The organism is Neobacillus sp. YIM B06451 (genome assembly GCF_032667185.1).
In the GTDB taxonomy this organism is placed as follows: domain Bacteria; phylum Bacillota; class Bacilli; order Bacillales; family Cytobacillaceae; genus Bacillus_D.
The window spans coordinates 1-57,671 of record NZ_JAVFKJ010000018.1 but is presented as its reverse complement, the minus strand read 5'-3'; the positions used below and the strand labels follow the sequence as shown (position 1 = coordinate 57,671).

Here is a 57,671-nt window from a genome sequence, read left to right as displayed (position 1 = left end):
TAATCGCCAGGGCTGGCCGCCTGTTAAAGAGGAAGGAACTGTTTGACCAAACCGCCCTTCTGGATGAATTGACAGGACTTTATAATCGAAGATTCCTTCATGATATTTTTAAAAGGAATATCGCGGCCCTTTCAAGGACAAAAAAAGAATTTTGCTTTGCCGTGCTGGATATCGACCACTTCAAGGAAATTAATGATGAATTTGGGCATCTAACAGGAGACCGTGTGTTGGCCTCGATTGCCTCCCACATCAAGGAAAGAACAAGGGGAACCGACAGTTCATTCCGCCTGGGTGGGGAGGAATTCGCCATTATCCTGCCTGGAACGGGGATTAAGGAAGCGGAGGCCATCCTGAACAGGCTGCTTGATGAAATCCGGAACCTTGTGTTTATGGAAAACGGCAAATCTTTTTCGGTTTCCTTTTCAGCGGGGGTTTTTCCGATAAGTAATGAGTCGACAACGTTGGAGGAAGCAATTGGCAGCGCGGACCGTTCGCTTTATATCGCAAAAGGAAATGGCAGGTCACAGGTGGTCGCTGCCGAGGGAAGCAGCGGAGAGCCTTATAAAAAGCCTCTCCATATCTCTGTAATAGATGATGATGCGATTATAAGGACTATGCTTTCAAAAATTATTAAGAGAATGGAAGTTCCCGGTTTTCAAACTGATATTGAAGCCTTTGGCAACGGCAAGGCGTTTTTCGATTCAAACCGCCTTCAGGTTGATGGAGATCACTTCCTGATTCTTGATGGAGTCATGCCGGTAATGGATGGGCTAGAAGTCCTTCAGAAGGTAAGGAAGGAAGTGTTGGGAACGCCCGTGAAAGTGCTTATGCTGACCGGGCGTAAGAACGAATACGATATTGCCAGGGCGCTGAAGCTTGGCGCCGATGATTATGTGACGAAGCCCTTCAGCTTAACAGAGCTTGAAGCGCGGATTAAAGTTTTGATCCAGAGGCCGAATTGATGGCAACTGAACTGTATGCACTTTCAATTTTGACGTCACTGTTAATTGGCACCCTTTTCCTGCTTCTTCTCTATCTCGCCATCAGGAAGATAGTGGCGAAAAAGAAACGGGAACAGGTAAATGAATATAAGGAAAAATACAATCCTTATCTTTTTGAATATATAACCGAAGGAACCATCTCGAGAAAGCTTGTTCCAAGGAGCGGCGTCGAGAAGAAAGCCGTGGAGGAGCTTCTCGCGAAATACGCGGAAATCCTTGAAGCTGGTGAAGAGCGGAAGAACCTGTCGGATTTGGCTGTACTCCACCTTACCGATTATTATCGCGGCAGGCTGAAAAGCCGTAAATGGAGTTCAAGGATGAATGCCCTCTATTATATAGAGAACTTCAAGATGGGCACGCTCCTGAAGGACCTGTTTTCGATGCTCGTGCAGAAAAGGACATCACGGGATGAACTAATCCACATTTTGCGTATTCTTGCCAACTTCCAGTTCATTAACCTTTATGAATACTTGAACAGGAAATTTTCTTTCCTATCGGAATTTGAATGCCGCAATATCTTAATCAGGCTCGAGGATGGACATTTCGACCAATTCACGCTTGGCTTCCACCAGGCAAGGGTGGAGCTGCAGCATGCAGTCCTGGATGTAATAGGCGTTAAAAAAGACATCCGATACTTGCCTTTCCTCGAATCTATTTTCCAATCGTACAGCGGGGAATCAAGATTGCGGGCGCTGAAGGCAATCGCCTCGATTGGATACGTGAACAATCTTGACGATTACCTTCCTCTCGCATACTCTACACGCTGGGAAGAAAGGATGCTTACCGCGAGAATCATAGGGTCGATGAGAGATGAAAAAGGAATTGCCAGCCTCATAGAGCTTATGCATGACCGTACGTGGTGGGTCCGTTCCCAGGCAGGGCAGGCGCTTGCTAAATTTCCAGGCGGAAGTGCAATCCTGAAGGGAATTGTTGATACAACAACGGATCAGTTTGCCAGGGATATGGCAATCGAATGGATCCATAAAGGAGTTTAACGATGCCGAATCTTGAGTGGCTCGATATAGTTGCTTTTTTTGGTTGGTTTATTGCTATTTATATGTGCGGGTCCATAATTTTTTATTGGATAATCCTAATTATCTCAATTGTGCAGCTCCGAAAAGAATCGCAGCTTGACAGGGATCAGGCATACATGGAGTATACAAATGAAATTTATACAAAGCCGGTATCAATCATTGTCCCGGCATATAACGAGGAGGCGGGGGTCGTCCAAAGCGTCCGGTCACTCCTGACCTTGAATTACCCTCTTTTTGAAGTCATTGTTGTAAACGATGGTTCAAAGGACCAGACACTAAAAAAAATGATTGATCATTATGAAATGAAGGAAATCAGCAAAGTCATCCGTAAACAGCTCGATTCAAAACCGATCAGGAAAACCTATCAATCTTCGCTTCTCCCAAACCTTTATATGATCGACAAGGAAAATGGGGGGAAAGCGGATGCCCTGAATGCCGGACTTAATTTTTCCAACTACCCTTATGTTTGCTCCCTGGATGGTGATTCGGTCCTTGAACACGATGCTTTCCTAAAGGTTATGAAGCCTATCATTGATTCAGATGAAGAAGTCATTGCTTCAGGGGGAAGCGTCCGAATTGCGAACGGCTGTGAAATTAGGGATGGGCATATCTTAAAAATCGGAATATCAAGCCATCCACTTGTTATTATGCAAATTATTGAATATTTACGCGCGTTTTTAATGGGAAGGATTGGGCTAAGCCGACACAATCTTCTGCTGATCATTTCCGGAGCGTTTGGAGTTTTCTCCAAACGCTGGGTCATGGAAGCAGGAGGATACAAGACAGATACGGTCGGGGAAGATATGGAACTGGTGGTCAGGATGCACCGGCTCATTAAAGAAAAGGGATTAAAGAAAAAGGTTGTTTATGTCCCAGATCCCGTTTGCTGGACGGAAGTGCCGGAAGACATGACCACTCTCCGCCGGCAGCGCAGCAGGTGGCACCGCGGGTTGTTTGAAAGTCTTTGGACCCACCGGGGACTAACCTTCAACCCGAAATACGGCTCGATTGGTTTCATAGCCTTCCCTTATTTCTGGTTTGTCGAGTTCCTTGGGCCAATCATTGAACTTGCTGGATATATCTTTTTACTCCTGTGTCTGTTTTTAGGTGGAACCTATCTTGAATTTGGGATTCTTTTGTCCCTGCTACTACTACTTTATGGCTCGGTCATTTCCATGGCGGCTGTCCTGCTGGAAGAATGGACTTTAACAAAATATCCTCAGGTAAGACATATTGTGAAACTCTTTTTGTACTCTTTGACCGAGACGATTTGGTACAGGCCTCTTACCGTTCTATGGCGGTGCGAAGGGATATGGAAATTAATCAAAAGGGATAAGAGCTGGGGAGAAATGAAAAGAAAAGGTGTTTCCCAATGATGCGATTGAAAAATACCCCCCGCCTTTATGTCATTCTCATCACATCCGTGTTTCTGGCTGTACTGACTGCCCCTTTTTGGCTCTGGCAGTTGAAAGCGGCGAAGGAACTGAATGTGTTAATTATCGATAAAACTGTTCCTGACAAATCTTATAGGGAACATAACGGACTCGTCTGGGTATTGAATAATGAAAAATACAGGACGGACGAAGGAAAACCATACTCAGCCAAAACCAACTACATCGGTTTTAAACCAGGCGATAATGGAAAGTTCAGCACCATAGGCTTGCCCGAAAATTTAAAGAGATACAATGTAATCTATCTTGCAGATCAATATGGCGTATATGAGGAAGAGTTTCTTGGGAAAAAACAGCATGGCAAACGTTCCAGGTTGTTATATGGTGGACTCCAGCCTGAAGAAATCGATAAAATTGAGAAAGCGCTTCGTACAAGCGAAGGAATAACATTTATTGCTGAATTTAATACATTTGGCAGCCCTGCAACTGACGAAGTTCGTTCAAGGATGTCTAACCTCCTCAACGCCGACTGGACTGGCTGGATTGGACGTTATTTCCCTGACCTTGCAAGCGAGGAGGTGCCAGCTTGGGCAAAAGAACAGTATAGAGGGAAGCCAGGGGGCTGGACCGGTCCTGGATTCGTGTTTGTGAACAAGGAAGGCCAAGTAGTGGTTGCTTCTGAAAAGGAGTTGACTGGAAATGGCGTGGATTTCACTTTTACAACAGCAGGCGAAAAAAGGTTTGGGCGTAAGCTCGAGGCAACGTATCAATACTGGTTCGATATTGTTGAAGCAAGGGACAGTTCGGAAGTTCTCGCGTCTTTCAGTCTTCCCTTAAAGGCAGAGGCAAGGGAGCGGTTGGAAGGGTTCGGTATTCCTTCCGTGTTCCCGGCAGTCGTTTCCCATGTAAATATCCAATTTACCTCTTATTATTTCGCAGGTGATTTTGCAGATGAGGGTGAAGTTCCATCCATTTATCAAACCAAAGGATTAACGGAATGGAAGGAGCATTTTGGAACACAGGATTCATTTTATTGGGAGGGATATGTTCCAATGATGAAAAAACTTTTTAAACATGGGCTTCATGCAGATATAAAGCTGGATGAGGTTGAAATTGGCGGTTGAAATTGGCGAAAGTTCAGATTTAACTACGACAAAGATTCCTGATTCATCATGAAAAATATTTACAAACAGGCACGGAAGGGGACTCGCGATGAAAAGGATTTTGTTGGCGGAAGATGAAGAGATTTTACGGATGCTGGTAATGGATACGCTCGAGGATAGCGGTTTTGAAATCGATGAAGCCGCTGATGGCAAGGAAGCGCTCGACCTTATAAAACAAAACACCTATGATTTGATCATGCTTGATTATATGATGCCAGTGTATACTGGTTTTGAAATTATCGAAATGATCCGGGAAAAGGCAAGGAGCGAAGGGACAAAAATTGTAATGCTTTCCGCGAAAAGCCAGCAGTATGAGCAGGATAAGGTACTTGCTGCAGGGGCAGATTACTTTATTTCGAAGCCCTTCAGCCCTGCGCAGCTTTTGGGAAAGGTCGAGGAGATACTGAATGGGGAAAATTAGGGATTATGTGAACAAAAGCCTTTCGAGAAGATTTGGCGTTATGATGGGCGCGTTCCTTGTCTTTTTCCTCGTTGGCACTGGCATTCTGCTTTCCATCCTTAATGTACTGAGCAGTTCCTACACAGAGGAAAGAACCGCCCTCAAGAAAAAGACAATGGCAGCCCAGAACATCACTGAAGCTTACAACCAGGGATTCTTTGATGCAAGGGGCTATCTGGCTTTCGGCAATAAAAATATGAGAGATAGTACAATTACAATGGAAGAAGAAATTAGAAGGCTTTCAGATGATTTTGGCCTGAAGGCTTCATCAGAAAGTGATTTAGTATTCCTTCAAAAAGTGAAGGATTTTTCTGACTATTATTTTGGCGTAGTCCTTCCGCCTGTATTTACGGCATATGAAAACGGGGCGCAGGGGCATGAGCTTGCAGAGGCAAATCCTGAAGTTACCAAGAGGGTAAGGGACTTTAAAATCTACCTAAGCGATTATCTGACCGGGCTCGAGGATGAGTTGGACGACCGGTACAGCAAGCTGATACGAACGCAAACTTATGTGATGTTTACATTTATATTATTTATTGTTGGAATCCTCCTTACAGTTCTAGCCATAACAAGGTTGATGCTAAACCAGGTTGGCAAGCCCCTTTCCGAGCTTTCCGCCGCCGCAAATGACATTGCCGATGGTAAACCGGCCCTCTTGCCAAAGGCGGAAAACAGGGAGGATGAGATCGGGGTTCTTACACTCGCCTTCCGGGTCATGACCGAAAAAGTAATGGAAAAGGAAAAGGATCTGCTTGAGCAGAACAATACGCTAATTGACCAAAAGGAAGAGCTCCATGCCCAGCAGGAGGAGCTTGAAAAGACGCTTCTCGTATTAAGAAAAAATGAGGCAAAGCTTAGCAGCAGAAATGAATTGATAAACAGGATGTCCAGGTCGATGAACAAAAAAGAAGTGCTTGGCAGCGTTATTTCAAATATGTGCAAAATCCTGAATGCAGATAAGGGGATTATTGTGCTGGTATCCGATTATTCCTATGCAGCCGAGGGAGTTTCCCCTGAGGGAAGCAAAAAATTTATTAGGCATTTAAAGGAAGGGATGCTTGACAGACTTGCCGCTGAAAAAGGAGCTGTTTTACTCAGCAGGCGGACGCGGCCAGAGGAGGAAGGCCTGCACGAGGAAAGCTTTTATTGCCAGGACCTTTATTTGCCAATCTTTTCTGCTGAAAAGGAAATAGACGCGGTCATGTGTTACACCCGAATGGGCCGGCCATTCAGCGAAGAGCATTATGAGGATTGGCGTGTATTATCTAAAAATATAGGAATAGCGATTGATAAAATAGCACTTTTTGAACTATCCGAAAGGGAAAGAAGGCTCAATCAAAGTATTCTTGATTCAATAAAGGAAGGAGTCCAGCTCGTTGATAAAGCCGGTATAATCCTCCAGGTAAATGGCCAATTTTGTGAAATGTTTGGTAAGGAGGACAGACAGCTGCAAGGAATGGACCGAGAGCAATGGACAACCATGCTGGATTTCTTTATTGAAGAAAGCGATGATTTTCTTATCTACTTAAATGAAGCCTTGTCCGGCGAAGAAAATGGGGAGTCAAAAACCTTTACGTATACAAAAAAGGATACAGGCCAGGTTATCAAGGTATACAGCGAGGCAGTTTGCCACGGTGGCGAAAGGCTTGGAACTGTTTTTGTCCATAGGGATATTACAAAGGAATTCGAAGTTGACCAAATGAAATCAGAATTTGTCAGTACTGTAAGCCATGAATTAAGAACGCCGCTCGCCAGTATTCTTGGCTTTAGTGAGCTCATGCTGAATCGGGAACTGAAGCCCGATCGGCAAAAAAAGTACACAGCTACAATTTTGAGCGAGGCTAAGCGGCTGACGAGCCTGATTAATGATTTCCTTGACGTGCAAAAAATGGAATCCGGGAAAATGGATTATGACAAAAAGCCGGCCGATATAGTTGAGGTACTTAATCATGTTGTTGAAATTTACAAGGATACGACTGCAAAGCATGAAATCGACTTAGATGCTCCAGAAGAGGCACTCGTTCTCGGTGACAAGGATAAGCTTGGGCAAGTTTTTAGGAACCTGCTTAGCAATGCCATTAAGTATTCACCCGACGGCGGTGTCATCAACGTCTCGGTTTATCGGGACAAAAGCAATATCCATATTGATTTTACAGACCCTGGAATCGGGATATCTGAAGAAGCGATTGGCAAACTATTCACGAAGTTTTATCGGGTTGACAATTCGGACCTTCGAAAAATAGGAGGAACAGGCCTTGGCCTTGCCATTGTCCAGGAAATTGTTAAAGCGCATCGTGGTGATATTAAAGTCAGCTCCGTTCCGAATATGGGTTCTACCTTTACGGTAACATTCCCTGCCTATATGGCAAAAATAGGGGAGAAGTCTGACACAGAGGAAGACAATAGTTCTGGTTACCGGGTAATGGTGATTGAAGATGACTCCAGCCTTGGTGAGCTTATTGTCCAGGAACTAAAAGAAAATGGCTTTCGAGTCACCTATTTTGCCAATGGAGCAACCGCTCTTGAAGTAATGGGGAAACAGCCGCCAGACGCTCTTGTCCTCGACATTGTCTTAGAGGGAGGGGGGCTAGACGGATGGGAAATAATGAACAGGATGAAGCAGAGCGCCAACCTCAAAAACATTCCAATAATTATTTCCAGTGCCCTGGATGAAAAAATACGAGGGCTGAACCTTGGTGCCCACGAATATCTTGTGAAACCTTACAAACCGAGCCAACTGTCAAAAACCATAATGCAAACCCTTTTAAATTTGGGAAAATCCGGCCAAATTTTCATACCGGGCAAAGGCAATCATGAATAAAAAATGAAACACAAGCAGCCCCTGTAAAAAGGGGCTAATTGTCATGGAATCTTCCTGATTTTATCCCCTTATATAAGGTATAATAGATGTGTTTAGAGATTTACGATGGGAAGGGACTTAAGAAGGGGCGGAAAAAATGGACATGAAGAAAGAATACCGTATCGAAAAAGACTTCCTTGGGGAAAAGGAAGTTCCAATTGAAGCCTATTATGGGGTTCAAACGATGCGTGCGGTTGAAAATTTCCCGATTACTGGTTATACCATTGACTCAAGCCTTATTAAATCGATGGCAGTTGTCAAAAAGTCGGCGGCCATGGCCAACAGGGACACAGGCCAGCTTGACCGCGAAATTGCCAACGCAATCATAGCTGCCGCGGATGAAGTAATAGAAGGAAAATGGCATGAACAATTTATCGTCGACCCAATCCAGGGTGGCGCGGGTACATCAGTTAACATGAATGCGAACGAGGTTATTGCCAACAGGGCCCTTGAACTGCTTGGAAAGCCAAAGGGCAGCTATCAATCCATTAGCCCAAATACGCATGTCAATATGGCGCAGTCGACAAATGACGCGTTTCCGACTGCAATCCATATCGCAGTGCTCTCTTCGCTTGAAGGGCTCTTGAAAAATATGGAGTCGCTTAACGGGGCGTTTGTTGAAAAAGCGAAGGAATTTGACGATGTTATTAAAATGGGCAGGACGCACTTGCAGGACGCCGTCCCAATCAGGCTTGGCCAGGAATTCCAGGCGTATGCGAGAGTACTTTGGCGCGACATTGAAAGAGTCAGGAATTCAAGGATGCATCTGTACGAGGTAAATATGGGTGCGACGGCTGTCGGAACCGGTTTGAATGCTGATCCGGCCTATATCGAAAAAGTTGTCGGCTACCTTGCCCATAACAGCGGTTTTCCGCTTGTAAAGGCAGAACATCTCGTCGATGCAACCCAAAATACAGATTGCTATCTCGAAGTTTCGGCCGCGCTTAAAGTGTGCATGATGAATATGTCGAAGGTTGCGAATGACCTGAGATTGATGGCCTCCGGACCAAGAGCGGGGCTTGCTGAAATCACGCTCCCGCCGCGCCAGCCGGGATCGTCCATCATGCCGGGCAAAGTTAATCCGGTCATGGCGGAAGTACTGAACCAGGTAGCATTCCAGGTTATCGGCAATGACCATACCATTTGCCTTGCTTCGGAAGCTGGCCAATTCGAGTTGAATGTCATGGAACCAGTTCTTGTATTTAATCTCTTGCAGTCGATCAAGATTATGACAAATGTCTTTGATGTATTCCGTAAGTATTGCCTTGAGGGAATTGAGGCCAATCGTGAAAGGCTTGAGAACTACGTCAATAACAGTGTCGGCATCATTACCGCAATTAACCCGCATGTGGGCTACGAAGTGGCTGCCGCAATTGCAAAAGAGGCCATTGAGACAGGAAAGTCGGTCCGTGATCTTTGTCTTGAAAAACAAGTTTTGACTGAGGCTGAGCTTGACGCCATCCTCCATCCATTTGAAATGACTGACCCTGGTATTGCGGGGAAAGAGCTTTTGAAAAAGAAAATATTGGTTGAAGCTTAATCAAAAAACAAGAGGCATCTTCGATAACTGAAGATGCCTCTTGTTTTTTTAAATAAGCTCTGCTGCGAGACTGTATATGACGCTTCGTGACAAAATTACCGGTTTAGAGGTATGGGCCTGGGCGATTGTTCTCATTTCTTGAGTATAGCCCATGCAATCAAGGACAATTGCCATGGTAGGAAGCTGGTCCAGTTGTTTTACTGCGTCTATCAGAATTTGTTCACTAAATGTATAGGGAGAGCAGGCTGCCGGGAGGGCCTGAAAGCCTGCTCCTCGCCATTTATCGGTAATTTCTCCGCCCTGTTCACTTAGAGGAACGATTACCCCAAGTGGGCCTTCCCTTAACAATCCTTTAACAGCATAATTGAGTAGAAAGTCTGGATAAATAATAGGGATGTTACTTTTAAATAAAGGGAATCTTCCGGTACATGCAAGAATGATAAGGGAAACTCCTTCGCCATGAAGTTCATCTATCAATTCTTGGATGATTGGAAGGACCTTTTCCTTTGCCATTATGGCACTATTTCCGCTCCGCAGGCGAGAAATGAGGACTGTGTGTCCTTTTTCCGGCTGAAGTTCCCGAATAACTTCAACTGTTTTTCCATCAAGGACACCCTTCTCCACAATTCTCGTTCCAGCAGGAAGATGCCTCCTGATATCCCCAATCATATCATCCCTTGGTGTTTGGCCAATTGTAATGACGCCGACCGATTTTTGCATGCCAATCACCTCTGCATACCATCATAGGCTTTAGTTCCGTTGATATAGGTGGCCACAACCGTTGAGCGGCTGTCAAATGGGTGGTGCGACCAGAGGACAAAGTCGGCATCTTTGCCGGCTTCGATGGAACCAACACGGTCCTGTATCCCCACTAGCCGTGCTGCCTCACTGGTTATGCTTTGCAACGCCGCCATTTCATCAAGTCCGTATTTTACCGCTTCCGCCGCGCAAAGAATTAAATAGTGAATGGGAATAAACGGATGGTCAGTCATGATGGCAAAGGGAATTCCCGCATCGTGAAACATTTTTGGAGCGGCTGGCGTTGAATTTCTCGTTTCATACTTTGTAGAAGGAAGCATGAATGGCCCGAGGGTGACGCTTGCGCCGCAATCCTTTATCGCATCCAGCATCAGATGGCCTTCTGTACAATGCTCCAGGGATAAAGAGATTTGAAACTCCTTTGCAATCCGGATGGCAGTTGCAATATCATCCGCACGATGGCAATGAAGGTGGAGCGGCATTTTTCCCTCCAAGACTTCAATAAATGGACTGAGGTCAGTCCTTCTTTCCATGTGTGAGTCCCGTTCCCCGGAAGAAAGCTCCATCGCTTTTTGAAAACCATTTCGGATGATTTTCGCCACGCCCATTCTCGTATATGGGGTTTTATTATAGGATTGCCCAAATACATTTTTTGGATTTTCCCCGAGCGCGCCTTTTAATCCGCTTCTTTCAACAATTAGCATTTCTTCAAGTGAGGAACCGCCTGTTTTAAGAATGCTCCAAACACCGCCTATCGGATTGGCGCTCCCAGTACCGGTTTGAACGGTCGTTACGCCGCCTTTCCTTGCGAGTTGAAATGAAAAATGGTTTATATTGATGCCATCGATGGCGTCCATTAGCGGAGTAAATGGCTCGGAGTATTCACATGCGTCGTTGACATGCTCATCAATTTCACCCCAGATGCCCACATGGGTATGGATGTCGATCAAGCCTGGGGTGATAACCAACCGGGATGCATCTTCAATCGTCGCATCGACAGGTATGTCAGTGTTTGTTCCAGCCTTGATAATTTTCCCATCCTTTACCCATAAATCGGCGTTTGAGAAGACTGTATTTTCCTTATCCATTGTATAAATTTTAGCACCGCGAAATATAGTAAGCATCGAATCACTCCCACCTGTAAACTTCTTTGCCTTTAATAAACGTACGTACAGTCCGAGCTGTTAAATCTAGAGGATGCTTATTCCAAAGGACGATATCAGCTAACAACCCTTCCATGAGGCTTCCTGTCAGATGGTCAATTTTAAAAAGCCTGGCAGCATCAAGCGTCAGCCCATTTAAGATGATTTTCTCAGGAACTCCTGCCTTTAATGCTAAGGCTCCTTCTAGCTGCAGGTGTGTAACCGAACTTACTGGATGGTCGGTAGAAAAAGTAAACGGCACATTCCTATCATAAAGTGAACGGAACAGTGTCCAATCCAAATTCTTTAGTTCGCCTCTTTCCATCGGCTGAAAGCAAGGGCCGGCAATAACCGAAGATATGCTATTGGATGGCTGGCTCGAGACAAGCGGTAATTCCGTTCCATGAACCAAGTTGAATTGGAAGCCAAATTCTCCGGCAATCCGAAAGGCAGTTGCGATATCGTCAGCGCGATGGGCGCGAATATAAATAGGAGTTTCCTGTAAGTTATACTTAATTTGAAGGGCCCTTAACGATTCCCTTATCTTTTTTGCAATCCCCATACGTGTGAGCGGTGTTTTTGTACTAGCCCAAAAGGCACTTTTCGGCACATCGCCCATGGAAAAGATGAAGCCAAGGTTCTTCTTCAATACCATTTCATCCACGGTCAGCCCATGGGTATGGATAACCGATGTTTTTGCCCCGACAATGGCCTCGGGGGAGGATACTACATGGGCAGCGGTCACTCCTGAAGAAATTGCATCCTGAAAAGCCTTGTCAAATGGGTAGACCCCGTCGATCACTTCCAATTGGAATCCCTTTTCAACATTCGGTTCATATCCATCATGGCCTTCCCAGCGGACGCCAATTTCTTTTAAACCAATCTGGGAACAAGTATCAATCAAACCAGGCGTTAAAAATTGATTGGTTGCATCAATAATATTGCAATCTGGCAAAGGTGAATCAGGAGGGAGGATTGAAGCTATGACTTTATCTTTAACCAGGACAGTATTTTTGGAGAATTCGCCAGTCTGGTGGTTATAAACATTGCCGTTTATAATGGCGGTCATTGACATGGATTACGCCCTCTTTCATTTTAGAATAAAGAAAAGTAGAGAGATTTCCCTCTCTACTTTTCTGCACGAATTGCTATACTTTATTTTTCCATCCAAACGTTAGTTCCGTTAGGCGAAACAATCTTAATGGAGGAGTCAGGAGAGACTTCGAAGCCATGGACTTTTTTGCTTACACCTGCTGTTGCGTCCATCGTTTCAATCTCAATCCTTGGCACATCCTTCATAATGATCTTAAGGGCCTCCTGGTAAAGCTTCGCGCGTTCGTTCTGATCAACTGTTTCGGATGAGGCGCGGTTCAGAAGTGAATCAACTTCTGGATTTGAATAGCCTTTACCGTTTCCAAGCGCGCCAATCTGGTCAGTGTGGAATAGTTGGTAAAGGAAGAAGTATGGATCTGGATACCATGTCCAACCGCCAACTGACATCGGTGCGTTTCCTTTAGAAACAATATCGCTGTAGGTTCCCCATTCAACAACTTTTATTTCAACATCGATATTCAGGTTTTCCTTCATTTGATTTTGGAAAATCGTACCGTATGGCACACGGGCTTCGGCCAAGTAAAGTTCTGTTTTGAATCCTTTTGGATAACCTGCCTCGGCTAGAAGCTTTTTCGCTTCTTTTGGATCGTATGTCGGAGTTAGTTTTTCAAGGTCTTTGCTGTATCCCCAAGAACCCTTTGGAAGCGGCAGGAACGATTTTTCCGCTCCGCCCCATTTGTTGACTCCTTTTACAATTTCCTCTATATTTGTAGCCTTGTAAATTGCCTCACGTACTTTAGGATCGGCAGTAGGGCCTTTTTTATTATTTAAATCCAGATAGGTAATCGCCAGGGATGGGGTGGACTGCAATTCAAGGTTTGCATCCGCCTTAACCAACTCCCGGTTTTGGCCTTTAATGTCCATTCCGATATCAAGGTCACCGGAACGGAGTGAGTTTGTCATCGTGTTTGGTTCAGGAATGATGCTGAAGTTGACACCATCCAAATGTGGCTTTTCACCCCAATACTTTTCATGGCGAACAAGCTTTACTTGTGAATCCTTTTTCCAATCCTTGATTTGGAAAGGACCTGTTCCTACTAAATGGCTTCCAAAAGAATCGCCCCAGCCTTCAACCTCCTCTTTAGGAACAATGAGGTTTCCAGCATCCGTCAGCATTGCAAGCAGCGCCGCATTTGGCTCGCTCAAATGGATTGCAATCTCGTTGTCTGCAATTACTTCAACGCTTTCAACGCCACGAAGGCGGTTCATAGCGGATTCCTTGGCGGAACGTTCAAGGCTGTACTTTACATCCTCGGCTGTCATTTTTCTTCCGTCCTGGTATTTGCCAGGCTGGAAGTAGACATCGTCACGAAGTTTAAAATTATACACTTTCATATCATCGGAAACTGACCACTCAGTTGCAAGGGAAGGAACAAATTCACTTAGTTCCTTATTGTAAACCACAAGGGTGTCACCAATTTGAAGCATGACCTGTGATTCATAAAGACCTGTGTACTTAATCGGATCCAACGTTTTCGGGTTAGCTGAAAGGCCCACCCGTAAAGTGCCACCATCCTGCGGTTTTCCCGCGGCAGCGGATTTTTTGTCGCTGGAAGAGGAATTGGAAGCAGAATTGCTTCCTGAAGAACAGGCACTCAAAGCAAGAATAGCTACAGTGAGAACCAAAAAGAAAAGACGACTGCGAAACCTTTTTTTCATTGTTAAGCTCCTTCCTGTTGTTTCGAATAGTGAAACGATAATTCAAATAATGAATTTAAAAACAAATCTATCACAATCAAAAAATTATGTAAACAAGTATTTAAAATATTTTAAAAACATTTTTTTTTAGTTCAATTCGTTATTTACAATTATTTATCCCGGTGCTAAACTTGTTTTTAATTCATTAAATGAATCAGTGTTTCAAATAGTGAAATAACAGGAGGCGACTTATGGGGAAATATATTATTAGAAGATTCATTGATTTTGTACCTACCATATTCGTAGTGGCTGTAATTGTCTTTATCATCACTCGGTTGATTCCGGGTGACCCCGCGGCTGTCATGCTCGGACCACAGGCAAGTGTGGAAGATATAAAAGCACTAAGGGAGGACTTGGGGCTAAATGACCCTTTATATGTTCAATTTTTTCATTATTTGGGTGATTTGTTAACTGGTAATTTTGGGGTATCACTTACTTATAATGAGCCGATTGTGCAATTAATTCTTGAACGTTTCCCTAATACCTTGATACTTGCAATCAGCGCACTGATCATCGCATTCCTAATAGGTGTTCCGGCGGGTATCATTTCCGCATCAAGGCAAAACTCGTTATTGGACTATTCGGTTATGCTTGTTTCCTTGATAGGGGTATCGATGCCAATCTTTTGGTTGGGGATTATGCTGGTCCTTTATTTCAGTGTTAACCTCGGCTGGTTTCCGGCAACGGGAATGGGCGACATAAGCGAAGGGATTATTCCTTATTTAAAACATCTCGTTTTACCAAGCATTACGCTTGCGACAATCCCGATGGCTACATTTGCGCGGATTACCCGTTCTAGCATGCTTGAAGTCATTTCCCATGACTATATTAAAACTGCCCGTTCAAAAGGGTTAAGCGAATTCATTGTCATTTGTAAGCATGCGTTCAAGAACGCTTTGACTCCGCTTTTAACCGTACTTGGCATGCAAATTTCTTCCCTGCTTGGCGGGGCGGTGCTAACAGAAACAATCTTCAGCTGGCCGGGAATGGGAAGATTGATTGTCGATGCGATTGATAAAAGGGACTTTGTTGTCGTGCAGGGAACGGTCCTCTTTATTGCTGTAATCTTTGTTCTTGTCAACCTGTTGGTGGATATCATGTACAAAGTTGTGAATCCAAGAGTGAATTACTCTTCCAGTAAAGGAGGAAAAGAATAGATGGCTGGAATACAAAGTTCAGTTTCACCGGCTCAGCCAAATCCAATTCAGGCTAAAAAGGAAGCGGGAGTATTTAAAAAGCTGATAAGAAATCGGCTGGCTGCCATTGGGCTGACAATTATCGCGGTGATGGTTTTCATTGCTATTTTCGCCCCACTCCTCGCCCCATACCATCCCAATAAGATGGATGTCGCCAATTCCCTTGCTGTGCCTGGTTCGGAAGGGCATCTGCTCGGAACGGATAACTATGGGAGGGATTTGTTGAGCCGCCTTATTTATGGTGCAAGAATTTCACTGATTGTCGGAGTGTCGGCGGTAGTGTTTGGAGCATTTTTCGGCTCCTTGCTTGGACTTGTATCCGGCTATTTCGGAGGTAAGCTTGATTCTATCATTATGAGGACAATGGATGGCCTATTTGCTTTTCCGTTTATTCTCTTGGCGATTACCTTGATGACAGTTCTTGGGCAAGGACTTCTAAATGTCATAATCGCGATTGGAATTGCCAATGTTCCAGGCTTTGCAAGGATTGTCCGCGGGCAGGTGCTCAGCGTAAAAGAAGAGGAATTCATTGAAGTGACGAGATCGCTCGGAGCCACCCACTCACGGATTCTGTTCCAGCACGTTTTGCCTAACTGCCTTGCCCCGTTGATTGTATATGGGACGATGAGCGTTGCCGGCGCAATAGTATCTGAAGCGGCCCTTAGTTTCCTTGGGCTTGGGGTTCAGCCTCCAACCGCTTCATGGGGAAGCATCCTGAAAGACGGGAAGGACTTCTTGGTCTTAAGCCCTCATATGGCAACATTTTCAGGACTTGCTATTCTGCTGACTGTTCTCGGCATAAATTTGTTTGGTGATGGATTGCGTGACGCACTCGATCCAAAAATGAAAGTTTAATAGGCCGGAGGTGAAAGGCATGTCGGATTATTTAGTTAAAGTCGAAGATTTAGAGGTACACTTCCGTTCCTCTTCTTCCATTGTAAAAGCCGTGAATGGAGTCAGCTTTGCTTTAAATAGAAAAGAGACACTTGGAATAGTAGGGGAATCCGGTTCAGGGAAGAGTGTTACTGCCACCGCACTGCTCCGCTTGATTCCAAGCCCGCCCGGAAAGATTGCCGGAGGGAAGGTTCTCTTTGAAGGCAAGGATTTATTGTCCCTCTCGGAAAAAGAAATGCGTTCAGTAAGAGGAAATGAAATCTCAATGATATTCCAGGACCCAATAACGAGCCTGAACCCAGTCTATACGGTAGGGAATCAAATCATGGAGGTTATTCGGGCCCATCGCAAGGTGTCCAAAAAAGAGGCAAAGCAGGAAGCAATCAAAATGCTAAAGCTGGTAGGAATCCCGGAAGCCGAAAAACGGATTGAAATGTATCCCCACGAATTTTCCGGTGGGATGAGGCAACGGGTTATGATTGCGATTGCCCTTGCATGCAACCCGAAATTGTTAATTGCCGACGAACCGACAACCGCTTTGGATGTAACGGTTCAGGCGCAAATTTTGGACTTAATGAGAAACTTGCAAGAGACGATTGGCACTTCCATCATTATGATTACCCACGATTTGGGAGTCGTATGGGAAATGTGTGATAAGGTCATCGTCATGTATGCCGGCAATACGGTAGAATCCGGAAGTGTAAAAGATATATTCGATAATCCGCTTCATCCCTATACTTGGGGGCTGTTAGATTCACAGATAACAAGTGAGGTTGGCGATGGAGAGAAGCTATCCGCCATTCCGGGGACGCCTCCAGATTTGAGGCAGGAAATCCAGGGCTGCCATTTTGCTGACCGCTGCCCATACGCCCAGGATATTTGCCGTACGGTTAAGCCGAAACTCATCGAAGTAGAAAAAAACCACTTTGCGTCCTGCCACTTCCAAACTAGTGAAAAGCGGCTGGAAAGAAAGGAGAAGGCATACCATGGCTGAAGCGATCTTAAAGATTGAAAATATCAAAAAGCATTTTCCCATCAATAATCCGCTTCCTTTCAAAAAATCAACGCAAAGTGTAAAAGCGGTTGACGGCGTCAGCTTTGATGTCTATCCTGGTGAAACGCTTGGCATTGTTGGGGAATCCGGGTGCGGAAAGTCAACGATGGCAAGGCTAATAAACCAGCTTATCCGCCCGACTGATGGGAAGGTTCTTTTTAAAGGGCAGGATTTGGCAAACTTGGCTGAAAAAGATCTCCGAGTTTCCAGAAAGTCGATTCAAATGGTTTTCCAGAACCCCTATGCTTCATTAGATCCGCGAAAAACAATCCGGCAGCTGCTTGCAGAGCCATTGGAAATTCATCAAGTGGGAGACAGGAAATCCCGGAATGAGAGGGTTATCGAACTCCTCGAAGTAGTTGGCTTAAACAGTTACCACGCCGACCGTTATCCGCATGAATTTTCCGGGGGCCAGCGCCAGCGGATCAATATTGCCCGCGCACTGGCTTTGAACCCAGACGTAATCATATGTGATGAACCGGTTTCCGCTCTCGACGTATCTGTTCAGGCGCAAGTCATTAACCTTCTTAAAGATTTGCAGGAAAAATTCGGATTGACCTACATTTTCATCTCCCACGATTTGAATGTGGTGCGATATATGTGTGACAGAATCGCCGTTATGTACCTTGGGAAGATTGTTGAGATTGGAACATATAAAGAGATTTATGAAAACCCGCTTCATCCATATACAAAAGCATTGCTCTCAGCAGTCCCGACAGAAAGCCCTTATGAGAAAAAAGAAAGAATCATCCTTACTGGCGATGTGCCAAGCCCCGTAAATCCGCCTTCGGGCTGCCATTTTCACAAGCGGTGCCCGTTTGCTATGGATATTTGCAAAACTGCAGTACCCGTACTGGAGCAGCGGGACTCACAGCAGAAGGTCGCCTGCCACCTATACGAATCATAATTTTGGAGGAATCAATCATGTCATTGAAGCACGTTATTGAAGTTTTAGAAGTAATGGACAGTATTCATGTAACGGGAAATGATATAAAAGAATACCTTGAAGGCATTTCCCAAGAAGGAGATGTTACCGTCCAAACCGTCGAAGGAAAAGCTGGGTCAACGGATTTCGTTAAGATTGTGATTGCGGGAGAAGAAGGTAAATCAACGGGAGGAACAGCCCCAACCTTGGGAATCATCGGAAGGCTTGGCGGAATCGGCGCCCGTCCGGAAGTTAAGGGATTTGTTTCTGATGGTGACGGCGCCCTATCTTGTATTGCAGCTGCCGCCAAGCTTCTTGATATGTCCGGAAAAGGCGACAAGCTAAAAGGGGATATTATTCTGACCACCCATATTTGCCCGACGGCGCCAACTTTGCCGCATGACCCAGTTCCGTTTATGGATTCACCCGTAGATATCCTTACGATGAATCAATACGAAGTGACAGAAGAAATGGATGCCATTTTATCGATTGATACAACAAAAGGAAATATGATTACAAATCACAAAGGATTTGCCATTACTCCGACTGTAAAAGAAGGATATATTTTGAAAATCAGCAGCGACCTTCTGCATATTTATACCCAGTCAGCCGGAATTCTCCCAGTTACCCTGCCGATCACAACACAGGATATTACTCCTTATGGGAATGGCGTCTATCACGTAAACAGTATCCTTCAGCCTGCGGTTGCGACTAATAGCCCTGTAGTTGGGGTTGCGATTACAACCGAAACGGCTGTCGCAGGTTGCGGAACAGGAGCAACCCACCCAGCGGATGTGGAGCAGGTAGTCCGTTTTGTCATTGAAGTTGCCAAGCTTTTCGGTGAAAATAAATGTTCATTCTATGATGAGGAAGAGTTTGCGCGCTTGGAAGCATTGTACGGAAAAATGAACCATCTTCAAACAAAAGGAAATCAGGTGGCTTTGGGATGAGCGAAATAAAGGAATTAAAACAACGATTAATTGAGGAAGTAGAAGCAAGGAAGGATGAACTGATAGAGCTTTGCAGTTCATTAATCCAAATTCCGAGTGAGAATCCACCAGGCGATTCAACCGAGATTTCCAAATTCATTGACGGCTATCTTCGCCAATATGGCCTTGAAACAGAATGGCATGAGTCTGCCGATAAAATGTTCAATTTAATTTCTAGCATTGGCCAGGAAGAAGGGAAGCATTTAATTTACTGCGGCCATACCGACGTTGTTCCAGCAGGGGACTTGTCAAAATGGGACTTCGATCCATTTTCGGGTGAAGTAAAGGATGGCTGGCTCCTTGGAAGGGGAGCGAGTGATATGAAGGCAGGCCTTGGCGGCATCCTATTCGCCTTCGCACTCTTAAAACGATTAAATGTTGAACTTCCTGGGAAATTAACGCTAGCCATTGTTCCCGATGAGGAAACTGGCGGGGAGTTCGGGGTTCCTTGGCTTCTTGAAAAAGGATTGGTAAAAGGCGATGGCGCCCTTATTGCCGAACCATCTTCACCACTGAATCCGACCATCGGGCAGAAAGGATCCTACTGGTTTGAGCTGGAAGTCTTCGGTACTCCGGGGCACGGCAGCTTATCACCGGTTGCGGGAGGCAACGCCATTGTCGATGCAATTGCAGCCATTGAAAAAATCAGGTCCTTATGGGATATGAAAATCACCATTCCGGAAGAGGTAAAAGAATTAATCGAAGTTTCCCAACGGTATATGCGTGAAGTGGAAGAGGAGCGAGAGAAATTCCAGCCTGTACTGGAAAGGATCACGGTCAATATCGGCACGATTCAGGGAGGAACAAAATCCAATGTCATACCTGAGAGCTGCAAAGTCCAGGTAGATTGCCGCCTTCCGTTCGGCATTACACAAGATGAGGTTACAGCTTACCTCAAAAAAGAATTGGATGCGCTCGGCATACGCTATGAAATACACCAGTTTGGGTTTAGAAGCAATGCGAACCACACATCTGCCGAAGACCCTGTCTGCCGTTCCATCGTTGACAACATATCATTAGTAACCGGGGAAAATGCGTACGGAGTCATGCAATGGGCAAGCAGCGATGCGCGCCACTTCAGGGAGTATAATATCCCGGTGCTGCAATACGGCCCCGCTTATTTACCAAGCATTCACGGTTACAATGAAAAGGTACAAGTGGAAGATATCGTCCGCTGTGCAAAAGTTTACGCTGCGGCAGTCATTGACTTCCTCTATGAAAAATAATGAAGTGAAAGCCGGTGTTTAGAAAATCCGGCTTCCCTTTTACAAGCAGTTATCCAGCCTAATGGACTCCCTCCTATGGGAGTTTTGGCAGGATAACTGTTTATTATTGAAAAAACCGTTGCTTTCTACCAAAATTAGAGGTGTAATGGGAATTGTCGAAAGGTTTTGAAGGGGGAGAAATGATGTGCTAAAGACGTTGGATTTGGCATTGAAAGTCTTGAAGATGTTCACTAAGGAACGTCCCGTCTGGGGAGGACGGGAACTGGCGAATGAAATGGGCCTAAACCATACGAATATTTACCGTATCCTTGAAACATTAGAGAAAAATAGATTCATATCAAAGGATAAGGTCACCAAAAAATATTCCCTAGGTTACGCTACATGGGAATTAGGCATGATTATGTATGAGAGCCTGAATGTTTCAAACATAATCCGTCCAGTTATGGAACGGCTTCGGGACAAGACCGGAGAATCGATTTTTTTGACAGTACTCGATAAGGATGAAGCGGTTACACTGGATGTAGTCGAACCGGAAAACAAAGTAAAGTTTTCTGTTTCTGCTGGAAGCCGTGCCCCATTGTATGTAGGCGCTACCTATCGGACCATTTTGGCTTATATGCCGGAGGATTTCATTGATTCGGTCATCCATTCGGATCTCGTTAAATACACGAAAACAACGATGACAGACCCGGACGAGATTAAAACGGAGCTTGAGCATATCAGGGAGCGGGGCTGGGCGCAAAGCCAGGGTGAATACACATGGGATGTGGTAGCTGTTGCCGTTCCATTGTTCGACCGGGGAGAAATCATTGGCTCTGTTACGGTTTCAGGCCCGGTTTACAGAATGACCGAAGAAAAAATCAAAGAATATGTTCCAGTGCTCATGGAGACAAGGGATGAGATTGCCAGCGTCATTGAACGGTACCAATTGAAGTTAAAAGTTTAGCCGCGGGAGGAATGAAAGTGGCCGATTTACTAGAAGTAGGCAAATCAATATTAAAATCGAATTTAAATATCCTGGAAAATGATCAAATTTTGATCGTTACGGATCCAGATTCGCACGAGGCTGCAAATATTTTTTATGAGGCTGGCGTTGCATTGGGCAATGAAACAATGCTCATGGAGATGATGACCAGGACAAAATCCGGAGAAGAACCGCCTAAGCCTGTCGCCGAGGCGATGAAAGCGGCAGACGTGATCCTTTGCATCACACATCACTCACTTACCCATACAAAAGCAAGGAAGGATGCGTCTGCTGCAGGGGCACGTGTGGCCACAATGCCGGGGATAACAATGGACATGCTGCAGGAGGGTGCGATTACGGCAGATTATTCGGAAGTTGAGCAACTTACCAATGAATATTGCCGCTTGCTAGAAGAAGGAGAAACTGTAACTATTTCGAAAGGCGGCTCCCAATTGTCTTTTTCCATTAAAGGACGAAAAGCAATTCCAAGCACAGGCGTATTCCGAAATAAAGGGGAGTCGGGGAATCTTCCATCAGGTGAGAGTTATATTGCGCCAATCGAGAATTCTGCGAATGGGAAGATTTTTGTGGATGGGTCCATTGCTGGTGTCGGTGTTGTAAGTGAACCGGTGTTGTTAACTGTTGAAGATGGACGGTTAACCGATGCAACCGGTAAGGAAGGAAAGCGCTTGCTCGATCTGCTTGGAGATGGGAACGGCAGGATTATCGCTGAATTTGGAATTGGAACGAATAAAAAAGCAAGATTGACCGGCAATGTCCTCGAAGATGAAAAGGTGTATGGAACAGTTCATATCGCTTTTGGCAGCAACAAGCCTTTCGGCGGTACAAACGAGGCAGGAGTCCACATTGATTGTGTCATCACCGAGCCAACTGTTGAGATAGATGGGAAACGGCTGAATTTAAATTAACATTGTTCCAATATAAAAAGGGGCCTTCACTAGTTGAAAGGCCCCTTTTAATTATAGGAAAAGGTTCAGTATATAATAGAAAGTCGCCGAAATCAACGCAGAAATTGGCAAGGTGATGACCCATGTAGTAAGCATCCTTTGGGCTGTCCCCCATTTTACACCCTTCAGGCGGTGGGATGCACCGACACCGAGGATACCGGAGGAGATAACATGGGTTGTGCTGACAGGAAGATGGATGTATGTCGCACCAAAAATAATCGCGGCTCCAGTTAAGTCGGCGGCAACCCCATTAATCGGACGAATTTTCATAATTTTACCGCCAACGGTTTTAATGATTTTCCAGCCTCCGATAGACGTTCCGAGACCCATTGCTACCGCACAGGAAAATTGTACCCAGAACGGGATATCGGTAGAATCCACATATCCATTCGCGATCAGGGCCATTGTAATGATCCCCATTGCCTTTTGGGCATCGTTTGTACCATGGGTGTAGGACTGCAATGCCGCTGTTCCAATCTGAATCATCCTGAAGTTCCGGTTTGTTTTCGTAAGGTTCGCATCTTTGAAAATAATTTTAAAAATCGAATACACAATATAACCTACGACAAAAGCCAAAATCGGCGAGAAAATCAAGGCCTGAAGAATTTTAAAGAAACCTTGATATTCGATTATATTAAACCCCGAAGAAGCAATAGCAGCACCAGCAATCGAACCAATCAGTGTATGTGAAGAGCTGCTCGGGATGCCGAAATACCAAGTGAGCAGATTCCAAGTAATACCTGACAGAAGCGCTGCCAAAATGACTAGTGTCCCATTCTGTAATGTGAAAGGGTCCACTATATCCTTCGTAATCGTCTTTGCAACCCCGGTAAACGTCATCGCACCTACGAAGTTCATAACAGAAGCCAAAATAATTGCATGCCGAGGTTTTAGTGCCTTGGTCGATACGGAGGTGGCGATTGCATTCGCCGTATCATGGAAACCGTTAATGAAGTCAAACGCAAGAGCGAAAATAACAATCGCAGCGGTTAATATAAATATATAATCCATGGTTTAGCTCCTTACGCGTTTTTCATGATAATGGTTTCGAGCGTATTGGCTACACCCTGGCAGCTGTCCGCAATGTCTTCGAGTGTTTCATAAATCTCCTTATATTGGATAATCCGGATTGGATCCTTTTCAACGGAGAAAAGATGCTTGATTGACTGTCTCAGAATGCCATCGCATTTTGATTCATAGTCCTTGATGGAAATTGCGTGCTCACGAATTTGAAGCAACTTTTTTGATGCTAGAAGGGTTATGGCCTTCTCGATTTCAAGTACACTGCTTTGGATAGCACCCGTGAATTGAAGCATGAAGTCGTCCGCATCCGTAATGGAATACATTTCGAACAATGCCGCGCAATGCTCGAGGCCATCTAGAACATCGTCCATGCTGTTGGCAAGATGCAGGATATCCTCCCGCTCAATTGGGGTAATAAAAGCGTCATTCAATTCCTTAATAACCGTATGCATATACGTATCGCCCTTTGTTTCATACTCTTTCATGCTTTCGGAAAATGTTTTAAGGTCGCTTACGTTTTTGAGCTTATAGTCTGTAAAATAATTGGCGCTTTCTTTTAAGTTTGCGGCAATTTCACCAAGAAGGGTGGAGAACTTGTCATTTTTTTTAAAAGCCATCGGAATACCCCCATTTTTTTCCTTTGTAAAAACGTGCCAAACGAAACAATTATAAACGAAATTTGTCGAAAATGAAAAGAGTTTTTGCATAATTTACTAAAAAAATTAATATTAAGGCGGAAGAACTTTTTCCAATTTAAAAAGTTTGCCGCTAAAAGCAAATTCTTTTTCTATATATCCTTCATTCAAATAATAAAACCGTCCCGCTGAAAACTTCCTTCTTTATATTGTGCAAATTCCTGGCTTAAAATGTAGAATTTATAAAAGGAGGCTGATGAGAATGAATTTATTAACTGAAACTGCCAGGCTGCATAACGGAGTGGAAATTCCTTATTTTGGCCTTGGTGTTTATAAGGTGGAAGAAGGAACACAAGTAGAAGTAACTGTTTCGGAAGCACTTAAGTTAGGCTATCGGCTGATTGACACCGCTGCACTCTACCAGAATGAAGAGGGAGTTGGCCGGGCGGTCCGCCAAAGCGGCATTCCCCGCAAAGAAATTTTTATCACAACAAAAGTGTGGAACAGCGACCAGGGATACGATTCAACCTTGAAGGCTTTTGAAACAAGCCTGGAAAAACTTAGGCTCGAATATATTGACCTTTACCTAATCCACTGGCCGGTGAAAGGTAAATATATTGAAACGTGGAGGGCACTCGAACGGATTTATGAAGAAGGACAGGTTCGATCAATTGGCGTGAGCAATTTCAATATTCATCACCTCGAGGATGTGATGGGCCAAAGCTCGTTAAAACCGGCTGTCAACCAGGTCGAACTCCATCCCGCACTTGCCCAAAAGGAACTAAGGGAGTTTTGTGAAAAAAACGATATTCTTGTCCAGGCATGGTCTCCTCTCGCCAGGGGAAGAATCCTGGCTGATCCAGTCCTAACCGCACTTGCTGAAAAAAATAAAAAAACGCCCGCGCAGGTCATTCTCCGCTGGCATCTTCAAAACGGCATTGCAGTCATTCCCAAGTCAATTACGCCAGCAAGGCTAAAAGAAAACGCGGATATATTTGATTTTGAGTTATCAACGGAAGATATGGAATTAATAAATAGCCTGGACGTGGGTACACGTTTTGGGGCTGACCCGGACAATTTCGATTTTTAAAATCCCGCAAAATCCAAAATTGCTATGCATCCATGCAGGAAGCCCATTAAATTGGCTAAGCTATATACACCGTACTTGTTGATTACTACTAACTCCCGGTTAAAACATCGGGGGTGTTTTTTGTTGAAGAGATTCATTCAGTCTCATGAAATGGAGAATAAATGATGGTGTTTATTTTAAAAAAATGGGGGTATTTTAAAGGTACAAACAGTTAGGAAAAACAACAGCGGACGAAGGCGTCCCAGATGTTACACCAAAGCTGTTTGTGGCTGCAGCAGCCGGAATAAAAAGGCGCACTTTACAAAAAATAACTACTTTTCAAGGAGTGAATTTAAATGGGTTTTCTATGGGCATTAATTATTGGAGGTATCATCGGTTGGTTAGCAGGGATGATCGTAGGCAGGGATGTTCCGGGCGGAATTATAGGTAATATTATTGCAGGTTTCGTAGGTGCATGGTTAGGTACAGCAATTTTCGGTGACTGGGGTCCTGTTGTAGCTGACTTTGCGATAATTCCAGCCATTATTGGAGCAGTAATCCTTGTCTTCCTGCTAAGCATGATTATGAGGGCCTTCAGAAGGTCAAATCATTAATAATCAGTAAAACGGCCTCCCTTTTTGGGAGGCCTATTTTTCTTCCCTGAATGATTTATATTTTGTCTACCTCTATTCCTTCGAAAATCGGGGGATTGTCCTGGAACGCCGCATGGACGACAATTTCCTCAAGTGTAATTGGATGTTTAAATTCGATTTTTGCGGAATGGAGGGCCTGGCGATTAAAGATTGGTTTTCCTCCATAAAGTAAATCCCCTGCCAATGGATGCCCAATATGGCTAAAATGGACCCTGATTTGGTGCGTCCTTCCCGTCTCAAGCCAGCAGGAAACCCATGTCAGCCCTTTCTTATTGTCGGCTTTTAAAACCCGATAGTGGGTAACAGCTTCCTGGCCTGTTTTTGAAACACGCCTCCGTGTTGCGTGATGGCGGTCTCTTCCGATTGGTTCATTGATTGTCCCCTTTTTCCTAAGTCCAGTTCCCATGACCACGGCGATGTAGGTCCTCTTGATTGCCCGTTGCTCAAGCATCCTGTCAAGAATGGCGCCTGCAAGTGGATGCTTTGCAAATATAATTGCGCCAGTCGTATCACGGTCGAGCCGATGGATTTGCTGGACAGATCCGCCATCCCCGGACGTCTGAAGATGGGCGGAAACTGCATTCACGAGAGTTTCGTTATCGTCAGGGGAGTTTGGGTGGGTAGAAATAAAAGGCGGCTTATTGGCAATCAGCAAATGATTGTCTTCATACAAAATACCCAAGTCCATGTAAAAAGGCTGAACTTGTGGCGGCATATCGTCAAAGAGCAATAGATGGATTTTTGTTCCTGCAGGCAACCGCATTTCCCAATCTGCTCTTTCTCCCTTCAAGAGGACTTTCCCTTCCATTCTGAATTGGTGGGCAAGTTTCTTTGGCACTCCCCATTTTTCCTTGAAAATCTCAGCGATTTTTATCCCGTCCCATGGTTCGGGAACGGCCAATTCAAGATACTTTCCGGTTCTTTTTGTATTAAGCATTTAATCGCACCTTTCCACACCCATTTCTGGTTGTATGTGGTTGAAATTACCATCCAATTTACAGTTCCAAATGTGCTATTCTAAAGATATATTACGGCAGTATTACAAATGTAACAAAGGTGGTTATTCCGTGAAAATCGTTTTTGCCTCGACCCCTGGCCAGGAAGATGAAATCGATGATTTAATTAAGTATTTTTATTCAGGCATTTTGCCAAGGTATTTTTCCGATGGGGAAATTAAAGAATTTCAAAGGCTTGGAGTGCTACATACCAAGAGCAGCCAGGATGCATATGGAACGTTACGGGATGCTTTTTATGTCATGGCAAGCCTGCAAACGCTTATATCCATCCTGGAATCTCCTAAACCCAGTGACCAGCACCGGGCGCTTTTTTTGAAAAATGCCGATAATCTTCGTTACTATGGCCTGCTTTTTCCATTCGGGTATGATTCTTTTCTGCCAGTGCAAAAACGCGGCGATTCCTTTTTAAGTGTGTTTGCGCCCGCCGCCAATCAGCTTCTTGTTTGATTCGTTTCACAGCAAAAACGCCTGCCGGCTGCAGGCGTTTTTGTCATTCTACGACTTTGCTAAAGCATATTCCTCAAGCCACTCCTGAAACTCCGCTTTATCCCGTCCCCCGACAATTCTTGAAGTCTCAATGCCATCTTCAAAACGAATCAAAGTTGGGGTTCCCTCAATTTTAAAATCAGCCCAGGCTGACTCATATTCAAGTACGTTGAGTTGCAGAATGTCGATATCCATATCCTTGGCAAGCGGCATCAGAATTGGGGTTGCCTGTTTACAGTACGAACAAGTCGGGCTATAAAAGTAAACGGTCAAATCTTCACGATCGGCGAGTTTTTTTTCAAGATTATCAAGTGTAACGATATTTTGGTAATTAGGGTCGTCCAACTGGGCAATTGTTTCTGGGTGAAGGTTCTTGTCCCCATACGGATTATTCCCGCTAACTTTATCCTCATTCTGTTTGTTTGTTAAATAGGCCATGCCGATAAAAAGTAAAAGAATGACTCCAAGAAATATAAGTATTTTCTTCATTATGCTAGTTCCCCCTTGTTTTTCTTCAAAATAACCATGCTGCAAATAAAGATTAGAGTAAACGCCATTAGGGCGAGAAATGGGATCGTGATGAAGCCAAGCCAGTTAATGTATTGGCCGGTGCATGGAACCCTGCCGCACGCTGGGGCTGCTTCTGCCATAAAAGGCAGCTTCTGCAGGGAGTAATGATAGGCGGAAACCATCATTCCAATTGCGGACATCCAGGCACTGTACAACGTAAAACGGTAATCCTTTTTCACAGTGGCGATGCCAAGCTGAAGCGCCAGCGGATACATGAGGATGCGCTGGTACCAGCAGAGTACGCATGGTTCATACTTACGGATTTCCGAAAAGTAAAGGCTCCCGAACATCGCCAATATGGATACGGCCCATGCGAAAAATAAAATGTTCTCCCGGCTGTCCTTATTCACTATTATTCACCTCTTTTTCAATATCTTAAGGGAAAAATTTAATTTTGTACAATCCCTGTTTCGGTCGAAAAATGACGATTGTGGAAAATCCCAGGGCAACCAATTAGAATAGAGATTATATAGGAAAAAAGCGGCCTTTTCGCTACAGGCAAATAGAAAATAGCTTTATGAGAAGCGGAGGAATTGCAATGGATTGGAGAATAAAAGCATCAAAATGGCTGGAATTTACAGAGTTGGATTCAGAATTAAAGGCTGAATTGGAAGCGATGAAAGATAATGACAAGCTGCTTGAGGATTCCTTTTATAAGAATCTGGAGTTTGGCACCGGGGGGATGCGCGGGGAAATTGGCGTCGGAACGAACCGAATGAACGTCTATACCATCCGTAAGGCATCCAATGGCCTTGCTTCTTACATAGAAGGAAAAGGTGAAGATGCGAAAAAGCGAGGTGTCGCCATCGCGTATGACTCCCGCCACAAGTCACCGGAGTTCGCGATGGAGGCGGCAAGGACGCTGGCGACTAGAGGTATCAAGGCGTATGTTTTCGATGAACTGCGTCCAACGCCGGAGCTTTCATTTGCAGTACGGTATTTGAACGCGGCAGCAGGCATTGTAATAACAGCAAGCCACAACCCGCCGGAGTACAATGGCTATAAGGTATATGGGGAAGATGGCGGCCAGTTGCCACCTGCCGCCGCTGACGAAGTGATTGCCAAGGTAAATCAAGTTGACAATGAACTGCTGATTGAAGTAAAGAGTGAGGAAGAACTGCGCGCCGTGGGCCTTATTGAGACAATAGGGAGTGAAATAGACAGCGCCTATATTAATAAACTTGCAACGATTTCGGAAAATACGGGAATTGCCCAGAAATCGCCTATCGAGATTGTCTTTACTCCGCTCCACGGGACGGCGAACAAGCCTGTCAGGGCGGCTTTTGGAGCGCTCGGTTATAAAAATGTCCATATCGTCCGTGAGCAGGAGCTTCCGGATCCAAACTTTTCAACAGTCAAAAGCCCGAATCCTGAGGAGCATGCTGCATTCGAACTGGCCATCCGCGACGGAAAGGCGGTTGATGCGGATATCCTGATTGCGACTGACCCGGATGCAGACAGGCTTGGCATCGCTGTTAAGAACCATGATGGCGAATACGAAGTTCTGACCGGAAACCAGACTGGGGCCGTGCTTCTTGATTATATTCTGGAAAAGAAAAAATCAAAAGGAACCCTTCCGGAAAATGGGGTCGTCCTTAAAACGATAGTAACGTCCGAAATTGGCAGGAAGATAGCCGAGGCCTATGGGTTGGAGACTATCGACGTCCTGACAGGATTCAAATTCATCGCCGAGAAAATCAATGAATTCGAACAGGCAGGTGACAAAGTTTTCCTATTTGGATATGAGGAAAGCTATGGCTATCTGATTGGCGATTTTGCCCGGGATAAGGATGCCGTTCAGGCGGCTCTTATGTCGGCGGAGGTATGCGCACATTACAAGAAAAAAGGCTTGAGCCTTTATGACGGCCTTATGAATGTGTTTGAGAAGTACGGTTACTTCCAGGAAGGGCTCCAGTCAATGACGATGAAAGGGAAGGATGGGGCCGAGCTAATAGCAAAAATCATGGCGGGCTTCCGTTCCAATCCACCTTCAACCCTTGCCGGCATGTCGGTCGTATCTTCGGAGGATTACCTGGAAAGTGTCAGGATTTCGGGGGCAGGCATGGAAAAAATCAATTTGCCAAAATCAAATGTCCTGAAATATTTCTTTGAGGACGGCTCCTGGGTTTGCCTGAGGCCATCGGGGACTGAACCGAAAATCAAGTTTTATTTCGGGGTCAATGACAAGAGCCTAAATGCGAGCAGGAACAAACTAAAGCAAATTGAAGCTGAGTTCATGGAATTGGTCAATACAAAGCTATAAGAGATTACCCGGCGGGCTGTGTGGCTTGCCGGGTTTTTTAGCATTTCGTCATAAGGTACGGCTGCTATTTTTAAAAAATACTCGGACTTTGGTCGTAGCCTTTCCCATTCAATTGGCTAAGGCAAACTTTTCTGAAAAATGTATAATAAAAGAAAACGACGGCTGGGGGAAATCGAATGGAGGCGGAGTCAAGGTTGCAAGAGCTTGGCATTTTAAAGGAAATTGCCGAGCTGCTGAATAGAGGAACCGAGACAGATGAAATTCTATCGGATGTTTTGGAAAAATTGCTTAGTGTTACAGGCCTTAAAACAGGCTGGATTTTTTTGATTGATGAGGATGGATCCTACAGGCTTGCAGCGAGGAAGAATCTCCCTGAAGCATTATCCCGCTCAAATTATGCCCCCATGTGCGCCGGGGAATGCTGGTGTATCGAGAAGTACAGGAATGGCAGGCTTGCGAAGGCAACAAACATCATGGAATGCAAAAGGCTTGAAGATGCCATCCTGAACAATCTGGGCGATACTGCGGAGTTGACGCATCATGCAACGGTTCCTTTGCGGGCGGGCGATGAAAAATTCGGGATATTGAATGTCGGCTCCCCTCACAAAACCCATTTTGACAAAGAAGAATTGGCGCTTCTGGAATCGGTTGCCCTTCAAATTGGGACATCATTAAAGCGAATCAAACTTGCCCAAAGGGAACAGGAGCTTGCCCTTACGGCTGAACGGAACAGGCTTGCCAGGGATTTGCATGACTCCGTGAACCAGTTGCTGTTCTCAGTCAGCCTAACGGCAAAGGGAGGAGCTTCAATGGCGGAATCCGCCGAGGTGAAAGAGACTTTTACCTATATCCAGGAACTCGCCCAGGAAGCTTTGAATGAAATGAGGGCGCTGATTTGGCAATTGCGCCCCCAAGGGCTTGAAAACGGCATCGTCAGCGCGCTCCGTGGCTACGCACAAATGCTTGGCCTCAAGCTGGACATCCAAGTCAAGGGGGTGCTGAATCTGCCGGGTAAAATTGAGGAAGGAGTTTGGCGAATTGGCCAGGAATCGATGGCCAATTGCAAAAAGCATTCCGGACAAACAAAAATTACAATAAAATTAGCGGTTGAGCGGAATTGGTTGTCGCTTGAAATTAGCGACCCCGGATGCGGCTTCCATTATGTCGAAGGAAATGAGCTGCCATCGCTTGGGCTGAAAGGAATGAAGGAACGGGCTGAAAGGCTTGGTGGGGAATTCTGTATCGAAAGCGCGGTAGGACGGGGTACAAAGCTGTCGGCCAAAATTCCGGTATGAAAAGGGGAAAGAAGATGGGAATTCGAATTTTAATCGCCGATGACCACAATGTCGTTCGCAGGGGGCTTGCGTTCTTTTTAAAAACGCAGGAGGATTTCGAGATCATAGGGGAGGCCAAAAATGGCCAGGAAGCTGTGGCTATGGCGGCTGAACTGAATCCGGATATCGTCTTGATGGACCTTGATATGCCGGTAATGGATGGGATCAGCGCAACGGCGACAATAAAGAAAGGCCAGCCGGATATGAAAATTATGATCCTGACTAGCTTTTCGGATCAAAACCATGTAATTCCGGCCATTGAAGCGGGCGCGACAGGTTATCAACTGAAGGATATCGAACCAGATGAACTCGCCAATTCCATCCGCAAGCTTTGCTCCGGCGAAAATCAGCTTCATCCGAAAGCGACCTCCCATTTGCTATCACAATTTTCAGGAAGCAAAAGGGAGGCCCGGAAACAGCTTGATGAGCTGACAAAGAGGGAAGTGGAAGTACTAATGGAAATCGCCAGCGGAAAGAGCAATAAGGAAATTTCCACCTCCCTGTTTATAACTGAAAAAACAGTGAAAACCCATGTATCAAGCATCCTTGCCAAGCTAGAACTTGCGGACAGGACCCAGGCCGCCTTGTATGCGGTAAAGAACGGGCTTGTAGACGAGTGATAGGCTTTGGGGACATTTCTTTATGTAAAGAGCACAGCCGTGGTGGCTGTGCTTTTTAACATAACGGTGGAATTCGCCTGAATTGTTCAGGTTAAACTGTATGCCGGCAACTGTTGTGGAGCGTTTTCGGGTACGTCTGCCGCATGGTCGAGATAGCGCAGCAGAGAATAAAGCTTTTTCTCAAGAACCGAGTAATCATGCTCGAAATGGTAAGCATGGAGAAAATGCTCGATTTTTTTTGACAGAAAATGGTCCCGTGTCCGAACCATGAGTATCAGGAGATTGTCCCATTGGGAGCGGTGTACATAATAAAGCGCCCTGTCATAATCCAGTTTATTCATTTTTTCTCCTCCTTATCAGGAGTTGAAATTAGTGTATGGAGTTCGAGTGGAAAGTTTCGCTGAAAATGTTGGAGATGCCTGTTTGAAAGGCTTTGTAACAACTGCCAGGGTTAGAAACAGGCCATGATGCATAGGAATTTTAAGCCGAGCCACACTATACGATGAGATAGCAGGAAAGGACTGTTGAACATGAAAAAATTGGTTGCTGTATTTATAGCCGTCCTGGCATTCATGGCGATACAGCCACATCAAATTGAGGCCCAACCCCCTGATTATGAAAAGTACGGAAGAATCGCGATGGCGGTTATCAATGCCGACTTTCCCGGAGACCCTATTAGGGACTATGAGTACCTTGGCCGAACAAAAGTGAAAGAATGGGATGTGGCGGATACCTTCCGATTCAAAGTTGAAGAGAAAGGCAAAACTTTTTTTGTCAGGGTAACCATAACGCATAGTTTAACTGCGAAAAAACTACTCTCGCTGAAGGTTGAGCCTGAGAGATAAAATTATGTTCAGCACTTTACCATAAATAGGTTGATTTGCAATTCTTTAACTGTTTTTTCATCGCTGGGACAGGCCGTCCATTGCCTGTCCCAAGGCGTTTTGCAGTCCGCAAGCGGTGGCCTTTGGGTCCTTCGGTCGTTAAAAGAGGATTTAAAGCCCGAACAGCATTGGCCGGCAGGTCTATCGGTCGTTAAAAGAGGATTTAAACCCCGAACAGCATTGGCCGGCAAGTCTTTCGGTCATTAAAAGAGGATTTAAAGCCCGAACAGCGGTGGTCATCGGGTTCTTCGGTCGTTAAAAGAGGATTTAAAGCCCGAACAGTAGTGGTCTTCGGGTCCTTCGGTCGTTACAAGAGGATTTACAGCCCGAACAGTAGTGGTCGTCGGGTCCTTCGGTCGTTACAAGAGGATTTACAGCCCGAACAGTAGTGGTCGTCGGGTCCTTCGGTCGTTACAAGAGGATTTAAAGCCCGAACAGCGGTGGTCATCGGGTTCTTCGGTCGTTAAAAGAGGCTTTAAAGCCCGAACAGTAGAGGTCTTCGGGTCCTTCGGTCGTTAAAAGAGGATTTAAAGCCCGAACAGCAGTAGCCATCGGGTCCTTCGGGCGTTAAAAGAGAATTTAAAGCCCGAACAGCAGTGGCCGGAGGGTCCTTCGGGCGTTAAACGATAACCTAGTACCTAAACGGAATGACCAGCCGGTTCCAACTAAGGCAACCGCGCCGGTTAAAGTAAACAAGGAAAGCAGCGGAGCCAGGTAACATATGCCTAAAGTGAGGAACGCATCCGCGTTCGCACTTTTTTTCTGTGATTTTTAAAAAAAGAATACAACTATCCCCCCATTATGTTCATACATTGTTGTAAGAGGAAAAGAGGGGGAATAGCTATATGAACAGCGAGGAGAGGAAGAAGCTGGAGCGCGCGATAGGGGAAATTACGGAAATCGCAAGCGGCTTCGGCCTTGATTTTTACCCGATGCGGTACGAAATTTGCCCAGCAGATATTATTTATACGTTTGGGGCTTACGGTATGCCGACCCGGTTTTCGCACTGGAGCTTCGGCAAGCAGTTTTATAAGATGAAGCTTCAATATGACCTTGGCCTTAGCAAAATTTATGAACTGGTCATCAATTCAAACCCCTGTTACGCGTTTCTTCTCGACAGCAACAGCCTGATCCAGAATAAATTGATCGTCGCTCATGTCCTGGCCCACTGCGATTTTTTCAAAAATAATGTCCGTTTCCAAAACACAAAACGGGATATGGTCGAAAGCATGGCTGCGACTGCCGAGCGGGTCCGAAATTATGAAATCACGTACGGAAAAAAGGAAGTCGAAACATTCTTGGATGCCGTCCTGGCAATCGATGAGCACATCGATCCATCCCTCATGCGCCCGAAGCTTTCCTGGTCAATGGAAGATGAGGAAGAAGAGGAAAGCCAGGACCGTCCGCCTAGCCCTTATGATGATCTTTGGAAGCTTGATGAGAAGCCGTCAAATAAACAGAAGGGGAAAAACAGGGCCAAAAAATTCCCACCGAAGCCGGAAAAGGACCTTCTCTTATTCATAGAAACATACAGCAGGGAGCTTGAACCATGGCAGCGCGACATCCTGACGATGATGAGGGAGGAAATGCTTTATTTCTGGCCACAGCTTGAGACGAAAATCATGAACGAAGGCTGGGCCTCCTACTGGCACCAACGGATTATCCGGGAGATGGACCTGACAAGCGCCGAGGCAATTGAATTCGCGAAGTTGAATGCGGGTGTCGTTCAGCCTTCAAAAACTGGAATCAACCCGTATTACTTGGGTATTAAGATTTTTGAAGACATTGAGGAGCGGTACAACAACCCGACAGATGAGATGAAGCGGAGGGGAGTCAAGCCTGGTTCCGGGCGTGAGAAGATGTTCGAGGTAAGGGAGATGGATTCGGATATTTCTTTCTTAAGGAACTACCTGACCAAGGATCTCGTCATGCGGGAAGACATGTATTTGTTCCAAAAGCAGGGGAAGGAGTATAAAATTGTCGACAAGGAATGGGAGAAAGTCCGCGACCGGCTTGTCAGTATGCGCGTCAACGGAGGTTTCCCGTACATTACTGTAAATGACGGCGATTATATGAAAAACGGCGAGCTTTACTTGAAGCACTGGTTTGAGGGAATCGAACTGGATGTGAAGTATTTGGAAAAGGTGCTTCCTTATATTTATCAGCTTTGGGGCAGGACTGTCCACATCGAAACGATGATTGAGGATAGGGGCATGCTGTTTACCTATGATGGGAAGGGCATACACCGGAAGTATTTATAATGAGAGGGCAGCACCTATTGGGGGCTGCCTAGTTTTTTTTTGATATTTTGTTGAACATATAAGCAAATAGTTATATTCTAATAAAGGAAAAAGGGGGAGTACAAACGTATGCAACAAACTAAGATCGAGATTGAACAAGCATCTCTTGTGCTAAAACTTCTTGGAGACAGGACGAGGCTGACAATGATGGCTCTTCTCAAGATGCGGGAACTATGCGTATGTGAACTACTCGAGGTTTTCGACATGAGCCAGCCTTCCATCAGCCAGCACTTGCGGAAACTGAAAGATGCAGGCCTTGTCAAAGAGGAGCGGAAAGGCCAGTGGATTTTTTATTCGATTAATAAAAACAGCGATGCTTTCCCGCTTTTGGAAAGTGTCCTGGAGTTTGTTCCGGAACAAAAAGAAAAAATGGAACAGATACTAAAAAGCAACCCAACAATGCGTTGCGGCTGTTAATTTGGAGGTTTGGTTTTGGTCTTATCAGTACTTGCTATTTTGATATTTTTGGTAACCCTACTTTTAGTCATATGGCAGCCCAGAAATCTATCCATTGGATGGTCTGCATGCGGTGGTGCCATCCTTGCTCTACTCGTAGGAGTGGTTGATTTTGCGGATGTTATCGATGTTACCCAAATCGTTTGGAATGCAACTTTTTCGTTCATTGCAATTATCATCATCTCCTTACTTCTCGATGAGATTGGTTTCTTTGAATGGGCCGCATTGCATATGGCACGAGCAGCAAAAGGGAACGGAATTAAAATGTTCGTCTACATTGGGATATTGGGTGCCCTTGTTGCAGCGTTGTTTGCAAATGACGGAGCAGCTCTAATACTCACACCAATCGTTCTCGCAATGGTGAGGAACTTGAAGTTTGAAGAGAATATGGTTTTCCCGTTCATTATCGCGAGTGGCTTTATCGCTGATACAACGTCATTGCCCCTTGTGGTAAGTAACCTAGTGAACATTGTTTCTGCTGATTTTTTTAATATTGGTTTCAATGAATTTGCATCAAGGATGATCGTCCCGAATTTCTTTTCATTGTTCGCAAGTATCCTTGTTCTGTACCTTTATTTCAAGAAGAGCATTCCCAAGAAGTACAACTTGGGACATCTTAAGAGACCGGTCGAAGCAATCAAGGACGAGAAAATGTTCCGGCTGTCATGGATTGTTCTTGTGGTCCTGCTTGCCGGATATTTTATCAGTGAGATACTGAATATCCCAGTTTCAATTGTCGCTGGAATCGTCGCGGTCTTCTTCTTGTTCATGGGCAGGAAAAGCCCAGTGGTGGACACTAGGAATGTTTTAAAAGGTGCACCATGGAATATAGTCTTCTTCTCAATTGGCATGTATGTTGTTGTCTATGGGTTGAGAAATGCTGGATTGACAAGTGTTTTGGCCGACCTGATTCAATGGACAGCGAATCATGGTTTATTTGCTGCAACAGTCGGCATGGGCTTCATCGCAGCCATCCTCTCGTCGATTATGAACAATATGCCTACGGTCATGATTGATGCACTTGCCATTGCTGAAACGAATACGACAGGTGTGGTAAGAGAGGCATTGATTTACGCGAATGTAATCGGCTCGGATTTGGGTCCGAAAATCACCCCGATTGGTTCACTCGCCACATTGTTATGGCTTCATGTCTTGTCCCTAAAAGGGGTCAAAATATCATGGGGAACGTACTTTAAAACAGGAATCTTGCTAACCATTCCTACCCTATTTATCACACTGATAGGACTATATATATGGTTGTTAATTATTTCTTAAAGATCTTTATTAAAAGGAGCAATTCGACATGGCTAAAAAAACAATCTACTTCTTATGTACAGGAAACTCCTGCCGTAGCCAAATGGCTGAAGGATGGGCAAAAAAATACCTTAACAGCGGTGAGTGGGAGGTTAAAAGTGCAGGCCTAGAAGCACACGGCTTGAACCCTAACGCTGTAAAAGCAATGAAGGAATTAGGAATCGATATCTCCAACCAGACTTCCGATGTGATTGACTCCCAAATCCTGAACAAAGCCGATTTAGTCGTCACCTTATGCGGCCATGCGGCTGACCATTGCCCGGTAACCCCTCCGAATGTGAAAAGAGAACACTGGGGATTTGATGACCCTGCAAAAGCAGAGGGAACAGAGGAAGAGAAATGGAAGTTCTTCCAGCGTGTTCGCGATGAAATTGGCGACAGGATCAAGACATTCGCAGATACAGGCAAGTAAACAGTAGAGCCACAGATGAAACCCCGACTCGGCAATGTGCTGCCCGACAGGCATGTACTCAAATTGCTACACAAGCATCAATTTCCTTTAGTGCTTACCTAATAATGTAACCTATAAATGTTTAATCTTGAGCAACGGCACGCGAGTCTGGTATACTTTTAGCAAAATGATTGTAAGAGGTACATACATTGTCTAAATCTAAATTGCAATATTGGCTGATTCAAATCTTACTTATTATGACCATTATTTTCGTGGCTACAAAAATCTCGTTTATCTTCAAACCGGTGGGGATCTTTTTTTCGACTGTGTTCTTTCCAATATTGATTACCGGCTTTCTTTATTTCCTTTTGAATCCAGTAGTTAATTTCCTGGAACGCAAGAAACTTCCGAGGACAGCATCGATATTGATCATATATGCAGTGTTTACCGGCCTGCTCGTTTTGGTGTTCAGTAATTTGGTTCCAGCTGTATCAAAGCAGGCAACTGAGCTGGCGAATGATCTTCCCGTCCTTGCCGCCAAAACCAGCGATTATATTTATGACGTTATCCAATCGTCCGAGTTCGAAAGCTTTAAGAAAGAGCAGCAGGAAATGATTGAGACAGGCAAGCAGCGGCTGATTGAGTTTGCCAATACACTGCCGAACAGGCTGACAAGCGGGCTTAAAGGCTTTTTTGGAATCGTTACAAATATCGTGATCATACTGGTAACCGTCCCGTTCCTGTTATTCTACATGTTTAAAGATGGCCGAAATTTCCCGATAGCGGTATCGAAGTTCATTCCGATTGATTATCGTGAAGAAGGATTAAAAATCCTGAGAGAAACCGGCGAAACACTATCCGCATATATCCAGGGACAGGTCATTGTGGCCTTGTCGGTCGGAACATTGGCTTTCATCGGTTACTTGATCATCGATTTGCGCTACGCATTAATTATGGCGTTAATCGTGGCCGTTACAAATATGATACCGTATGTGGGGCCGATTATTGGGGGAGCACCTGCTGTCCTTGTAGGATTTTTTGATTCCCCGACAAAAGCGTTACTAGTGATTGTTGTAATCCTGATCGCCCAGCAAATTGAAGGAAATCTCCTCTCCCCGATGATTTTAGGAAAAACATTGGATACACACCCGGCTACAATCATCATTATATTATTAGCCGCGGGTAATCTGGCTGGAGTGTTGGGAATGGTACTTGCTGTTCCAACTTATGCCGTAACAAAAACGATCATCCTGAACCTGGTAAGATTTTTAAAAGCCAGAAAAAGAGAGAATATTGCAAAGGCAGGAACCTAAGCCATTGGCTCAGGTTCTTTTTTTACTTTTTATTATATTAAAAGAATATTTCATGAAACCTATTCCGCCTTTTTTCGTATATATATTTGTCTTAAATGATTAAAGGAGAGATGGACTTTGTTTTTTACACCATGGACGATACTAATTCTACTGGCTTTCGGATTAAGCCTATGGGCGCAATTTAGGGTGAAAGGGACTTTTAAAAAATATATGAATGTTCCCGCGTCATCTGGATTGACCGGTGCTGAGGCGGCAAGGCAGATGCTTGATGAACATGGCCTGCATCATATACGGATAGAATGTGTGCAAGGAACGTTAACTGACCATTACGATCCGATATCGAAGGTAGTTCGATTGTCGGAGCCTGTTTATTTTGGGAATTCTGTGGCATCCCAGTCTGTCGCCTGCCATGAAATTGGACATGCGATTCAGGACAAAGTGCACTACCCGATGCTTGTCGCTAGGCACAAATTGTTTCCGGTCGTGAATTTTTCATCGGGAATAGCCCCTTTATTGTTGCTGGGTGGGTTCTTTTTTAAACTATCTGGGTTAATGCTGTTGGGAATTATTGCGTTTAGTGCGGCTGTTGCTTTTCAGGTAATTACTCTTCCCGTTGAATTTAACGCTAGCAAACGGGCTAAGGATTTCATGATTAAGTTGGGCTTCATAAAAAACAATGAAGAAAGATCGGCAGGTAAGGTTTTGAATGCCGCGGCTTTAACGTATGTGGCTGCGACGCTCGTATCTGTCTTGCAACTAGCCGAATATCTTTGGTTGTTTACGAACAGCAATGAAGAGAATTAATGCAATTAGTAAAGGGAACCTTCAAAAGCAGAAGGTTCCCTTTACCTTTCTCATTAACAGGAAGATTCCTTTTTACATACGGAAGCCGACTTAAGGAGAGTCCCATTCAGTACCTTTAGTTGACATGTGAAAAATCTGATGCTATTATTATCTCGAATTAAAGATATTCAACTTAAAGGAATTTCAATACGTTGCATTCTTTTGCAGGTACAACTTCAATAGGAAATACTCTCTCCTCCCTTTTTTTAAAAAAATAGTCTTGAGTCCAAGAGTGTTTAATTAAAAATAATGAGGGAAGAGTTTTTTATAACAATTCAGAACAAAATAGACATACCTAACAAGGAGTGAAAAAAATGGGCAAAAAAACAATGGGAATCCATCATATAACAGCTATTGTAGGCCATCCTCAGGAAAACGTTGATTTCTATGCAGGAGTGCTCGGACTGCGACTGGTGAAGCAAACCGTCAATTTTGATGATCCTGGAACGTATCACCTTTATTTTGGCAACGCTGGTGGGCAGCCTGGAACCATTATCACCTTCTTCCCGTGGGCAGGAGCATATAAAGGAAGAATCGGTGATGGCCAGGTTGGGGTAACTTCGTATGCGGTCCCATCGGGGGCTATGGAATTTTGGGAGAAGAGGCTTGAAAAGTTTAAAATTTCTTTTTCGAAAACAGAGCGTTTCGGTGAGAAGTATCTGCAATTCGAGGACACCCATGGCTTACGTCTGGAGATTGTCGAGAGAGAAGAAGGGGAACTAAATCACTGGACTTTCGGAGATGTTACTCCGGAAGTGGCCATTAAGGGGTTTGGAGGGGCAACTCTCTTTTCCGCCCAGCCTGATAAAACGGCAGACTTGCTGGAAAAGGTTATGGGCCTTGAATTCATTGGCAGTGAAGGTGACTTCCTTCGGTTCCGTTCTTCAGCAGACATCGGAAATGTGATTGATTTGAAAGCCATTCCGACTGGGCGAGGCCAAATGGGCGTAGGAACAGTTCACCATATTGCTTGGAGGGCAATCGATGATGAGGACCAATTGGATTGGCAATCATACGTGGCCGCAAATGGATATGGAGTAACGCCTGTACAGGACAGGAATTATTTCAATGCCATCTATTTCAGGGAACATGGTGAGATCCTTTTTGAAATTGCGACAGACCCTCCCGGATTTGCCCATGATGAATCACAAGAGACAATGGGCGCAAAATTGATGCTTCCTTCGCGGTATGAGCAGTTAAGGGAGCGAATTGAGCGGAAGTTGCTGCCGTTTGAAGTCAGGAACCTAGACTGATTAAAGGAAAAAGGATGATACGATTGCTTTCTATAGATCCGTCCAAGAATACCGAAAGAGAAAATTACAAGTTCCTAATTGGGAGTATCATACCCAGGCCGATTGCTTTCGTTACCACATTATCAAAAGACGCCGTTTTGAACGGTGCACCTTTCAGTTACTTTAACATTGTATCTTCCAATCCTCCGATGATCTCCCTTTCGATTCAAAGGAGAGACGGAAGACAAAAGGATACTGCAAGGAACATCATCCATTCCAAGGAATTTGTTGTCCATATTGTTGATGAGCAAAATGTTGAAAAAATAAATAAAACAGCGGCAAGCCTTCCTCCTGATCAAAGCGAGATCGAGATGGCAAATTTAACCCCGGTTAATAGTGTGAAAGTTTCAGTTCCTGGGGTTAAGGAAGCCAAGATTAGGATGGAATGTAGATTGGAACAGAACTTGGAGCTGGGTGATGAAGATTCAATCGGATGCGATATGATCATAGGGAGAGTGGTTCAATTCCATATTGAACCTGACATTTATGAAAATGGGCGAATAGATCCCAATGGCTTGGCTGCCGTCAGTCGGTTGGCAGGAACAAATTACGCGAAAATAGGTGAAATCTTTTCAATTGAGCGGCCTGAATAGGTTTCCTCTACAAGCTCTGGATCGGAACTTGCCAAGTCCGGCCTTCCTAAGAAGGAAAGAAATGAAAGAAAACGATGCATCTTGTGCACGTTCATGTTTTGGAGGGAGAAAAATGAAACATATATTTAACAAGGGAAAGGATTTAACAAGACCGACTTTGCTTTTGCTTCATGGCACAGGAGGAAATGAATTGGACCTGCTTCCGCTTGCGGGAAGAATAGATGATGAGGCTTCTGTTTTGAGTGTCCGCGGCAATGTACTGGAAAATGGAATGCCGCGCTTCTTCAGGAGATTGGCGGAAGGTGTCTTCGATGAAGAGGATCTTGTTTACCGAACCCGGGAATTAAATGAATTTCTTGATGAGGCGGCCAAAAACTATGGATTTGACCGTGACAACATTGTTGCCATAGGTTACTCGAATGGAGCAAATATAGCTGCAAGTTTATTATTCCATTACCAAAATGCACTGAAGGGGGCAATCCTGCATCATCCAATGGTACCGCTGCGGGGCTTGGAACTTCCTGATTTGTTAGGAACATCAGTGTTTATCGCCGCGGGAACAAACGATCCAATCTGTTCACCAACCGAATCGGCTGAACTCCAGTCTTTATTGGAAAAAGCGGGTGCAGAAGTTGAGATTCATTGGGAAAATCGTGGGCATCAACTGACTATATCAGAAGTCGAAGCGGCTGCAGAGTGGTTTCGAAAAGTTTTGGAATGAAAAGAAATAATTAGGGTAATATACTAAAGGGTGATATGAGTATGGGATTTTTATCCAGATTATTTGGGAGATCCAAAAGTAAGGAGGAAGAAAAAATGTCAAATGTCAAACTAGCAGTCATTTTTTACAGTATGGGTGGCACGAACTTCCAACTTGCTAAGTGGGCCGAGGAAGGCGCAAGAGAAGCAGGTGCAGAGGTAAAGGTATTTAAAGTACAGGAATTGGCTCCTGAATCCGTCGTACAGGGAAATGAAGTGTGGAAACGGACGACAGAAGCAACAAAGGATGTTCCCGTTGTCACCTCTGAAGATCTTGAATGGGCCGATGCGATCATCTTCAGCGTTCCTACAAGATTTGGGAATATGCCTTCCCAAATGAAGCAGTTCCTTGATACTCAGGGAGGATTATGGGCAACTGGAAAAACAGTTAACAAAGTTGTCAGTGCCATGACTTCTGCCCAGAATCCACATGGAGGCCAGGAAGCGACAATTCTTTCCCTCTATACGTCAATGATGCACTGGGGAGCAATTATCGCGCCACCAGGCTACACGGATCCTGTATTATTTGGCGCAGGAGGCAATCCGTACGGGACAAGTGTCACAGTCGGTGAAGATGGGAAAATGAAAGATGCTTCCCAGGCAGAACCGGCAGTTAAGCACCAAGCAAAACGTACTGTCCAAGTCGCTGAGTGGGTTAAAAAAGGAAATCAATAATGGAGTATGGGAGCTAATCAAATGATATTTGATTAGCTCTTTTACTATATGGGAGGCGGAGCTTTTGAATGAAAAAAAGGCTGTTGGAGAAAAAGCAGTAGAATTTTTAAAGGAAGATATCGTAGTTGGATTAGGAACAGGCTCCACAGTTTATTACACCCTACAATTGCTTGGAAAACTTGTTCAACAGGGTTATTCCATTAAAGGAATTCCAACATCAAGCCAAACGGCAAAAATAGCAACCGAATTAAATATCCCTCTAACATCATTCAATGAGATAGATGAAATTGATATTGCTATTGATGGGGCTGATGAAGTCAGCAGCAGCTTAGAATTAATAAAAGGCGGCGGTGGTGCATTATTACGTGAAAAAATAGTAGCCAAAGCTGCAAAGAAATTAATCATTGTAGCAGACTCCAGTAAATTGGTTGACTGGCTTGGCTCTTTTCCATTGCCAGTCGAAATCGTCCCTTTTGGGGTGGAAGCGACCAAAAGGCATATACAAAAGCTTGGGATCAATCCTGAAATAAGAATGGTTGATGGGACCCCTTTTATTACAGATAATGGGAACTATATCCTCGATTGTGCATGCCCTAAAATATTGGCCCCACATGAAATGGAGCATGACTTGAATATGATTCCAGGCGTAGTGGATAATGGCCTTTTTATAGGGATGGCTGACATGGTCATAACCATGGATAGAAACAAGGAAGTAATAATCATGGAGAGGGAGAAACAAGTAACAAACACTATTCATCAATGAGAATTCCAACATCCAGGAGGTTACGTTATATATAGAAAGTTAGGGAGTGAAAGGAAAAAGGTACCTATATACCTAGGTACCAAAATGAATTACTTAATTGCAGCACTTTTCACTTGATTGGCTCTCGCAGCAGAGCGCAATTCTAGTTTGATGTTCTTCAACCTCTTTAATTTCCACAGAACAGCAATCCGCTTCGGTATTCTGTCCAAGGAATTTTTTAATGAAGTCCAGCATTTCAGTTCACCTCCTTTCATTAATCGAAAATTTTTGATTAAAAAACCATCTTAAACAAAGAAGAATACGAAGCCTGACACCGTGCTCATCGTAATGACAGAAAGTACAAACGCGATGACCAGCTGTTTGCGGAAGATGGATTTTAATAGGACCACCTCCGGAAGGCTTGCACCAGCGGAAGAAATCATGAGCGCCATAACCGGGCCAAGAGCCATACCTTTTGCAATCAGGATCTGGGAGATTGGAATCATGCTTGAAAGTCGAATATATAAAGGAATCCCGATGATAGCCGCGATAGGGATTAGCCACCATTGGTCGTGTCCGAACCATTCAGCGATAAAGTGTGTGGGAACTAATCCATGAATGGCCGCACCGATAAAGGCTCCAAACAGTAAATAAGGATAGACATTTTTCATGAGGGAAAGAGTTTCACTAACCGCATACCTCCAGTTGAATTTACGGTTTGGCTGCTCATATCCCTTCATCACAACATTTTTTACATGGCGTTCAAACCCGAGTTTATCGAGTGAAAAGCCGATGACGATTGATAACATGGAAGTAATTAACGTATAGAGAGCAGTTACTTTCCAGCCCATTACGACTCCCATGATAGTCAGGATGGTCGGATCCAGGACCGGCGAGGCGAATAGGAAGACCATTGTAATTGAAAATGGAATTTTGTTCTTTAGCATGTTGACGACAACCGGAATGGTAGAGCAAGAGCAGAATGGTGTGATAAAAGCAAAAACGATGGCGATGATGCTTGCAAGAAATCTATTGCCACCGGTCAGCTTCCGTTCAATTTTTTCATACGGTATATATCCTTGAAGCAGGCTGATGGCAAAACTGATAATAATAAAAAGGAAGGTCAGTTCGGCCGCGATTCCAAGGAAACTTTTTAAAAAGTCCATCATAACTTATCCTCCTATGCCTCGCACAAATGAGGGCAATCGTTCACCTTCGTTTTCTTTTTGAAAAAACTAAAAACGTTTCTTTCTTCCTTAGGATAGGAGTGTTTCCAAGCATCCTTTGCGTTCTCTTCAATTTCCCGTTGCTTCACTTCGATAATCAGTTCAATATCGAACATTGTCATTGCTTTTTCCCCCTTAATCAAATAAAGTTGATTTATTAATCAAAAAAAATTGATTTATGGTAAACCCTGAAGGCCTAACAGGAAGTAGGCCTGAATAGGCAGCATAACTCGGGTGACAGTAAATGTTTGATTTCCTTCTCGTTAATCGCGTAATAGCTCCAGGTGCCCTTTGTTTCCTTTGAAATCAACTTGGCGTCAAGCAGGATTTTCAAGTGGTACGACAGCTTTGATTGCTGCATGTCGATCATGTCGGCTAAATCGCAAACACAGATGGAATCTTGCTGGCAAAGAAGGTTTAAGATCTGAAGCCGTTTTTGGTCAGCGAGTGCTTTGAATTTTTGCTCGTATGTCCCAAAAGTATTCAGCAGGGAAACATCCGTCAGTGGGATTGTCTTTTCCATTCGGTATCTTCCTTTCATCAAAATTTATTGATTAATTGTATTATAGTTCCAGTATATCCGAATTGCAACACTAAAAATCAATTTTTTTTGATTTAAAAGAACTTTTTTATTGTCTATAAAAACACAGCGAATTTCACACGGCTGAGCCCTCCTGAAACTAAGCTTTTATGGGATAAAAAAAGAGCTTCTCCCCACAAAGCCGAAATAAGCAAGTGCCAAACAAACTTTGCCGGCTGGAGGGAAAGCTCCCTATACCTAAAGTGGTTCCACATGGACATGGACATCGTATACGCCATGCTCTTCCATCATAATTTTCTCAACGAGGGTTGCGATATCATGTGCTTCCTTGATTCCGAGTGTTGGATTTACAAGAATCACACAATCAATGACCTCGTTATTGCCGTAATATCGTCCTTTGATTTCTTTTATGCCTTTCACATCTTTAACGTTTAAAATAATTTCCTTGTAGAGATCAAGCTTTTTTTCATCAAAACCATCCGATAGTTCATGTGAGGCTTGTTTAAAAATATCCCAGGCTGTTTTACAAATTAAAAACCCTACAACTATGGCTGTTACTGTGTCTAACCAAGGCATGTTCAGTTGCGAGCCGAAAATACCGATGGCAGTACCAATACTGACCCAGGCATCCGATAGGTTATCTTTCGCCGCTGCCGAAACGGAACTGCTATTAATTTTTATCGCAAGTTTATTATTGTACCGATATACAAAATACATAGCGATCGCGGAAACAAGGGCGACATAAGCGGCGATAATATCAGGGGACTCTTTCCCGCTATGAAACATGGAAGTGAATCCATCAATTAGCACTTGAATTCCCACAGCAGCCATAATGAACGAAGCTACCATTGAAGCAATGGTTTCGCTTTTCCAGTGGCCATATTTGTGATTTTCATCTGCAGGCTTTTGTGAAATTTTCAGTCCGATCAGTACAGCGACAGAGGCTATAATATCGGTTGTATTATTTAACCCGTCCGCTTTTAGGGCTGCAGACTCGCTCATATACCCAATGATTAGCTTTGAACAGGAGAGTACGAGGTAGGCCACTATGCTTATGATGGCCCCGCGTTCCCCAAGTTTTAAATCCTTGTACTTTTGCTCTTCCACTGAACCCACCGCCTCTTGAAAAACTCCTCCATAACCATAACATTCAGTAACCGTGTGGGTCTAGGGCAAGAGTTTTGTGTGTTTTTAACTAAATAAGGCATGGTAAAGAAAGTTAACCAGGATAAAAAGTACGGGCAACTCGTGGAGAGACAATCAAAGCCTGATATGACAGCAGTCTTTGCACTAGGGCTTATGGGACCTTAAATCATTGGCTCTGAAAAATGAAAAAAGCCAGCACGAAATAGTTGGCTTAAATATTTTTTACATCTGTTGTTCGGCCATTTTCTTTGCATTCAGCCGTTCCTACAAAATATGAATCATATAAGTATAACATCTGCTCAACTAGGTTGAACGAGGTGAAAAGTAGCCGGGAGAGAAAGGCCAGCTTGCTTAAATTAGGGGAAAACGAAAAGCGCGGGAGAAACCGTGCTTTTCGTTTTGATTTACTTTCTTTGTCTTACCCGTTTCAGAATGCTCTCCACAAACAGGCGGCAACGGGGGAGGTCAGTGTCCTGGGGGGCCAATTCAACCTTCAATGTCGCTGCAAGTGTTGTTTGAACGAACAGCATGTCCCTGAAAGCATCCACCGCCCCGCAAAAATGCGGGTAGAAGCTGTCTCCGGTCCCGGCAATCCCAGTAATAACGTGTTTTGTATCCGATTGTTCAAAGGCTTCATAAATCGGATGCATACTCGATGGGACTTCCCCATTTCCCCATGTGTAGGTTGCGATTGCGATTGCATCAAAGTCCTTCAGTATTTCGCATGGAAAAAGGCTTGCTTCAAATAGAGAAGGGGATATGCCGTATTGTTGAAAAACGAATTTAATATTTTCCGCTAAAACTCTCGTATTGCCGGTTACTGAAGTGTAAACAATTGCAATCTCCATTTCATAATTCGTCAAAGCCATTTGATTGGGTAACCTTCGTATACGTCCGTGATTTTTGTTCGAAAAAATCGGATTTCGTCTCATTGATCATTTCATCACTGAAAACTTGGATCCATGGCATCGGGTTATCCCGGTCGTCATAAAGGTTTTTCAGACCTAGCTGCCGTAGCCGCTTATTGGCCAAATACTCGACGTATCCTTTGAATTCAGCCAAGTTAATCCCATCAATCTCTTTCAGGATTTCGGCTGCCCATTCATTTTCCAAATCCACTGCTTTGCCGATTGCCTCGTAAATATATTGGATATTCTTTTCTGTATTTAGGCTTGGATTTTCGGCGAGGAGGATTCGGATGAATTGGGATATAAAATAGGCGTGCTGCATTTCATCGCGTTGTATATAGCTGATCATGGTGCTCGTCTTCAGCATTTTTTGCTGGCGGGCGAGATTATAGAAAAATGCAAATCCCGCATAAAAATAAATCCCCTCCAAAATAATTGAATTGACCCCTAACTCAAATAGATGCTGTGGCGAAGGTGTTTGACGAAATTTTTCATAGGCATCCAAAATCAGCTTGTTCCTTTTTTGCACGATAGGGTCAGCCTTTGCTTCATTGAATCTCTTATTCTGCTCACTTAAAGGGACCAAGGAGCTTAACACATACGAATACGATTCGTTATGGACGGCTTCCTGCTGTGAAATGACCGCAAAAATCGCTTTAAAGCTGGAATCCGTAACATAATCCATCACTTGGCTCATTGTCGGTGTTTGCAGGCTGTCAAGGGAGGCAAGCTGAGTGTTGACCCGCAGGAAAATATCTTTTTCAACAGCGCTTAAAGAATCCCATTGCTTGATGTCGTCCTGCATATTGATCTCCTGTGCTTTCCAGAAGTTGGACAGCAGAGTCTGGTATAGGTCATACATTTGCGGATAGGCAATATCATTCCAGTTGAGCAGTCCCGATGACTGGCCGTTAATGATTCCTGTTGAGCGATTGGGCTCATCGTGGTTTAATAGGTTGCTTTTTTTCAATGGGGCATATGTTTCCATGATTGTTCTCCTTTCATTGAAATAAAAGAAATGTATAAAATGTGTCTAGCTCCACAAGGAACGCTTCGGCAGCATAACATCGCACGAAGGAAAAGCGTTCTTCTTTTCCGAGGAACGCCCAACGCCTAGTGTACTTCGGTCCCCTCGCTACGATAAGTCAACATCGATTCGCTTTCGCTCATCGTGTTTCCTTTATCTCCATCGGGGCCTTCCAGTCCATACGGCGCTAAACGGGCGCTTACGCTTTTCTGCTTAACTGTGGCATGCTTCACATTCCTGGATTTCCTCCTGGGACGTGCTCCGTACATAATAGGTGGTCTTTAGGCCTAGTTTCCATGCCTCCAAATGAAGGTTCAACAGATCTTTTGCTTTAATGTCGTGCCTTACATAGAGATTGAAGCTGATCGACTGGTCAATATGGCGCTGCCGTTTTGCATTTTGGCGGATGCTCCAGGTTTGGTCGAGTTCATGCCGCGCACGCCGGTAAAAATTATAGGTGATATGGTTCAGATCGGGAGCTGTTACCTTGAATTTGAAATTCTTCTTTTCCTCTGCGTATTCAACTGAATAGAGAGGATCGATACCATCCGTCGAGCCGCCGATTTTGGCGGTTGAAGAGTTTGGCGCAACGGCCATTAGCCAGCCATTCCTGATTCCATTTTTCCGGACATCTTCTTTAAGTTTGGCCCAGCGGCTGGATGAATAGCTCCGCCGCTCGAAGTATCTTCCTGTTTCCCATTCAGATCCAGGGAATTTGCTGTAAGGGCCCTTTTCCTTTGCAAGCTCCATGGAGGCGCGAATCGCATAGTAGGCTACATCTTCATAAAGCTTATCTGCATAGGTAACAGCGTCCTCACTTTCCCACTGGATTCCCCTGAGGGCGAGGAGGTGGTGCCACCCGAATGTTCCAAGCCCAACCGCCCTGAATTTTTTGTTCGTCTGCTGGGCCTGGCCAACAGGAATAGTATTTAAATCGATTGCATTATCAAGCATTCTTACTTGAATTGAAATCAGCCTATTTAGAACTTCTGCCGGAACGGCTTTTGATAGATTGATGGATGATAGGTTGCAGACGACAAAATCACCTGGCCTGCGGACAATCACGATGTCTCCATCTTCGTTCAAGTATTCTTTTACAATCGTGGTAGGGGACATATTCTGTGCAATTTCCGTGCATAAATTGCTGCAATAAATAGCAGTCCTGCCTTCCCCGGAAAGGTGCTTGTTCGGATTTTGCCTGTTCACTTCATCCCTGTAAAACATATAGGGGGTGCCTGTTTCAAGCTGTGCAACCATAATCCTTGCCATAATATCCATCGCCCGGTACGTTTTCCGCGGCAAAAGCGGATTGTTAACAGCTTCGTAGTATTTTTCCGTGAACAGTCTCCTTTCCTTTTCATCGTAAAAGTCTTCAAGGCCAAGAGGATGCCCTTCCCCGTCGCGCCAGCCCATAAGCTGCTTCACCTGGTGAGGGCAGAAGGTGTGCCAATCGCCAATGCTTCTCCCGTTTTCATCAGTCTCCAGCAGTTTTTCCATGAAAAGGTCCGGGATGGCGACGCCGGTAAAGATATCGTGGGCCTTTCGTCTTTCATCGCCGTTGTTCGTTTTTAAATCGAGGAATCCATTCATAATGTCCTTATGGAAAATATCAAGGTAAATGGCGATGGCGCCTTGCCTTTGACCAAGCTGGTCGACGCTGACGGCAGTATCGTTGATTAGCCTTATCCACGGCACTACCCCGGAAGACATCCCTTTGAAGCCTTTAATATCGGAACCAAGGGCACGTACCTTTCCAAAATAAATGCCGATTCCGCCGCCATCCTTGCTAAGGCGGGCGATATCCCAATTGTTCAAATAGATGCCATCAAGCGAGTCCTCAACCGTATCGATAAAACAGGATGAAAGTTGGCCGTAGCTTTTCCCTGCATTGGAGAGGGTAGGGGTAGCAACAGTCAAATATAAATTGCTCATCGCCCAATAGGCCTCTTTGACAAGTCCGAGCCTTTTCGCTTTGTCTTCTTGCATCATCAGCGTCATGGCAATGACCATAAAACGTTCTTGCGGGAGCTCAAATAGATTGCGCGCATAGTCTCTGGCCAGATAACGATCCGCAAACAAAAACAATCCTATGTAGGTGAAAAGCTTGTCTCTTGCAGGCTCTATCTCCCGTGATAACTCATCAATCTCTTCTTTTGAATAAGTGGACAAAAGAGACGGCGAATATATGTTCATGTCGGTGAGTTTCGTTATCAGGCTGTAAAAGCTACCGTATTTCAATTGGCTGGCATAGCCACGGGTTTCAGCAGCTTCCCTGTACAATTGCTCCAGGTAAATCCGGGCCGCCACAAATGTCCAGTCGGGCTGGTCGATGGCGATATTGTTCAATGCGTAATACAAAGCCTGCTGTCCAGCTTCTACTTCTGAAGCCTCCAATTCAATCAACTTGTCTTTTATCTGCGAACAGTCCAAACCATACTCTTTAGCAGTTTCTTCAAGAGCCTGCAAGATGCTTGAATAATTAGCCTGTAGTTGTTTTCCCATAATCATCCCTCCAAAATTAAAATAAAAAATCCGCTCATGAACTGAGCGGATGAAACGATCACATCAAAAGGAGGGAAGTGATACTAGAGCAATAACCTGCCTTCTGATTGCCATCGTTTCATCTTCCCAATCCCCGAGGAAGTGAAACAGCTTAAGAGAGGACAGGTCTCCTGACTCATGCGTCATTCTACTCTGGACCCTTCCCTTACAGGCACCTTGTTAAAGCACGTTGTAAAGTGGTTTGTCCATTTCGTCTGCATTTACAGTTGCGGGGGCAGCTCCGGATTCTCACCGGATTCCCTATTAAGCCTAACGGCATCCAATCTCAAGGCAATACTATATATAGTTATACTATTTTTCTTTTTATCAATATATTGAGTATGTTCTCTATGGTATCTGAATCACTTCTAGTTGGCAAGCAAAAACATTTTCATTTTTAATAAAACATTTTAATCCAGTGCCCGAACTGCTTTTTGCCCTTGATGAATTATGTCCTTTTTTTGAAAAGAGCAGTCCATAGCCCATTTACGCCAAAAACCCCTTCATGCTCATTCGCTTGTTTCATTTTCCTCAATTCAACAGCCTCAAAGTCACGAAAAACATACCTAATTTTTTCTTCTGTAAATCCGAGGCCTCCTTGCAGCGTCCGGAGCTTGTATACCTCGAGGTCTGAAAGGGAAGAACCGCCAAGTTCCCCGCCTTCGACAAAGCAGGTAAGGCCAAAGTGCCCTCCCGGCTTCAATGCATTTGCAACCAGCTCAAGGTATCCCATCCTCCGATGCGGGGGAATGTGATGAAAACACCCGGAATCATAAACGAAATCATAGCTCCCATTTATTAAGTTAAATTCAAAAATATTGCCAAGGATGAAACTGACATCGATTTTATGGTGCCTGGCCCTTTCCATTCCCCAATCCAAAGCTTCACGAGACGAATCAATCGCATCTACTTGGCACCCCATTTGGGCCAGGAAAAAAGCGTTACGTCCAGAACCGCAGCCAAGTTCAAGTGCAGTCCCGGGAGTTAAAAGCCCTTTTTTAAAATAGCCTACAAGATTTTCATCAGGAAGGTTCCTGAAAAAGGGGACGTTCCGATCTCGATTAACATAAAACTCGTCCCAATTGAACTTGGATTCCTCTCTTAACAGCTCATCAAGCATGAATAGAAGTTCCTCGTTGCTTGAAATTATTGTTACCATCAACATCACCTCTTTCCGAATCGTATACTATTCCATTCTACCGTTGTCACCATTAATAACCATTACAGACATATTAAGGAAGTATTAAAAATTCTGATCTACCTAAGCGGATGGGGAGTATAAATAAACCTTTTAGTGTATGTATTGGCTCGAATTTAAAGGTTTAAGATCATTCTTATGTAATTGTCCTTTGAATAAAAAGGCCTGCTCAGGAATGCTGGAAGCTGTGCTATATTAGGTGGCCAATTTTATAATTTACAATAATTCATTACAAATATTACAAATATGACAAACGGTTCTGGAGCTGTTTGTGGTCAGTAGGAGGTGCAACTATCTTTAATAGGTAAATGTACTTGGATGATAGGAGTTGATTTTACGAGAAATAGTTCAATCGTTTAGTACAAGGCTATTTGCAGTAACGTATACATACAGTACATCCTGATAAAAGAACTAAACAAGGAGGGGAAAGCTTTAAACGAAAAAAAGGATTAACCTCTAAAAAAGAGAGGATTGCATAGATAATGGGCACTGAAGTGTTCGTAACGATTACATTTTTTATATTGACAATGCTTTTTATTTTCTGGAGGCCTAAAGGATTAAATGAAGCAATTCCTTCAACAATCGGGGCACTCGCAGTAGTCATTTGGGGAAACATCACTCTGGCAAACTTAATAGATATTAGCTCGAAGGTGAGTGGTGCGGCCATTACTATCATCTCAACAATTGTGATGGTGCTTGTACTAGAAAGTGTTGGTTTCTTTAAATGGTCGATTGCGGTCCTTTCAAATCTTGCACGGGGAAATGGCAGGAGATTGTTTTGGCTGACGAATCTATTTTGCTTCCTGATGACGATTTTCTTCAATAATGATGGAAGTATTCTTATCACCACCCCAATTTTAATTCTTCTATTAAAAAAGCTTAAACTGAAAAGGCGCCAGAAAATCCCCTACCTTTTAAGCGGAGCCTTAATTGCAACCGCTTCAAGTGCACCCATAGGAGTAAGCAATATCGTCAACCTTATTGCCTTAAAAATAATAGGGATGGATCTTTATCTTCATACGCTCCTCATGTTTACTCCGGGAATACTTGGGTTACTATTTTTATCTACGCTGCTTTATCTCGTATTCAGAAATGATATTCCCCGTAAAATAGCGCATATTACGCTGACAAGTGATTTTAAAGAACACAACTATCATCCGCTTCAGGATAATCATTTAGCACCCGAACATAAAAAGCAAAAGAAAATCATGATTGGAATTTTGATGTTTGTCTTTTTGATAAGATTGGGCCTCTTTGTCGCTTCCTATGTTGGTATTCCAATGGAAATAATCGCAGTCCTTGGCTCGGTACTTCTTTTGGGGTGGAGATGGATTTACCTTAAGGTGCCCCCAACGGATATGGCTGCAAAGACGCCATGGCATATTTTAGTCTTTGCATACACAATGTATATCTTGATTTATGGTCTCCATAATATTGGGCTGACGGATATCCTAATCGTCCATCTCCATGAATTGGTTAATGAAAGCCTATTCCATGCTAGTTTAGTAATGGGTGGTACCCTTTCAATTATTTCAAACATATTCAATAATCATCCAGCGTTGATGATTGGTACATTGGCGCTTACAAATATGGGGTTGGATCCAATCACCGTAAAGACTGTTTATCTAGCAAATATCATCGGAAGTGATATAGGAGCGTTATTCCTTCCAATCGGAACGCTGGCAACATTAATGTGGATGCATATCCTGAAAAAAGGAAAGGTTGCGATTAGCTGGGGAGAATATATTCGTGTCACGATCAGGGTTATTCCTGCAACCGTTCTGTTTACCTTGGTGATTTTATATCTGTGGATTGAGTTTATATTTAATGGAAAGTCACTCTAAAGAAAGGCGAATGGGAACATCACCACGGCTAAATGGTCTTTGCCTTGTTGCTGTTCCTTTGAACGCCTTAAAACCTGCCCTCCACACGTAGGACAGGTTTAAGGTGCATCTCATAAACATTATGGCCAGTGTATCATTTTAATATGAGGTACTTTCCAGTAGATAGTTTCGCCACTTGCAATATTCAGCTCGGCTATATTCTCATGTATCAGTTTTAGCAGTCCGATTTTTTTGGGATGGTCCCCAAGATCGAATACAACTAATTTTCCTTCAAGTTTTTTTAGCTGCTCCTCAAATGAGCGCTGCAATGGAATGCTGACTGGCTTTACGGGCAATTCCTCGTTTGGAAGCGTATAAGGAGTGGAATTGGTTTGATAAGGTGTAAGCCATTTTAAATGATTTAACGAGATTAGCATCGTTTTGTAAATAGGAGAGTAGAAGACAAAATAATCATTTAGCACGCTAAGGATATATCCATGAATGGATTTGTTCCCCGTTACAAAAATCTCAACGAATTTGCCTTTGGCATTGGTAAGGGTCTTACGATAAGAAACTGATTTTGTTTCTTCAAAGATAGGCATTTCAGGAGGTTCACCCTCAAATTCAAGTTCAATCTGATCATCAGGCCGCAAATTATGAATATGTGAAAAAGGAATGTATAAATAATCCTTTCCATTAAATAGAACGATAATATCCTGGCCTATATCGATAAGAATCCCCTGAAATAACGTCTTGCCAGAAATCTCGATTTCTATCTTTTGCCCTTTTAAGGCTAAAACATTTTTCACTTTTGATACCCCTTTTCAGCAAAGAGAGGGCAGTTGGCAGGCTCTCTAAATATTACACTGCATGGGTCCATTAGGCATTTTAAAAAGTTGCCCCAGGCATTCTGCTTGAATAGGAGAATGCCTGGGCTTTATGGACAGGTTTTATCTGGGCTTCCAAATATAATCAATTGTTTTTATTACTTTTTCGAAGCGATGATCCATGGAACTGCTTGAAGAGCTACTTGAAGTTCTTCCGGAAGTTTTCCTGCCTGAACTTTTATGTTTTTTTTGTTCGCTTTGAATTGACATGGATTCATCGGAGGATTCGGATTCTTCGTTTTTTTCATTGGACGATTTTTGGTTGGACTGTTTTGCTTTTTTATAGGAGCCTTTTGGGCCGCAGCTTATATTTTTAATATGGAAGGGATTGATTCTTAAAACCTCATCATTATTGACAATTGTATAATGGCCGCCTATTCCCTGGACGAGTACTCCTTCAATCGCTTGAGGGCCGCCCCTGTTAATTGACACCCATTTATGGCTCATCTTTCCGAATAAATCATGGAAATCATCAGCTTCAATAAATTCTGGTATGAGGAATTCCTGCCCGCCATTTTCCTCATTTTGTTTGTAGTTCGATTCGCTGATGCTCTTAATGTGGTGGATATTGTAATATACAACCCCATCATCCTCAGTCAATAAGGCGATATAGGATCCCGAAACTGCCAAAACCATGCCGCTCTTAGATTCCGGGCCTCCAAGGTTAATTTGCGCTTGCTTTTTGATAAAATGTTTCATTAATGCGTTGAAGCTTCCAGCACTATGAAACTCACAAGTATCAGAGTCATCCTCATCAAAACGGGGCATGGAATTGGACTTGGTATTTTCGCTGATACTTTGGAGGTGTTCGGTACGGTAATAAACAATGGAGGATTTGCTCTTATCCTTTTCTTTGTCCTTGTCCTTATCCTTATCTTTATTCTCATCCTGGGCGTGGAGGCATATATAGTCTGATTGAACATCCATTAATCTTCCCTTTTTACTTTCAGGACCGCCTTTATATACTTGCACCTCCTGGCCAACTAGAGATTTAAGAAAGGAATGGTAGGAATCCAGGGGAGATGAGGCCGAAGCTTGTTTATTTTTTTTTCTTTCCATTTAATTCATTTCCTCCTTGTCATTTATCCATAGGGGATAGATATACTCCATATATACGTAACCTAGTCTTGTAATGCATGAAGAATTGGCCTATTTAATAAAACTTTGCCTCTGACTATTCAAGGTCATGTAAATGAGTTTTTAGGTAGTTTTGCCTGTCCTTTAGAAACTGGAGGATAAAATCGGGCTCCTTGTCAAAAATTTCAATCTGATCACGTACATAGGGATCTTGGTTCAAAAAGGGTCGGATGGAAGAGTGAAGGGCTAGGATTTGGGGTTCGATTGATTCTTTTGTAAAATTTTCATCTAATATCTTCCGCATTATATTAGCATATTGCTTTCTGAATTTATCGATGTCCAACAGCCTTGCGGTCAAAGTATTAAAACCTTCAATACGAAGATAGTCATATCTCATCTCCTCACCATTAATATCCCGTCCCCATGTAGCATCATAATCCCAAGGGAGAATTTCAAAAAGGCCGGTCCTTTCATTGCGATAAAGCGCATAATTGTGGACAAATCCATCAAAATTTTGTGTGCATACTACACCTGCCAACCATTTAAAGTATTGTTCAATATTCAAGTGTTTTGGAATAATCGTTTCAAACTCCAGTTTTCCAGTTGTATTTAAAAGGTAGATAAATTCAGCCAGTACAAGAGCATCGCTTTTCAATCCTGTTTTTCTTTCATAACCCGCATAAAGGTCCGCTTTTGCTTCATTATCGATTGGGCTAATTAATGAAAAATTGGCATCATCATTTATTGCATAGAATATTGGGCCTTGGGGAAGTCCTCGTTTTTTTAAAAAGTTGTGGTCGACCGATTCCAGTTGAAGGTACACTCCCTCTGTTTTTCCATTGATGGAAAGAAGGACATGCTTGGACGAAGGGGAAAGGCAGCCAATGCTTGAAAAAAAATCGAGGGAAAGTTTATTGCGAATCAATGAAGGATCCTTATATTCAGCGTTTAAATGGAGTTCATTGATTCCCTTGAAATTGAAAAGTGAAATATGATAGGACTTCTTAGAAAACTCCCTAATATGTGAACCTCTATAGGATAGGTCAATTTCAACTCGTTTTTTATTGATCCTTAAGGACGCAGGTACGGGTTCATCGTTCCAGACATCTGACTTTAGTTCCTTCAGATCAATAGGGTTAATAAAAATTTCAAATTTAGGTAAATTCATCGCTAGCCCTCCTTTTGCATTCCCTAAATCGTATGTCCTCAATCAAAAAGAAGTTCTTTAGACAAAAGTATATTTTTATAAAAACAGTTATGTTTGTCTATACATGCCAAGTTCTAAAACGTACATTGTAATACAGGATGAAGGAGGAAATGCACTTCTTCTACTGATAATTGATTGGAGGGTTAGTTATGCAAAAGTTAGCAGGAAGAGATATCCAGCAGGCTGTTAAGGATATTACATCCCACGGCATGGAGGGTTTTTTACATCAGGAACCCGTAGCTAATAAAAGGTCACGGACAGGCCGTCACCATAAGTCGGGCCGCTCTCACGGACCAGGCCGTCACCATAAAAAGCACCGCCGCCGCACGACAGGCCGCCGCCGCACGACAGGTCGCCGCCGCACAACAGGTCGCCGCTGTACGACAGGCCGCCGCCGCACAACAGGCCGCCACCGTACGACAGGCCGCCGCCGCACAACAGGTCGCCGCCGTACGACAGGTCGCCGCCGTACGACAGGTCGC

The 57,671-nt window shown here is 44.0% G+C and carries 57 protein-coding genes and 1 riboswitch (1 of these 58 running past the window's edge); of the genes, 35 read left to right on the top strand and 22 right to left on the bottom strand.

Annotated elements, in window-relative coordinates; genetic code table 11:
• The 7 genes from RB160_RS21340 to aspA form a co-directional block, all read left to right on the top strand.
• A protein-coding gene (locus tag RB160_RS21340; protein ID WP_316572469.1) for a GGDEF domain-containing response regulator crosses the window boundary here: on the top strand, positions 1 to 962 show its 3' portion. 643 nt of this gene lie to the left of the window's left edge; the window shows 962 of its 1,605 coding nt (coding positions 644-1,605); its start codon lies beyond the left edge, outside the window; its stop codon occupies positions 960 to 962.
• Positions 962 to 1,996 carry a HEAT repeat domain-containing protein gene (locus RB160_RS21335; RefSeq protein ID WP_316572468.1) on the top strand — a complete coding sequence of 345 codons (1,035 nt, stop codon included), beginning with the start codon at positions 962 to 964 and terminating at the stop codon, positions 1,994 to 1,996. Before RB160_RS21340 ends, RB160_RS21335 begins: the two co-directional genes overlap by 1 nt.
• 2 nt (positions 1,997 to 1,998) lie before the next feature.
• Positions 1,999 to 3,411, top strand: a complete 1,413-nt coding sequence (locus RB160_RS21330; RefSeq protein ID WP_316572467.1) for a glycosyltransferase family 2 protein — start codon at positions 1,999 to 2,001, stop codon at positions 3,409 to 3,411.
• Positions 3,408 to 4,550 (top strand): hypothetical protein, encoded by a 1,143-nt coding sequence (locus tag RB160_RS21325; protein ID WP_316572466.1) that lies wholly within the window; start codon positions 3,408 to 3,410, stop codon positions 4,548 to 4,550. Before RB160_RS21330 ends, RB160_RS21325 begins: the two co-directional genes overlap by 4 nt.
• Before the next feature lie 88 nt (positions 4,551 to 4,638).
• Positions 4,639 to 5,010 carry a response regulator transcription factor gene (locus tag RB160_RS21320; protein WP_316572465.1) on the top strand — a complete coding sequence of 124 codons (372 nt, stop codon included), beginning with the start codon at positions 4,639 to 4,641 and terminating at the stop codon, positions 5,008 to 5,010.
• The gene (locus tag RB160_RS21315) at positions 4,997 to 7,870 is read left to right on the top strand and encodes an ATP-binding protein (protein ID WP_316572464.1); all 2,874 of its coding nucleotides are present in this window, start codon (positions 4,997 to 4,999) and stop codon (positions 7,868 to 7,870) included. The genes RB160_RS21320 and RB160_RS21315 overlap by 14 nt, the downstream gene beginning before the upstream one ends.
• A 136-nt stretch (positions 7,871 to 8,006) precedes the next feature.
• Positions 8,007 to 9,449 carry an aspartate ammonia-lyase gene (gene aspA, locus RB160_RS21310; RefSeq protein ID WP_316572463.1) on the top strand — a complete coding sequence of 481 codons (1,443 nt, stop codon included), beginning with the start codon at positions 8,007 to 8,009 and terminating at the stop codon, positions 9,447 to 9,449.
• Positions 9,450 to 9,497: 48 nt separating this feature from the next.
• On the opposite strand, the gene RB160_RS21305 is transcribed toward aspA, so the two are convergent.
• The 4 genes from RB160_RS21305 to RB160_RS21290 all read right to left on the bottom strand — a co-directional run bounded on the left by RB160_RS21305 (position 9,498) and on the right by RB160_RS21290 (position 14,122).
• A complete protein-coding gene (locus RB160_RS21305; RefSeq protein WP_316572462.1) occupies positions 9,498 to 10,169 on the bottom strand; it encodes an AroM family protein in 672 nt (223 codons plus the stop codon).
• A 5-nt stretch (positions 10,170 to 10,174) separates the two neighbouring features.
• The gene (locus RB160_RS21300; protein WP_316572461.1) at positions 10,175 to 11,332 is read right to left on the bottom strand and encodes an amidohydrolase; all 1,158 of its coding nucleotides are present in this window, start codon (positions 11,330 to 11,332) and stop codon (positions 10,175 to 10,177) included.
• A gap of 4 nt (positions 11,333 to 11,336) precedes the next feature.
• Complete coding sequence (locus RB160_RS21295; RefSeq protein ID WP_316572460.1) at positions 11,337 to 12,425, bottom strand: amidohydrolase family protein; 1,089 nt, start codon at positions 12,423 to 12,425, stop codon at positions 11,337 to 11,339.
• 80 nt (positions 12,426 to 12,505) lie between these two features.
• Positions 12,506 to 14,122, bottom strand: a complete 1,617-nt coding sequence (locus RB160_RS21290) for an ABC transporter substrate-binding protein (RefSeq protein WP_316572459.1) — start codon at positions 14,120 to 14,122, stop codon at positions 12,506 to 12,508.
• A 230-nt stretch (positions 14,123 to 14,352) separates the two neighbouring features.
• Here RB160_RS21290 and RB160_RS21285 point away from each other — a divergent pair, with 230 nt between their 5' ends.
• The 8 genes from RB160_RS21285 to RB160_RS21250 all read left to right on the top strand — a co-directional run bounded on the left by RB160_RS21285 (position 14,353) and on the right by RB160_RS21250 (position 22,338).
• The gene (locus RB160_RS21285) at positions 14,353 to 15,318 is read left to right on the top strand and encodes an ABC transporter permease (protein WP_316572458.1); all 966 of its coding nucleotides are present in this window, start codon (positions 14,353 to 14,355) and stop codon (positions 15,316 to 15,318) included.
• On the top strand, positions 15,319 to 16,212 hold the full coding sequence (locus RB160_RS21280) for an ABC transporter permease (RefSeq protein WP_316572457.1): 894 nt from the start codon (positions 15,319 to 15,321) through the stop codon (positions 16,210 to 16,212). It begins immediately after the preceding gene.
• 19 nt (positions 16,213 to 16,231) lie between these two features.
• Complete coding sequence (locus RB160_RS21275; RefSeq protein ID WP_316572456.1) at positions 16,232 to 17,245, top strand: ABC transporter ATP-binding protein; 1,014 nt, start codon at positions 16,232 to 16,234, stop codon at positions 17,243 to 17,245.
• Positions 17,238 to 18,212 carry an ABC transporter ATP-binding protein gene (locus RB160_RS21270; protein ID WP_316572455.1) on the top strand — a complete coding sequence of 325 codons (975 nt, stop codon included), beginning with the start codon at positions 17,238 to 17,240 and terminating at the stop codon, positions 18,210 to 18,212. Before RB160_RS21275 ends, RB160_RS21270 begins: the two co-directional genes overlap by 8 nt.
• Before the next feature lie 17 nt (positions 18,213 to 18,229).
• Positions 18,230 to 19,180, top strand: a complete 951-nt coding sequence (locus tag RB160_RS21265; RefSeq protein WP_316572454.1) for a DUF1177 domain-containing protein — start codon at positions 18,230 to 18,232, stop codon at positions 19,178 to 19,180.
• Positions 19,177 to 20,445, top strand: coding sequence for a M20 family metallopeptidase (locus RB160_RS21260; protein WP_316572453.1), 1,269 nt, complete (start codon positions 19,177 to 19,179; stop codon positions 20,443 to 20,445). Before RB160_RS21265 ends, RB160_RS21260 begins: the two co-directional genes overlap by 4 nt.
• A gap of 184 nt (positions 20,446 to 20,629) precedes the next feature.
• The gene (locus RB160_RS21255) at positions 20,630 to 21,391 is read left to right on the top strand and encodes an IclR family transcriptional regulator (RefSeq protein WP_316572452.1); all 762 of its coding nucleotides are present in this window, start codon (positions 20,630 to 20,632) and stop codon (positions 21,389 to 21,391) included.
• Between the two features lie 17 nt (positions 21,392 to 21,408).
• Positions 21,409 to 22,338 (top strand): aminopeptidase, encoded by a 930-nt coding sequence (locus RB160_RS21250; RefSeq protein ID WP_316572451.1) that lies wholly within the window; start codon positions 21,409 to 21,411, stop codon positions 22,336 to 22,338.
• A 51-nt stretch (positions 22,339 to 22,389) separates the two neighbouring features.
• On the opposite strand, the gene RB160_RS21245 is transcribed toward RB160_RS21250, so the two are convergent.
• On the bottom strand, positions 22,390 to 23,388 hold the full coding sequence (locus RB160_RS21245) for an inorganic phosphate transporter (RefSeq protein ID WP_316572450.1): 999 nt from the start codon (positions 23,386 to 23,388) through the stop codon (positions 22,390 to 22,392).
• 11 nt (positions 23,389 to 23,399) lie between these two features.
• A complete protein-coding gene (locus RB160_RS21240; protein WP_316572449.1) occupies positions 23,400 to 24,017 on the bottom strand; it encodes a DUF47 domain-containing protein in 618 nt (205 codons plus the stop codon).
• Between the two features lie 280 nt (positions 24,018 to 24,297).
• Here RB160_RS21240 and RB160_RS21235 point away from each other — a divergent pair, with 280 nt between their 5' ends.
• Both RB160_RS21235 and RB160_RS21230 read left to right on the top strand, forming a co-directional pair.
• Positions 24,298 to 25,125, top strand: coding sequence for an aldo/keto reductase (locus tag RB160_RS21235; protein WP_316572448.1), 828 nt, complete (start codon positions 24,298 to 24,300; stop codon positions 25,123 to 25,125).
• Between the two features lie 335 nt (positions 25,126 to 25,460).
• Complete coding sequence (locus RB160_RS21230) at positions 25,461 to 25,718, top strand: GlsB/YeaQ/YmgE family stress response membrane protein (protein ID WP_316572447.1); 258 nt, start codon at positions 25,461 to 25,463, stop codon at positions 25,716 to 25,718.
• 55 nt (positions 25,719 to 25,773) lie between these two features.
• Here RB160_RS21230 and RB160_RS21225 read toward each other — a convergent pair whose 3' ends face one another.
• Positions 25,774 to 26,694: an RluA family pseudouridine synthase gene (locus RB160_RS21225; RefSeq protein WP_316572446.1), complete on the bottom strand. Its 921-nt coding sequence runs from the start codon at positions 26,692 to 26,694 to the stop codon at positions 25,774 to 25,776.
• A 130-nt stretch (positions 26,695 to 26,824) separates the two neighbouring features.
• Here RB160_RS21225 and RB160_RS21220 point away from each other — a divergent pair, with 130 nt between their 5' ends.
• Positions 26,825 to 27,220, top strand: coding sequence for a YhcU family protein (locus tag RB160_RS21220; RefSeq protein ID WP_316572445.1), 396 nt, complete (start codon positions 26,825 to 26,827; stop codon positions 27,218 to 27,220).
• Positions 27,221 to 27,268: 48 nt separating this feature from the next.
• Here the strand turns inward: RB160_RS21220 and RB160_RS21215 are convergent, their stop codons facing one another.
• Together RB160_RS21215 and RB160_RS21210 are read right to left on the bottom strand one after the other, a co-directional pair.
• The gene (locus tag RB160_RS21215; RefSeq protein ID WP_316572444.1) at positions 27,269 to 27,748 is read right to left on the bottom strand and encodes a thioredoxin family protein; all 480 of its coding nucleotides are present in this window, start codon (positions 27,746 to 27,748) and stop codon (positions 27,269 to 27,271) included.
• Positions 27,748 to 28,179, bottom strand: a complete 432-nt coding sequence (locus RB160_RS21210; RefSeq protein WP_396954758.1) for a disulfide oxidoreductase — start codon at positions 28,177 to 28,179, stop codon at positions 27,748 to 27,750. The genes RB160_RS21215 and RB160_RS21210 overlap by 1 nt, the downstream gene beginning before the upstream one ends.
• A 188-nt stretch (positions 28,180 to 28,367) precedes the next feature.
• On the opposite strand from RB160_RS21210, the gene RB160_RS21205 reads away from it, so the two are divergent.
• The 3 genes from RB160_RS21205 (at position 28,368) to RB160_RS21195 (ending at position 32,046) form a co-directional block, all read left to right on the top strand.
• Entirely contained in the window at positions 28,368 to 30,092 is a 1,725-nt protein-coding gene (locus RB160_RS21205; RefSeq protein WP_316572443.1) for a phospho-sugar mutase, read from the top strand.
• A gap of 176 nt (positions 30,093 to 30,268) precedes the next feature.
• Positions 30,269 to 31,387, top strand: coding sequence for a GAF domain-containing sensor histidine kinase (locus tag RB160_RS21200; protein ID WP_316572442.1), 1,119 nt, complete (start codon positions 30,269 to 30,271; stop codon positions 31,385 to 31,387).
• A 14-nt stretch (positions 31,388 to 31,401) separates the two neighbouring features.
• Complete coding sequence (locus RB160_RS21195; protein WP_316572441.1) at positions 31,402 to 32,046, top strand: response regulator; 645 nt, start codon at positions 31,402 to 31,404, stop codon at positions 32,044 to 32,046.
• An 86-nt stretch (positions 32,047 to 32,132) separates the two neighbouring features.
• Here the strand turns inward: RB160_RS21195 and RB160_RS21190 are convergent, their stop codons facing one another.
• Positions 32,133 to 32,387, bottom strand: coding sequence for a YhdB family protein (locus RB160_RS21190; protein ID WP_316572440.1), 255 nt, complete (start codon positions 32,385 to 32,387; stop codon positions 32,133 to 32,135).
• A gap of 189 nt (positions 32,388 to 32,576) precedes the next feature.
• On the opposite strand from RB160_RS21190, the gene RB160_RS21185 reads away from it, so the two are divergent.
• From RB160_RS21185 to rpiA, 12 genes are all read left to right on the top strand, one after another.
• A complete protein-coding gene (locus RB160_RS21185) occupies positions 32,577 to 32,891 on the top strand; it encodes a DUF3889 domain-containing protein (protein WP_316572439.1) in 315 nt (104 codons plus the stop codon).
• A gap of 884 nt (positions 32,892 to 33,775) precedes the next feature.
• Positions 33,776 to 35,191 (top strand): SpoVR family protein, encoded by a 1,416-nt coding sequence (locus tag RB160_RS21180; protein ID WP_316572438.1) that lies wholly within the window; start codon positions 33,776 to 33,778, stop codon positions 35,189 to 35,191.
• A gap of 108 nt (positions 35,192 to 35,299) precedes the next feature.
• Entirely contained in the window at positions 35,300 to 35,647 is a 348-nt protein-coding gene (locus RB160_RS21175; protein ID WP_316572437.1) for an ArsR/SmtB family transcription factor, read from the top strand.
• Positions 35,648 to 35,662: 15 nt separating this feature from the next.
• Complete coding sequence (locus RB160_RS21170) at positions 35,663 to 36,961, top strand: arsenic transporter (RefSeq protein ID WP_316572436.1); 1,299 nt, start codon at positions 35,663 to 35,665, stop codon at positions 36,959 to 36,961.
• 28 nt (positions 36,962 to 36,989) lie between these two features.
• Positions 36,990 to 37,412, top strand: a complete 423-nt coding sequence (arsC, locus tag RB160_RS21165) for an arsenate reductase (thioredoxin) (RefSeq protein ID WP_316572435.1) — start codon at positions 36,990 to 36,992, stop codon at positions 37,410 to 37,412.
• Between the two features lie 188 nt (positions 37,413 to 37,600).
• Positions 37,601 to 38,704 carry an AI-2E family transporter gene (locus RB160_RS21160; protein WP_316572434.1) on the top strand — a complete coding sequence of 368 codons (1,104 nt, stop codon included), beginning with the start codon at positions 37,601 to 37,603 and terminating at the stop codon, positions 38,702 to 38,704.
• 117 nt (positions 38,705 to 38,821) lie between these two features.
• Positions 38,822 to 39,508, top strand: a complete 687-nt coding sequence (locus RB160_RS21155; RefSeq protein WP_316572433.1) for a zinc metallopeptidase — start codon at positions 38,822 to 38,824, stop codon at positions 39,506 to 39,508.
• A 353-nt stretch (positions 39,509 to 39,861) separates the two neighbouring features.
• Positions 39,862 to 40,800, top strand: a complete 939-nt coding sequence (locus RB160_RS21150; RefSeq protein WP_316572432.1) for a ring-cleaving dioxygenase — start codon at positions 39,862 to 39,864, stop codon at positions 40,798 to 40,800.
• 23 nt (positions 40,801 to 40,823) lie between these two features.
• A complete protein-coding gene (locus RB160_RS21145) occupies positions 40,824 to 41,432 on the top strand; it encodes a flavin reductase family protein (RefSeq protein ID WP_316572431.1) in 609 nt (202 codons plus the stop codon).
• A gap of 112 nt (positions 41,433 to 41,544) precedes the next feature.
• A complete protein-coding gene (locus RB160_RS21140; protein ID WP_316572430.1) occupies positions 41,545 to 42,153 on the top strand; it encodes an alpha/beta hydrolase in 609 nt (202 codons plus the stop codon).
• Between the two features lie 95 nt (positions 42,154 to 42,248).
• Positions 42,249 to 42,866 (top strand): NAD(P)H:quinone oxidoreductase, encoded by a 618-nt coding sequence (gene wrbA / locus RB160_RS21135; protein WP_316572429.1) that lies wholly within the window; start codon positions 42,249 to 42,251, stop codon positions 42,864 to 42,866.
• 64 nt (positions 42,867 to 42,930) lie between these two features.
• Positions 42,931 to 43,629: a ribose-5-phosphate isomerase RpiA gene (rpiA, locus tag RB160_RS21130; RefSeq protein ID WP_316572428.1), complete on the top strand. Its 699-nt coding sequence runs from the start codon at positions 42,931 to 42,933 to the stop codon at positions 43,627 to 43,629.
• Positions 43,630 to 43,722: 93 nt separating this feature from the next.
• On the opposite strand, the gene RB160_RS21125 is transcribed toward rpiA, so the two are convergent.
• From RB160_RS21125 to RB160_RS21085, 9 genes are all read right to left on the bottom strand, one after another.
• On the bottom strand, positions 43,723 to 43,863 hold the full coding sequence (locus RB160_RS21125; RefSeq protein ID WP_316572427.1) for a hypothetical protein: 141 nt from the start codon (positions 43,861 to 43,863) through the stop codon (positions 43,723 to 43,725).
• A 50-nt stretch (positions 43,864 to 43,913) separates the two neighbouring features.
• The gene (locus RB160_RS21120; protein WP_316572507.1) at positions 43,914 to 44,774 is read right to left on the bottom strand and encodes a permease; all 861 of its coding nucleotides are present in this window, start codon (positions 44,772 to 44,774) and stop codon (positions 43,914 to 43,916) included.
• Between the two features lie 14 nt (positions 44,775 to 44,788).
• Positions 44,789 to 44,956, bottom strand: a complete 168-nt coding sequence (locus tag RB160_RS21115; RefSeq protein WP_316572426.1) for a hypothetical protein — start codon at positions 44,954 to 44,956, stop codon at positions 44,789 to 44,791.
• A 74-nt stretch (positions 44,957 to 45,030) separates the two neighbouring features.
• Positions 45,031 to 45,357 carry an ArsR/SmtB family transcription factor gene (locus tag RB160_RS21110; RefSeq protein WP_316572425.1) on the bottom strand — a complete coding sequence of 109 codons (327 nt, stop codon included), beginning with the start codon at positions 45,355 to 45,357 and terminating at the stop codon, positions 45,031 to 45,033.
• A 255-nt stretch (positions 45,358 to 45,612) separates the two neighbouring features.
• Positions 45,613 to 46,482: a cation diffusion facilitator family transporter gene (locus tag RB160_RS21105; protein ID WP_316572424.1), complete on the bottom strand. Its 870-nt coding sequence runs from the start codon at positions 46,480 to 46,482 to the stop codon at positions 45,613 to 45,615.
• Positions 46,483 to 46,925: 443 nt separating this feature from the next.
• On the bottom strand, positions 46,926 to 47,390 hold the full coding sequence (locus tag RB160_RS21100) for a flavodoxin domain-containing protein (protein ID WP_316572423.1): 465 nt from the start codon (positions 47,388 to 47,390) through the stop codon (positions 46,926 to 46,928).
• On the bottom strand, positions 47,371 to 48,417 hold the full coding sequence (locus RB160_RS21095; protein ID WP_316572422.1) for a ribonucleotide-diphosphate reductase subunit beta: 1,047 nt from the start codon (positions 48,415 to 48,417) through the stop codon (positions 47,371 to 47,373). The genes RB160_RS21100 and RB160_RS21095 overlap by 20 nt, the downstream gene beginning before the upstream one ends.
• 252 nt (positions 48,418 to 48,669) lie before the next feature.
• Entirely contained in the window at positions 48,670 to 50,958 is a 2,289-nt protein-coding gene (locus tag RB160_RS21090) for a ribonucleoside-diphosphate reductase subunit alpha (RefSeq protein WP_316572421.1), read from the bottom strand.
• A 143-nt stretch (positions 50,959 to 51,101) separates the two neighbouring features.
• Positions 51,102 to 51,296, bottom strand: a riboswitch (cobalamin riboswitch).
• 149 nt (positions 51,297 to 51,445) lie between these two features.
• Complete coding sequence (locus RB160_RS21085) at positions 51,446 to 52,156, bottom strand: class I SAM-dependent methyltransferase (RefSeq protein WP_316572420.1); 711 nt, start codon at positions 52,154 to 52,156, stop codon at positions 51,446 to 51,448.
• A 521-nt stretch (positions 52,157 to 52,677) separates the two neighbouring features.
• On the opposite strand from RB160_RS21085, the gene RB160_RS21080 reads away from it, so the two are divergent.
• A complete protein-coding gene (locus RB160_RS21080; RefSeq protein ID WP_316572419.1) occupies positions 52,678 to 54,039 on the top strand; it encodes an arsenic transporter in 1,362 nt (453 codons plus the stop codon).
• A 119-nt stretch (positions 54,040 to 54,158) separates the two neighbouring features.
• Here RB160_RS21080 and RB160_RS21075 read toward each other — a convergent pair whose 3' ends face one another.
• From RB160_RS21075 to RB160_RS21065, 3 genes are all read right to left on the bottom strand, one after another.
• Positions 54,159 to 54,827 carry a DUF2642 domain-containing protein gene (locus RB160_RS21075; protein WP_316572418.1) on the bottom strand — a complete coding sequence of 223 codons (669 nt, stop codon included), beginning with the start codon at positions 54,825 to 54,827 and terminating at the stop codon, positions 54,159 to 54,161.
• A 141-nt stretch (positions 54,828 to 54,968) separates the two neighbouring features.
• The gene (locus RB160_RS21070; protein WP_316572417.1) at positions 54,969 to 55,964 is read right to left on the bottom strand and encodes a spore coat protein; all 996 of its coding nucleotides are present in this window, start codon (positions 55,962 to 55,964) and stop codon (positions 54,969 to 54,971) included.
• A gap of 115 nt (positions 55,965 to 56,079) precedes the next feature.
• A complete protein-coding gene (locus RB160_RS21065; protein WP_316572416.1) occupies positions 56,080 to 57,150 on the bottom strand; it encodes a CotH kinase family protein in 1,071 nt (356 codons plus the stop codon).
• A gap of 188 nt (positions 57,151 to 57,338) precedes the next feature.
• Between RB160_RS21065 and RB160_RS21060 the strand changes: the two genes are divergently transcribed.
• Positions 57,339 to 57,671 (top strand): hypothetical protein (locus RB160_RS21060; protein ID WP_396954757.1); only part of this gene is annotated, 333 nt, incomplete at its 3' end.

Bases quoted from the DNA above. Each gene is read 5' to 3' on its own strand.
- RB160_RS21330 (WP_316572467.1), top strand. From the start codon at position 1,999: ATGCCGAATCTTGAGTGGCTCGATATAGTTGCTTTTTTTGGTTGGTTT.
- arsC (WP_316572435.1), top strand. From the start codon at position 36,990: ATGGCTAAAAAAACAATCTACTTCTTATGTACAGGAAACTCCTGCCGT.
- RB160_RS21085 (WP_316572420.1), bottom strand. From the start codon at position 52,156: ATGGTAACAATAATTTCAAGCAACGAGGAACTTCTATTCATGCTTGAT.
- RB160_RS21125 (WP_316572427.1), bottom strand. From the start codon at position 43,863: ATGCTGGACTTCATTAAAAAATTCCTTGGACAGAATACCGAAGCGGAT.
- RB160_RS21235 (WP_316572448.1), top strand. From the start codon at position 24,298: ATGAATTTATTAACTGAAACTGCCAGGCTGCATAACGGAGTGGAAATT.
- RB160_RS21295 (WP_316572460.1), bottom strand. From the start codon at position 12,425: ATGTCAATGACCGCCATTATAAACGGCAATGTTTATAACCACCAGACT.
- RB160_RS21195 (WP_316572441.1), top strand. From the start codon at position 31,402: ATGGGAATTCGAATTTTAATCGCCGATGACCACAATGTCGTTCGCAGG.
- RB160_RS21080 (WP_316572419.1), top strand. From the start codon at position 52,678: ATGGGCACTGAAGTGTTCGTAACGATTACATTTTTTATATTGACAATG.
- RB160_RS21190 (WP_316572440.1), bottom strand. From the start codon at position 32,387: ATGAATAAACTGGATTATGACAGGGCGCTTTATTATGTACACCGCTCC.
- aspA (WP_316572463.1), top strand. From the start codon at position 8,007: ATGGACATGAAGAAAGAATACCGTATCGAAAAAGACTTCCTTGGGGAA.
- RB160_RS21305 (WP_316572462.1), bottom strand. From the start codon at position 10,169: ATGCAAAAATCGGTCGGCGTCATTACAATTGGCCAAACACCAAGGGAT.
- wrbA (WP_316572429.1), top strand. From the start codon at position 42,249: ATGTCAAATGTCAAACTAGCAGTCATTTTTTACAGTATGGGTGGCACG.
- RB160_RS21070 (WP_316572417.1), bottom strand. From the start codon at position 55,964: ATGGAAAGAAAAAAAAATAAACAAGCTTCGGCCTCATCTCCCCTGGAT.
- RB160_RS21280 (WP_316572457.1), top strand. From the start codon at position 15,319: ATGGCTGGAATACAAAGTTCAGTTTCACCGGCTCAGCCAAATCCAATT.
- RB160_RS21090 (WP_316572421.1), bottom strand. From the start codon at position 50,958: ATGGGAAAACAACTACAGGCTAATTATTCAAGCATCTTGCAGGCTCTT.
- RB160_RS21275 (WP_316572456.1), top strand. From the start codon at position 16,232: ATGTCGGATTATTTAGTTAAAGTCGAAGATTTAGAGGTACACTTCCGT.
- RB160_RS21115 (WP_316572426.1), bottom strand. From the start codon at position 44,956: ATGACAATGTTCGATATTGAACTGATTATCGAAGTGAAGCAACGGGAA.
- RB160_RS21325 (WP_316572466.1), top strand. From the start codon at position 3,408: ATGATGCGATTGAAAAATACCCCCCGCCTTTATGTCATTCTCATCACA.
- RB160_RS21180 (WP_316572438.1), top strand. From the start codon at position 33,776: ATGAACAGCGAGGAGAGGAAGAAGCTGGAGCGCGCGATAGGGGAAATT.
- RB160_RS21095 (WP_316572422.1), bottom strand. From the start codon at position 48,417: ATGGAAACATATGCCCCATTGAAAAAAAGCAACCTATTAAACCACGAT.
- RB160_RS21265 (WP_316572454.1), top strand. From the start codon at position 18,230: ATGTCATTGAAGCACGTTATTGAAGTTTTAGAAGTAATGGACAGTATT.
- RB160_RS21320 (WP_316572465.1), top strand. From the start codon at position 4,639: ATGAAAAGGATTTTGTTGGCGGAAGATGAAGAGATTTTACGGATGCTG.
- RB160_RS21120 (WP_316572507.1), bottom strand. From the start codon at position 44,774: ATGGACTTTTTAAAAAGTTTCCTTGGAATCGCGGCCGAACTGACCTTC.
- RB160_RS21185 (WP_316572439.1), top strand. From the start codon at position 32,577: ATGAAAAAATTGGTTGCTGTATTTATAGCCGTCCTGGCATTCATGGCG.
- RB160_RS21230 (WP_316572447.1), top strand. From the start codon at position 25,461: ATGGGTTTTCTATGGGCATTAATTATTGGAGGTATCATCGGTTGGTTA.
- RB160_RS21245 (WP_316572450.1), bottom strand. From the start codon at position 23,388: ATGGATTATATATTTATATTAACCGCTGCGATTGTTATTTTCGCTCTT.
- RB160_RS21175 (WP_316572437.1), top strand. From the start codon at position 35,300: ATGCAACAAACTAAGATCGAGATTGAACAAGCATCTCTTGTGCTAAAA.
- RB160_RS21140 (WP_316572430.1), top strand. From the start codon at position 41,545: ATGAAACATATATTTAACAAGGGAAAGGATTTAACAAGACCGACTTTG.
- RB160_RS21285 (WP_316572458.1), top strand. From the start codon at position 14,353: ATGGGGAAATATATTATTAGAAGATTCATTGATTTTGTACCTACCATA.
- RB160_RS21240 (WP_316572449.1), bottom strand. From the start codon at position 24,017: ATGGCTTTTAAAAAAAATGACAAGTTCTCCACCCTTCTTGGTGAAATT.
- RB160_RS21300 (WP_316572461.1), bottom strand. From the start codon at position 11,332: ATGCTTACTATATTTCGCGGTGCTAAAATTTATACAATGGATAAGGAA.
- RB160_RS21215 (WP_316572444.1), bottom strand. From the start codon at position 27,748: ATGAAGAAAATACTTATATTTCTTGGAGTCATTCTTTTACTTTTTATC.
- RB160_RS21290 (WP_316572459.1), bottom strand. From the start codon at position 14,122: ATGAAAAAAAGGTTTCGCAGTCGTCTTTTCTTTTTGGTTCTCACTGTA.
- RB160_RS21200 (WP_316572442.1), top strand. From the start codon at position 30,269: ATGGAGGCGGAGTCAAGGTTGCAAGAGCTTGGCATTTTAAAGGAAATT.
- RB160_RS21110 (WP_316572425.1), bottom strand. From the start codon at position 45,357: ATGGAAAAGACAATCCCACTGACGGATGTTTCCCTGCTGAATACTTTT.
- RB160_RS21225 (WP_316572446.1), bottom strand. From the start codon at position 26,694: ATGCTTAATACAAAAAGAACCGGAAAGTATCTTGAATTGGCCGTTCCC.
- RB160_RS21065 (WP_316572416.1), bottom strand. From the start codon at position 57,150: ATGAATTTACCTAAATTTGAAATTTTTATTAACCCTATTGATCTGAAG.
- RB160_RS21260 (WP_316572453.1), top strand. From the start codon at position 19,177: ATGAGCGAAATAAAGGAATTAAAACAACGATTAATTGAGGAAGTAGAA.
- RB160_RS21335 (WP_316572468.1), top strand. From the start codon at position 962: ATGGCAACTGAACTGTATGCACTTTCAATTTTGACGTCACTGTTAATT.
- RB160_RS21100 (WP_316572423.1), bottom strand. From the start codon at position 47,390: ATGGCTTTGACGAATTATGAAATGGAGATTGCAATTGTTTACACTTCA.
- RB160_RS21270 (WP_316572455.1), top strand. From the start codon at position 17,238: ATGGCTGAAGCGATCTTAAAGATTGAAAATATCAAAAAGCATTTTCCC.
- RB160_RS21150 (WP_316572432.1), top strand. From the start codon at position 39,862: ATGGGCAAAAAAACAATGGGAATCCATCATATAACAGCTATTGTAGGC.
- RB160_RS21205 (WP_316572443.1), top strand. From the start codon at position 28,368: ATGGATTGGAGAATAAAAGCATCAAAATGGCTGGAATTTACAGAGTTG.
- RB160_RS21315 (WP_316572464.1), top strand. From the start codon at position 4,997: ATGGGGAAAATTAGGGATTATGTGAACAAAAGCCTTTCGAGAAGATTT.